At 66.7% G+C, this 54557-nt stretch carries 59 protein-coding genes (1 of these 59 only partly in view); 23 read left to right on the top strand and 36 right to left on the bottom strand.

Features of this window, described 5'->3' with window-relative positions; translation table 11 throughout:
- Window positions 1-338: 338 nt before the first annotated feature.
- From AC07OC_RS08230 to AC07OC_RS08205, 6 genes are all read left to right on the top strand, one after another.
- Window positions 339-617 carry a hypothetical protein gene (locus AC07OC_RS08230; protein ID WP_218338809.1) on the top strand — a complete coding sequence of 93 codons (279 nt, stop codon included), beginning with the start codon at window positions 339-341 and terminating at the stop codon, window positions 615-617.
- Between the two features lie 119 nt (window positions 618-736).
- Window positions 737-910 (top strand): hypothetical protein, encoded by a 174-nt coding sequence (locus AC07OC_RS08225; protein ID WP_218338810.1) that lies wholly within the window; start codon window positions 737-739, stop codon window positions 908-910.
- Window positions 911-1067: 157 nt separating this feature from the next.
- Complete coding sequence (locus tag AC07OC_RS08220; protein ID WP_218297566.1) at window positions 1068-1244, top strand: hypothetical protein; 177 nt, start codon at window positions 1068-1070, stop codon at window positions 1242-1244.
- Between the two features lie 103 nt (window positions 1245-1347).
- Complete coding sequence (gene aztA, locus AC07OC_RS08215) at window positions 1348-2094, top strand: zinc ABC transporter ATP-binding protein AztA (RefSeq protein WP_494600797.1); 747 nt, start codon at window positions 1348-1350, stop codon at window positions 2092-2094.
- Complete coding sequence (locus AC07OC_RS08210) at window positions 2091-2963, top strand: metal ABC transporter permease (protein ID WP_218338812.1); 873 nt, start codon at window positions 2091-2093, stop codon at window positions 2961-2963. Before aztA ends, AC07OC_RS08210 begins: the two co-directional genes overlap by 4 nt.
- Window position 2964: 1 nt before the next feature.
- On the top strand, window positions 2965-3879 hold the full coding sequence (locus AC07OC_RS08205; RefSeq protein ID WP_218338813.1) for a metal ABC transporter solute-binding protein, Zn/Mn family: 915 nt from the start codon (window positions 2965-2967) through the stop codon (window positions 3877-3879).
- Window positions 3880-4053: 174 nt separating this feature from the next.
- Here AC07OC_RS08205 and AC07OC_RS08200 read toward each other — a convergent pair whose 3' ends face one another.
- Window positions 4054-4956, bottom strand: coding sequence for a LysR family transcriptional regulator (locus AC07OC_RS08200; protein ID WP_218338814.1), 903 nt, complete (start codon window positions 4954-4956; stop codon window positions 4054-4056).
- Window positions 4957-5086: 130 nt separating this feature from the next.
- On the opposite strand from AC07OC_RS08200, the gene AC07OC_RS08195 reads away from it, so the two are divergent.
- Complete coding sequence (locus tag AC07OC_RS08195; RefSeq protein WP_218338815.1) at window positions 5087-5953, top strand: pirin family protein; 867 nt, start codon at window positions 5087-5089, stop codon at window positions 5951-5953.
- Between the two features lie 140 nt (window positions 5954-6093).
- Window positions 6094-6783, top strand: coding sequence for a hydrolase (locus AC07OC_RS08190; RefSeq protein ID WP_218338816.1), 690 nt, complete (start codon window positions 6094-6096; stop codon window positions 6781-6783).
- A gap of 116 nt (window positions 6784-6899) precedes the next feature.
- Here AC07OC_RS08190 and AC07OC_RS08185 read toward each other — a convergent pair whose 3' ends face one another.
- The 8 genes from AC07OC_RS08185 to guaB form a co-directional block, all read right to left on the bottom strand.
- Window positions 6900-7664 (bottom strand): SDR family oxidoreductase, encoded by a 765-nt coding sequence (locus tag AC07OC_RS08185; protein ID WP_218338817.1) that lies wholly within the window; start codon window positions 7662-7664, stop codon window positions 6900-6902.
- A gap of 13 nt (window positions 7665-7677) precedes the next feature.
- The gene (locus AC07OC_RS08180; RefSeq protein ID WP_494600793.1) at window positions 7678-7905 is read right to left on the bottom strand and encodes a hypothetical protein; all 228 of its coding nucleotides are present in this window, start codon (window positions 7903-7905) and stop codon (window positions 7678-7680) included.
- A gap of 143 nt (window positions 7906-8048) precedes the next feature.
- A complete protein-coding gene (locus AC07OC_RS08175; protein WP_218297573.1) occupies window positions 8049-8420 on the bottom strand; it encodes a hypothetical protein in 372 nt (123 codons plus the stop codon).
- Window positions 8421-8554: 134 nt separating this feature from the next.
- On the bottom strand, window positions 8555-8998 hold the full coding sequence (locus AC07OC_RS08170) for a helix-turn-helix domain-containing protein (RefSeq protein ID WP_218338819.1): 444 nt from the start codon (window positions 8996-8998) through the stop codon (window positions 8555-8557).
- A 157-nt stretch (window positions 8999-9155) separates the two neighbouring features.
- Window positions 9156-10775 carry a glutamine-hydrolyzing GMP synthase gene (guaA, locus tag AC07OC_RS08165; RefSeq protein ID WP_494600791.1) on the bottom strand — a complete coding sequence of 540 codons (1620 nt, stop codon included), beginning with the start codon at window positions 10773-10775 and terminating at the stop codon, window positions 9156-9158.
- 43 nt (window positions 10776-10818) lie between these two features.
- The gene (locus AC07OC_RS08160; protein ID WP_494600789.1) at window positions 10819-11253 is read right to left on the bottom strand and encodes a type II toxin-antitoxin system VapC family toxin; all 435 of its coding nucleotides are present in this window, start codon (window positions 11251-11253) and stop codon (window positions 10819-10821) included.
- A complete protein-coding gene (locus AC07OC_RS08155) occupies window positions 11250-11510 on the bottom strand; it encodes a type II toxin-antitoxin system Phd/YefM family antitoxin (RefSeq protein WP_218294366.1) in 261 nt (86 codons plus the stop codon). The genes AC07OC_RS08160 and AC07OC_RS08155 overlap by 4 nt, the downstream gene beginning before the upstream one ends.
- Window positions 11511-11619: 109 nt before the next feature.
- On the bottom strand, window positions 11620-13095 hold the full coding sequence (gene guaB / locus AC07OC_RS08150) for an IMP dehydrogenase (protein WP_218294365.1): 1476 nt from the start codon (window positions 13093-13095) through the stop codon (window positions 11620-11622).
- 110 nt (window positions 13096-13205) lie between these two features.
- Here guaB and AC07OC_RS08145 point away from each other — a divergent pair, with 110 nt between their 5' ends.
- Entirely contained in the window at window positions 13206-13739 is a 534-nt protein-coding gene (locus AC07OC_RS08145; RefSeq protein ID WP_218338822.1) for a DUF4124 domain-containing protein, read from the top strand.
- A 63-nt stretch (window positions 13740-13802) separates the two neighbouring features.
- On the opposite strand, the gene AC07OC_RS08140 is transcribed toward AC07OC_RS08145, so the two are convergent.
- Complete coding sequence (locus AC07OC_RS08140) at window positions 13803-14120, bottom strand: RnfH family protein (protein WP_255590838.1); 318 nt, start codon at window positions 14118-14120, stop codon at window positions 13803-13805.
- Window positions 14121-14166: 46 nt separating this feature from the next.
- A complete protein-coding gene (locus tag AC07OC_RS08135) occupies window positions 14167-14607 on the bottom strand; it encodes a type II toxin-antitoxin system RatA family toxin (RefSeq protein ID WP_218294362.1) in 441 nt (146 codons plus the stop codon).
- Window positions 14608-14903: 296 nt separating this feature from the next.
- Between AC07OC_RS08135 and smpB the strand changes: the two genes are divergently transcribed.
- The 4 genes from smpB (at window position 14904) to AC07OC_RS08115 (ending at window position 17422) form a co-directional block, all read left to right on the top strand.
- Complete coding sequence (gene smpB, locus AC07OC_RS08130; protein ID WP_218294361.1) at window positions 14904-15377, top strand: SsrA-binding protein SmpB; 474 nt, start codon at window positions 14904-14906, stop codon at window positions 15375-15377.
- A gap of 159 nt (window positions 15378-15536) precedes the next feature.
- Window positions 15537-15911, top strand: a complete 375-nt coding sequence (locus AC07OC_RS08125; RefSeq protein WP_218338824.1) for a COG4315 family predicted lipoprotein — start codon at window positions 15537-15539, stop codon at window positions 15909-15911.
- A gap of 27 nt (window positions 15912-15938) precedes the next feature.
- On the top strand, window positions 15939-16493 hold the full coding sequence (locus AC07OC_RS08120; protein WP_218294359.1) for a sigma-70 family RNA polymerase sigma factor: 555 nt from the start codon (window positions 15939-15941) through the stop codon (window positions 16491-16493).
- Window positions 16494-16513: 20 nt separating this feature from the next.
- On the top strand, window positions 16514-17422 hold the full coding sequence (locus tag AC07OC_RS08115; protein WP_218294358.1) for an anti-sigma factor family protein: 909 nt from the start codon (window positions 16514-16516) through the stop codon (window positions 17420-17422).
- A gap of 92 nt (window positions 17423-17514) precedes the next feature.
- Here the strand turns inward: AC07OC_RS08115 and AC07OC_RS08110 are convergent, their stop codons facing one another.
- From AC07OC_RS08110 to AC07OC_RS08060, 11 genes are all read right to left on the bottom strand, one after another.
- Window positions 17515-18609: an enoyl-CoA hydratase/isomerase family protein gene (locus AC07OC_RS08110; protein ID WP_218338825.1), complete on the bottom strand. Its 1095-nt coding sequence runs from the start codon at window positions 18607-18609 to the stop codon at window positions 17515-17517.
- Window positions 18606-19481, bottom strand: coding sequence for a DMT family transporter (locus AC07OC_RS08105; protein WP_218294356.1), 876 nt, complete (start codon window positions 19479-19481; stop codon window positions 18606-18608). The genes AC07OC_RS08110 and AC07OC_RS08105 overlap by 4 nt, the downstream gene beginning before the upstream one ends.
- Before the next feature lie 68 nt (window positions 19482-19549).
- On the bottom strand, window positions 19550-21373 hold the full coding sequence (gene typA / locus AC07OC_RS08100; RefSeq protein WP_218294355.1) for a translational GTPase TypA: 1824 nt from the start codon (window positions 21371-21373) through the stop codon (window positions 19550-19552).
- On the bottom strand, window positions 21370-22374 hold the full coding sequence (truB, locus tag AC07OC_RS08095; protein WP_218338827.1) for a tRNA pseudouridine(55) synthase TruB: 1005 nt from the start codon (window positions 22372-22374) through the stop codon (window positions 21370-21372). The genes typA and truB overlap by 4 nt, the downstream gene beginning before the upstream one ends.
- A gap of 2 nt (window positions 22375-22376) precedes the next feature.
- Window positions 22377-22748, bottom strand: coding sequence for a 30S ribosome-binding factor RbfA (gene rbfA / locus AC07OC_RS08090; protein WP_008904004.1), 372 nt, complete (start codon window positions 22746-22748; stop codon window positions 22377-22379).
- A gap of 18 nt (window positions 22749-22766) precedes the next feature.
- A complete protein-coding gene (gene infB / locus AC07OC_RS08085) occupies window positions 22767-25634 on the bottom strand; it encodes a translation initiation factor IF-2 (protein ID WP_218338828.1) in 2868 nt (955 codons plus the stop codon).
- A 24-nt stretch (window positions 25635-25658) separates the two neighbouring features.
- A complete protein-coding gene (gene nusA / locus AC07OC_RS08080; RefSeq protein ID WP_218294352.1) occupies window positions 25659-27143 on the bottom strand; it encodes a transcription termination factor NusA in 1485 nt (494 codons plus the stop codon).
- Between the two features lie 77 nt (window positions 27144-27220).
- A complete protein-coding gene (rimP, locus tag AC07OC_RS08075; RefSeq protein WP_218338829.1) occupies window positions 27221-27814 on the bottom strand; it encodes a ribosome maturation factor RimP in 594 nt (197 codons plus the stop codon).
- A gap of 398 nt (window positions 27815-28212) precedes the next feature.
- Window positions 28213-28623 (bottom strand): thioredoxin family protein, encoded by a 411-nt coding sequence (locus AC07OC_RS08070; RefSeq protein WP_218338830.1) that lies wholly within the window; start codon window positions 28621-28623, stop codon window positions 28213-28215.
- A gap of 78 nt (window positions 28624-28701) precedes the next feature.
- Window positions 28702-29982 (bottom strand): cytochrome c, encoded by a 1281-nt coding sequence (locus AC07OC_RS08065; RefSeq protein WP_218338831.1) that lies wholly within the window; start codon window positions 29980-29982, stop codon window positions 28702-28704.
- Between the two features lie 14 nt (window positions 29983-29996).
- The gene (locus AC07OC_RS08060) at window positions 29997-30791 is read right to left on the bottom strand and encodes a c-type cytochrome (RefSeq protein WP_218338832.1); all 795 of its coding nucleotides are present in this window, start codon (window positions 30789-30791) and stop codon (window positions 29997-29999) included.
- A gap of 151 nt (window positions 30792-30942) precedes the next feature.
- Here AC07OC_RS08060 and AC07OC_RS08055 point away from each other — a divergent pair, with 151 nt between their 5' ends.
- Window positions 30943-32412: an aminotransferase-like domain-containing protein gene (locus AC07OC_RS08055; protein ID WP_492255182.1), complete on the top strand. Its 1470-nt coding sequence runs from the start codon at window positions 30943-30945 to the stop codon at window positions 32410-32412.
- Between the two features lie 270 nt (window positions 32413-32682).
- Window positions 32683-33039 carry a hypothetical protein gene (locus AC07OC_RS08050; protein WP_218294346.1) on the top strand — a complete coding sequence of 119 codons (357 nt, stop codon included), beginning with the start codon at window positions 32683-32685 and terminating at the stop codon, window positions 33037-33039.
- Between the two features lie 39 nt (window positions 33040-33078).
- On the opposite strand, the gene AC07OC_RS08045 is transcribed toward AC07OC_RS08050, so the two are convergent.
- The 10 genes from AC07OC_RS08045 to AC07OC_RS08000 all read right to left on the bottom strand — a co-directional run bounded on the left by AC07OC_RS08045 (window position 33079) and on the right by AC07OC_RS08000 (window position 43728).
- Window positions 33079-33648: a sugar O-acetyltransferase gene (locus AC07OC_RS08045; protein ID WP_494600782.1), complete on the bottom strand. Its 570-nt coding sequence runs from the start codon at window positions 33646-33648 to the stop codon at window positions 33079-33081.
- A 45-nt stretch (window positions 33649-33693) separates the two neighbouring features.
- On the bottom strand, window positions 33694-34860 hold the full coding sequence (locus AC07OC_RS08040; RefSeq protein WP_494600780.1) for a Gfo/Idh/MocA family protein: 1167 nt from the start codon (window positions 34858-34860) through the stop codon (window positions 33694-33696).
- Window positions 34861-34917: 57 nt separating this feature from the next.
- The gene (locus tag AC07OC_RS08035) at window positions 34918-35928 is read right to left on the bottom strand and encodes a sugar phosphate isomerase/epimerase family protein (RefSeq protein WP_494600778.1); all 1011 of its coding nucleotides are present in this window, start codon (window positions 35926-35928) and stop codon (window positions 34918-34920) included.
- Window positions 35929-36043: 115 nt separating this feature from the next.
- Complete coding sequence (locus AC07OC_RS08030) at window positions 36044-37030, bottom strand: substrate-binding domain-containing protein (protein ID WP_218338836.1); 987 nt, start codon at window positions 37028-37030, stop codon at window positions 36044-36046.
- 132 nt (window positions 37031-37162) lie between these two features.
- A complete protein-coding gene (locus AC07OC_RS08025) occupies window positions 37163-38209 on the bottom strand; it encodes an ABC transporter permease (protein ID WP_218338837.1) in 1047 nt (348 codons plus the stop codon).
- Window positions 38190-39680: a sugar ABC transporter ATP-binding protein gene (locus tag AC07OC_RS08020; protein WP_218338838.1), complete on the bottom strand. Its 1491-nt coding sequence runs from the start codon at window positions 39678-39680 to the stop codon at window positions 38190-38192. Before AC07OC_RS08020 ends, AC07OC_RS08025 begins: the two co-directional genes overlap by 20 nt.
- Window positions 39677-40924 carry an ROK family transcriptional regulator gene (locus AC07OC_RS08015; protein WP_370627721.1) on the bottom strand — a complete coding sequence of 416 codons (1248 nt, stop codon included), beginning with the start codon at window positions 40922-40924 and terminating at the stop codon, window positions 39677-39679. Before AC07OC_RS08015 ends, AC07OC_RS08020 begins: the two co-directional genes overlap by 4 nt.
- Window positions 40925-41147: 223 nt before the next feature.
- Complete coding sequence (locus AC07OC_RS08010) at window positions 41148-42536, bottom strand: KAP family P-loop NTPase fold protein (protein ID WP_255590840.1); 1389 nt, start codon at window positions 42534-42536, stop codon at window positions 41148-41150.
- 270 nt (window positions 42537-42806) lie between these two features.
- Window positions 42807-43280, bottom strand: coding sequence for a cupin domain-containing protein (locus AC07OC_RS08005; RefSeq protein ID WP_218338839.1), 474 nt, complete (start codon window positions 43278-43280; stop codon window positions 42807-42809).
- Window positions 43281-43329: 49 nt separating this feature from the next.
- Window positions 43330-43728 carry a tautomerase family protein gene (locus AC07OC_RS08000; protein WP_494600774.1) on the bottom strand — a complete coding sequence of 133 codons (399 nt, stop codon included), beginning with the start codon at window positions 43726-43728 and terminating at the stop codon, window positions 43330-43332.
- Window positions 43729-43845: 117 nt separating this feature from the next.
- Between AC07OC_RS08000 and AC07OC_RS07995 the strand changes: the two genes are divergently transcribed.
- The gene (locus AC07OC_RS07995) at window positions 43846-44784 is read left to right on the top strand and encodes a LysR family transcriptional regulator (protein ID WP_494600772.1); all 939 of its coding nucleotides are present in this window, start codon (window positions 43846-43848) and stop codon (window positions 44782-44784) included.
- A gap of 265 nt (window positions 44785-45049) precedes the next feature.
- Here the strand turns inward: AC07OC_RS07995 and AC07OC_RS07990 are convergent, their stop codons facing one another.
- Entirely contained in the window at window positions 45050-45799 is a 750-nt protein-coding gene (locus AC07OC_RS07990; protein ID WP_494600770.1) for a class I SAM-dependent methyltransferase, read from the bottom strand.
- A 294-nt stretch (window positions 45800-46093) separates the two neighbouring features.
- On the opposite strand from AC07OC_RS07990, the gene AC07OC_RS07985 reads away from it, so the two are divergent.
- The 5 genes from AC07OC_RS07985 (at window position 46094) to AC07OC_RS07965 (ending at window position 50340) form a co-directional block, all read left to right on the top strand.
- Entirely contained in the window at window positions 46094-46582 is a 489-nt protein-coding gene (locus tag AC07OC_RS07985) for an Rrf2 family transcriptional regulator (protein ID WP_218382628.1), read from the top strand.
- Window positions 46560-47504: an NAD(P)/FAD-dependent oxidoreductase gene (locus AC07OC_RS07980; protein WP_494600768.1), complete on the top strand. Its 945-nt coding sequence runs from the start codon at window positions 46560-46562 to the stop codon at window positions 47502-47504. The genes AC07OC_RS07985 and AC07OC_RS07980 overlap by 23 nt, the downstream gene beginning before the upstream one ends.
- Window positions 47505-47704: 200 nt before the next feature.
- Window positions 47705-48580, top strand: coding sequence for an AraC family transcriptional regulator (locus AC07OC_RS07975; protein ID WP_218338843.1), 876 nt, complete (start codon window positions 47705-47707; stop codon window positions 48578-48580).
- Window positions 48577-49563 (top strand): alpha/beta hydrolase family protein, encoded by a 987-nt coding sequence (locus AC07OC_RS07970; RefSeq protein ID WP_218338844.1) that lies wholly within the window; start codon window positions 48577-48579, stop codon window positions 49561-49563. Before AC07OC_RS07975 ends, AC07OC_RS07970 begins: the two co-directional genes overlap by 4 nt.
- 210 nt (window positions 49564-49773) lie before the next feature.
- Window positions 49774-50340 (top strand): P-loop nucleotide/nucleoside kinase family protein, encoded by a 567-nt coding sequence (locus tag AC07OC_RS07965; protein ID WP_218338845.1) that lies wholly within the window; start codon window positions 49774-49776, stop codon window positions 50338-50340.
- Between the two features lie 12 nt (window positions 50341-50352).
- Here the strand turns inward: AC07OC_RS07965 and AC07OC_RS07960 are convergent, their stop codons facing one another.
- Window positions 50353-51312 (bottom strand): DMT family transporter, encoded by a 960-nt coding sequence (locus tag AC07OC_RS07960; protein WP_218338846.1) that lies wholly within the window; start codon window positions 51310-51312, stop codon window positions 50353-50355.
- Between the two features lie 129 nt (window positions 51313-51441).
- Between AC07OC_RS07960 and AC07OC_RS07955 the strand changes: the two genes are divergently transcribed.
- Window positions 51442-52308 carry a LysR family transcriptional regulator gene (locus AC07OC_RS07955; protein ID WP_218338847.1) on the top strand — a complete coding sequence of 289 codons (867 nt, stop codon included), beginning with the start codon at window positions 51442-51444 and terminating at the stop codon, window positions 52306-52308.
- Between the two features lie 178 nt (window positions 52309-52486).
- A complete protein-coding gene (locus AC07OC_RS07950; protein WP_218338848.1) occupies window positions 52487-53635 on the top strand; it encodes a zinc-binding dehydrogenase in 1149 nt (382 codons plus the stop codon).
- A 54-nt stretch (window positions 53636-53689) separates the two neighbouring features.
- Here the strand turns inward: AC07OC_RS07950 and AC07OC_RS07945 are convergent, their stop codons facing one another.
- Together AC07OC_RS07945 and AC07OC_RS07940 are read right to left on the bottom strand one after the other, a co-directional pair.
- Entirely contained in the window at window positions 53690-54346 is a 657-nt protein-coding gene (locus AC07OC_RS07945; protein WP_218338849.1) for a DsbA family protein, read from the bottom strand.
- 3 nt (window positions 54347-54349) lie between these two features.
- Window positions 54350-54557: the 3' portion of a hypothetical protein gene (locus tag AC07OC_RS07940; protein ID WP_370627722.1), read on the bottom strand. 68 nt of this gene lie beyond the right edge of the window; only the last 208 of its 276 coding nucleotides appear in the window; the start codon falls outside the window, past its right edge; the stop codon is at window positions 54350-54352.

Raw genomic sequence — 54557 nt, 5'->3', positions numbered from 1 at the left:
TTCTGCGTGGGCATGCGCCATCGGGCGAGATTCTCCGGCGTGTTGGGCAGCGTCCTTGCGATCGGGCTACAGCCCGCAATGCCCTTGAGCGGCGGCCCCGCGAAAACCGCAGGCCTCGTCGCGGGCCTGCCCTGATGGCCGCAACACGCGTTCAGTTTCTCTGGCGGGGTGGGTGAAGGAGCGTGACGCAGGCGCGGTCCGCATGCGGTTCTGACCCGCGGCTTGGCGCCTTCGCTACGCCTTTCTCCTACATCGCACCGGGAACCCATGGCAACACCCGGGCCCGCATGGGAAGATAGCCTGAGCACCACCGGACAGAAATAGGAAACCGAGTCGCCATGAGTATCGTCGTCTACTGGCAAGAACAGCCCGGGGTGCCTGGGATCGAGATTTTTGACTCCGGAAAACTCCAGGCCGCGCTGGCTCTGTGCGAGATCAAACGCAAGGAAGGAAAGCGCCATGTGTGCATCTCGAGCGAACTGGCGGAGAGCGTGGGGCATGCCGGTGTGAATACGGTGGCAGATCGGCGGCTGCCAGATGGTTCGCCCTACGATTGGACGAAGTCCCACCGCGGCGCGGGCCCCCAAAATCCTGGAGGCAAGACCGGCGGGCAGTGAAATCCCGCTGCGAGGAAGCTTCTGCCCTGGCCACCCGGTGTGCAGCCGCTTTGCCGCACTGCCGCGCGCCAGCCCAAGCGACCCACTGGATGATTTTTCAACGTACCCAAGGGGCTGCCATGATCAATCCCATCCCCGCAAAACCCCAGACGCACGAGCCCGAAACTCCGGAGAGGCCGAATCCTGTGCCGAGCGAGTCCGAGCCGGAAAGCCGCCCCGTCCCCGCCTCGGTGCCGGAGAAGCCCGGCGAGGTGAAACCCGCGTATCCCGAGCCGGAGATTCCCGGCCAGTAGCGCGGGCGCCTCCATCGGCAGCACGCAACACAACGCCTGCGTGGCCTGGATCGGCCCGTGATTCCAGTACGCCCCGCCCGCCCAGGCGAGCACCCCGTGTCCAGCGTTCCAGACCCTCTTATTGCAATTGATAATTCATTTGCAATAATATAAACCCATGGAACACCGCCACCATCCCTACTTTCATCGCAAGGCCTGGGAGCGCACGCACCCGATTCGTGCCTGCCGGATCTCCATGGGCGGCATGGTGACGCAAGGCCTGGCCGCGCAGCGCCACGGTATGGTTTTGCAGGGGCGCTGCGCCGACTGCGCGGCCGAAGCGGCGGGCGCATGAGGGGTGTCGCAAGCCTGCTGATGGCCGGCGCCTGGAAACGGGGCGTGGGTGCGCTGGCGCTGATCGCGCTGCTGTGGCTCGCCGTGGCCTGGGCGATCTCCTGATGGCAGCCCTCCCCCAGCACGCGGCGATCCGCCTGCGCAACCTGACCGTGGCTTACCGCGGCCACCCGGCCGTGCACCACGTGTCGGGTGACTTCGCACCGGGTTCGCTCACCGCCATCGTCGGGCCCAACGGCGCGGGCAAGACCACCTTGCTGGCGGCCATCATGGGCCGCGTCTCGCCGGTCGAAGGGGAGGTGCAGCGCGCCGCCGGCCGCATCGCCTGGCTGCCGCAGCAGGCCGAGATCGACCGCAGCTTTCCGATCCGCGTGTTCGATCTGGTCGCGCTGGGCCACTGGTCGCGCGTCGGAAGTCTGCGCGGACTCGACGCGCCGCAGCGCGACGCCGTGCACCACGCGCTCGATGCGGTCGGCCTGGCCGGCTTCGAACGCCGCGGGATCGCCGAGCTGTCCGCGGGCCAATTCCAGCGCGTGCTGTTCGCGCGCGTGCTGCTGCAGGATGCGCCAGTGATCCTGCTCGATGAGCCCTTCAACGCTATCGATGCGCGCACCACCGCCGACCTGCTCGCCGTGGTGGCCCGCTGGCACGCCGAGTCGCGCACCGTCATCGCGGTGCTGCACGATCTGGAACAGGTGCGCCGGCATTTCGACCGAACGCTGTTGATGGCGCGGCACTGCGTGGCCTGGGGACCGACCGCAGAGGTGCTGCACGCCGAGCACCTGTTCCGCGCCCGGCAGATGGCCGAGGCCTGGGACGACGATGCGGCGTTGTGCGAGGAAGCCGCGTGACGCTGGCATCGCTGCTCCTCCAGCCGTTCTCCGAGTACGGCTTCATGCGCCGCGCGCTGGTCGCGACGCTGGCCCTGAGCCTCGGCAGCGCGCCGATGGGCACGCTGCTGGTGCTGCGACGCATGAGCCTGGTGGGCGATGCCATGGGCCACGCGCTGCTGCCGGGGGCCGCGCTGGGGTTTCTGATCGCCGGCTTCTCGCTGCCGGCCATGAGCCTGGGCGGTTTCTTCGCGGCGCTCGCGGTCGCGCTCGCAGCGGGCTTCGTGACGCGGACCACGTCGCAGCGCGAGGACGCGAGTTTCGCGGCCTTCTACCTCATCGCGCTCGCGCTGGGCGTGCTGATGGTCTCGACGCACGGCAGCAGCGTTGACCTGATGCACCTGCTGTTCGGCACCATCCTGGCCGTGGACGATGCGGCGCTGCTGCTCATCGCCAGCGTCGCCAGCGTGACGCTGGCCGTCCTGGCCGTGATCTATCGGCCGCTGGTGGTGGAGTGCCTGGACCCCGGATTTCTTCGCAATGTCGGCGGCCGCGGCACGCTGGTGCACGCCGTCTTCCTGGTGCTGACCGTGGCGAACCTCGTGGCGGGCTTCCAGGCCCTGGGCACCCTGATGGCCGTCGGCCTGATGATGCTGCCCGCCACGGCGGCGCGCTTCTGGGCGGCGGAAGTCTGGAGCCTGGCGCTGGTGGCGGCCGTCATCGCGGCGCTCTCGGGCTTCATCGGCCTGCTGCTGTCGTACCACGCACAGTGGCCGTCGGGCCCGGCCATCGTGCTGGTCGCGGGCATCGCCTATCTGCTCTCCGTCGCCGCGGGCCCCCGCGACGGCCTTCTCTGGCGCCACCGGCGCCGTCCACACCGCAAGGCCTGACATGACCCTCTCCCGTCGATCTTCCGTCGCGGCGCTGCTGCTGGCACTGGCTGCCTCTCCCGCGTTGGCTCAGTCCGAACGGCCTCTGCGGGTCGTGGCCAGCTTTTCCATCCTGGCGGACATCATTCGCGAGGTGGGCGGCGATGCCGTCGACGTCGTCGCCCTGGTCGGCCCCGATGCCGATGCGCACGTGTTCCAGCCCAGCCCGGCGGACGCCCGCCACCTGGCCCGCGCCGACCTGGTCGTGGTCAACGGCCTGGGGTTCGAAGGCTGGATCGACCGCCTGGTGCGGGCCTCGGGCTATCGCGGCAAAGTGGTGATAGCGAGCCAGGGCGTGAAGCTGCGCAAGGACGGGCACGGCCATGGGGGCCAGCCGGGCCACGGCAGCGACCCGCACGCCTGGCAGGACCTCGCAAATGCTGAGCGCTACGCCGCGAACGTGCGCGACGCGCTCAGCAGCGCGCGGCCTGCGCAAGCAGGCGTCTTCATCCAGCGCGCGGCGCGCTACACCGAGCAGATCCGGGCGCTCGACCGCGAGGTGCGTGCGCAGCTCGCGGCCGTGCCGCGCCCCAAGCGCCGGGTGATCACCTCGCACGATGCCTTCGGCTACTTCGGTGCGGCCTATGGCGTCGACTTCCTGTCGCCGCAAGGCGTGAGCACCGACGGCGAGGCTTCGGCCGCCGATGTGGCGAAGCTGATCGACCAGATCCGCCGGCAGGACGTGCGCGCGGTGTTTGTCGAGAACATCACCGATCCGCGCCTGGTGGAGCGCATCGCCAAGGAAGGCGGCGCGGTGCTGGGCGGCAGGCTGTACTCGGACGCGCTCTCGGTGCCCGGCACCGAGGCCGACACCTACCTCAAGCTCTTCGCGCACAACGCCAAGGCGCTGGCTTCCGGTCTGGCGGGGACGCGGTGACCGACGGATTGGCAGCCCACCCCGCGGCCTCGGGGCGCGCACCAGACTCCGTCTGTTCCGGCGTTGCCCATGGGCGTACCGCTAACGCGCGGTGCATGAGTTCTTCTTCCCGTTAACGGTGACCGGCTGCGCGGCAATGCAGCAGCTTGCCCTTCCAGCACTGCCCCTGGCAGCTCAGTCCTCGTCCAGCGCCTGAAACCGGTCCGCCAGGAAATCCACCAGCGCCCGCACCGCCGGCAGCAGCCCGCGCCGCGAGGCGAACACCGCGTGGATGATCTCGCGGCGCGGCGCCCAGCCGGGGATTACATGGACCAGCAGGCCGTGCTCGATCTGCTCGCGCACCATCATGGAGGGCAGCTGCACCACGCCCACGCCTGCGATGGCGGCGGCCCGCAGCGCCAGCATCCCGCGTGTGATCAGGCGCGGCCGGTGGCGAATGGCCGCCCGGGCATCCTCGGGGCCGACAAGGTTCCACACATGCTCGTGCTGCGGCAGGCCCAGGTCCATGCTCGGCAGGCCTGCCAGGTCGGCGGGTGTTTTTGGTATGCGATTGGACAGCAGGCGCGGACATGCCACCAGGCATTGCCCGCGCTCCGCAAGCACGCGCATCACCAGGTCGCTGTCCTCGATCGGCGGTGGACGCACGCGGATGGCCACGTCGATCCCCTCGCCCACCACGTCCACGCGCCGATTGGTTTCCTCCAGATGGATCTCCACGCGCGGATGCGCCACCATGAAAGCCGCCACCATGTCGGCGATGCGCGCATCGAGCAGCGCCACCGGGCAGGTCATGCGCACGATGCCCCGTGGTTCGGCATGCGCCAGCGCAATGGCTTCGTCGGCGGCCTCGGCCTCCACCAGCATCGCCTTGCAATGGCCATAGTAGGTCTGGCCGGTCTCGGTGACGGCAAAACGCCGGGTGGACCGCTGGATCAGGCGCGTCCCCAGGCGCTCTTCCAGCAGCGCGATGCGCCGGCTCAGCTTGGACTTGGGCATGCCCAGCGCGCGACCGGCCGGCGCGAAGCCGCCGTGGTCCACCACCTGCACGTAGTAGTAAAGATCGTTCAGGTCTTTCATCAGGGACAGGCCTTATCGTTCCCTAAATAGAACTCTGACGGCAAATATTGCCAACTACCGGGATCATCGTTCAAACCATATTCTCTATCCATCGGCCAAGACCTTTGTCTGGCGACGCAAGGAGATGCAAATGAAGAAAGTTCTCGGTGTCTACAGCGCTCCCCGTCCACACTGGGTGGGCGATGGTTTCCCTGTCCGCTCGCTGTTTGGCTATGACGGCCTGGGCCAGCACCTGAGCCCGTTCCTGCTGCTCGATCACGCGGCGCCGACGCCCTTCGGGCCAGCCGTGCGCCCTCGCGGCGTCGGCCAGCATCCGCACCGAGGCTTCGAGACCGTGACCATCGTCTACCAGGGTGAACTGGAGCACAAGGACTCCACCGGTGCGGGCGGCCTGATCGGCCCTGGTGACGTGCAGTGGATGACCGCCGGCGGCGGCATCCTGCACGAGGAATTCCACTCGCGCGCCTTCACCGAACGCGGGGGCACCATCGAGATGGTGCAGCTCTGGGTCAACCTGCCCGCGAAGGACAAGATGGCCGCGCCGGGCTACCAGACCCTGGTGGATGCGCAGATTCCAACCGTGGACCTGCCCGAGGGCGCGGGCCGGGTGCGGGTGATTGCCGGCGAGTTCGACGGACATCGCGGCCCGGCGCGCACCTTCACGGCGATGGACGTGTGGGACATCCGTATCGGCCAGGGCAGCGTGGGCCGCTTCGACGCGAAGGACGGCCATACGCTGGCGCTGGTCGTGCTGCACGGCACGGTGCTGGTCAACGGCAGTGCGGTCGCACGCGAAGGCCAGTTGGTGCACCTCGAGCGCGCCGGCAGCGGCGTGGAGATCGAGGCCCACAGCGATGCGACCGTGCTGTGGCTGTCGGGCGAACCGATCGACGAGCCTGTGGTGGGCTACGGCCCCTTCGTGATGAACAGCGAGGCCGAGATCCGCCAGGCCATGGCCGACTTCAGCAGCGGCCGCTTCGGCCTGATGACGGCCTGAGCACACGAGGCTTTCCAGAAGGAAGGCCTCCCCTCTTTTCCCTTCGGCGCGGTGTTGGCTTTCCGGACTTGCTGGCCGGAGGGGCACGGCTGCGTCCCATCCGCCCGTCCCGGGCAATTTGCAAACTCCAGGAGATGACCATGAACACCCCCAACACCATCGCCAACTTCAGCGGCGCACGACCGATCATCGACCCTGACAACGCGGCGATGCTCCTGATCGACCACCAGAGCGGCCTGTTCCAGACCATCAAGGACATGCCCTTCACCGAGGTACGCAGCAACGCGACGACGCTGGCCAAGGTGGCAACGCTGGCCAAGATGCCGGTCATCACCACAGCCTCGGTGCCACAGGGTCCGAACGGCCCGCTGATCCCCGAGATCCACAAATACGCACCGCACGCGCAGTATGTGGCGCGCAAGGGCGAGATCAACGCCTGGGACAACCCCGAGTTCGTCGCCGCCGTGAAGGCCACGGGGCGCAGGCAGCTCATCATCGCCGGCACCATCACCAGCGTGTGCATGGCCTTTCCGAGCATCGCGGCGGTGCATGAGGGCTACCAGGTGTTCGCCGTCATCGATGCCTCGGGCACCTACTCGAAGATGGCCCAGGAGATCACGCTGGCGCGCATCGTGCAGGCCGGCGTGGTGCCGATGGACACGGCCGCCGTGTGTTCTGAGGTGCAAAAGACCTGGAACCGCGAGGATGCGCTGCAATGGGCCGAGGCCTACAGCGCCGTGTTCCCGCCCTACCAGCTGCTGATCGAAAGCCATGCCATGGCGCAGGAAGTGGCAAAGAGCCACGAGCCACTGGATTCGCAGCGTTCCTGAATCAGGGGCGGAACACGCCGTGGGGGTGAACGCTCCACTTCAGCAGCAGGTGTAGCAATGGTTGCCGCCGCCAGAGCCATGCATTGCACGCCCGCAGGCATCGCCATGAATGGATCTCACCCTCGCCCGACAAACGGCATCCTGGTGGCCATCACCGTGTGAAACAGCACGTTCGCCTCCAGAGGCAGGCTGGCCATGTACAGCACCGACTGCGCCACGATGTCGGCATCCATCAAGGGTTCGATGGCGATTTCCCCATTGGCCTGCGGCACGCCCTTGGCCATGCGCGACGCCAAGTCCGTCATGGCATTGCCAATGTCGATCTGGCCTACCGCGACGTTGTATGCGCGCCCGTCAAGTGCCGCAGTTTTCGTCAGACCCATCACGGCATGTTTTGTCGCGGTGTAGGCGGCCGAGTTGGGCCGGGGCGCGTGTGCAGAAATCGAGCCATTGTTGATGATGCGCCCGCCCTGCGGGCTCTGATCGCGCATGGTCCGAAAGGCCTGCTGCAGGCAATAAAACATGCCGTTCAGGTTCACATCCACCACGTCGCGCCACTGCTGCGGTGTCCAGTCCAAGAAGGAGCCGGGTGGATTGCCACGTCCCGCATTGTTGAACAGCAAGTCCACGCGCCCGAAGCGGGCGACGGCCTGTCCAAAGAGGCTTTCCACGGCGGCGGGGTCGCACACATCGGTGGGCACGCACAGCATGCGGGCTCCCGCGCCAAAGCTTGCCTGGGCCTGCGCAGCCACTTCTGCCAGGAGTGCGGCGCGGCGCCCTGCCAGCACGACGCGATAGCCGTTGCCCGCCAGGGCGAGTGCAACAGCCTTGCCAATACCGGAACCGGCGCCCGTGACCACGGCAACTTTTTCAGCGTTCATTCTTGGTGTCCATTCAATTTCGGGAAGACTGGCGGGCAAGCGCGCCATGCAGAAAGTCTAGCGGCACCGCGCCGAGGATGTCGGGTCGAAACGGGATCTCCTTGCGCTGGCTTGGCTGGCGGCTCTTCTCACGCAGTTGCGGCACCGCCCTCGGGATTTTTTGCCGTGCGTGCTCCCGCAGGGTTGCCGTCAACGCCTTCTTCGCCACATCAACATGGGCGACAGGTGGCACCTTCCACAATGTTCAACAGATCGTCGTCGAGGGTCCGCTCCGGTTGCACAACGTTTGGGTGGGATGCCGAGGGACGCCGCAGGTCTCATCACGCGCCAAGGTGTTCGGCACTGCTGCTGCTCGTCAAAGAGCTGGGAGACGGAAGCGCCCCCTCACGGGGCAGGCGCAGGGGCCGTGGAGCCTTCGGGAAGGCCTTCGCGCCAGACCTTCACGCTGGGGAACTCGCGGGTGCAGCCAGTGCACACCAACCTCTCCGCGTAGCGCATTGCTCCGGCAGCATCCCGCGCGACGACGCGCCGGTAGCTGGTTGCGCCGCAAAAGCTGCAGCGGTTGGTGGAGGTTTGCTTTTGGGGCTGCATGGAGAGGAATTTGTACATCGACTTCAGGGACGCACCGGCCAGCCCGTTGGCCGGGTGCCGGTACAGCTTCTGCGAAAAAAAGGGGGCATGCAGTGTGCCGATGATAGATGCGGACGGCCCGGCCGGTGCGCCGCGCAGGCAGTTGGCGGGAGGGTCATTGGGCATTCCCCGGCGGCACCGCGCGAAAAACCTCCCGATCAGCAGCCAGAGAGCGACGCAAGCCCAGGCTTTCAACCTCTTCCCGGGCGCCTGCGGATGATGGGTTTTGACCGTTCGCGTCCAGACGGCGCAGAACGCCTTCAATCCAGTGCGAGCGCAGCCAGCGCCTTGCGCGGGCCCATCTTGCGCACCTCGTCAATCCGGGCCAGTTGCGCCGCACGCGGGGTGACGCCGCGCGTCTCCCATTTGTAGACCGACAGCGAAGAGACGCCCAGCAAGGTGGCCAATTGCACCTGCGTGATGCCCAGCGCCGTGCGCATCTGGCGGAGCACATCGGGCTGGAATTCGCCGTGCGGCTTCGCGGATGCACGCTCTGCAGACGCAGCCTCCGGCTCGGCCGCTTTGGGGGCATGCCGCCGGGTGGCCTTGAGCTGAGACGCCAGCGCTTTGACCTCGCGCTTGAGCGCCGCGATCTCGGACCGGTGGCTGGTGACTGCCTTGCGCATGCCCTGTAGTTCGGGTCTAAGCTCCTTGCGGGGCATGCGGATCACCTCGGCGTGAAAGGCACTGGAAAAAGTACTCATGGCGGGGATCGTACGTGAAAGCCCCTCCCGGTGATGGGAAGAGGCTATGCACTCCGGTGGACCCCTGTCTGCGCATGCGGCAGCAATCCTGGGTGCGGACGGACCGCACACCAGAACACCTCCCAGAAGAACTGGCGATGGTCCGAAGGACGCCAGTTCACTCCCACTCGATCGTCGCCGGCGGCTTGCTCGATACGTCGTAGGTCACGCGATTGATGCCGCGCACCTCGTTGATGATCCGCCCCGACACCTTCTTGAGCAGGGCGTACGGCAGCTCGGCCCAGTCAGCTGTCATGAAGTCGCTCGTCTGCACGGCGCGCAGGGCGACCACGTAGTCATAAGTGCGGCCATCGCCCATCACGCCCACGCTCTTCACTGGCAGGAAGACGGTGAAGGCTTGGCTGGTGAGGTCGTACCAGGTCTTGCCGGTGGCTTCGTCGGTGAAGTTGCGCAGCTCTTCTATGAAGATAGCGTCGGCGCGGCGCAGCAGGTCGGCGTACTCTTTTTTCACCTCGCCCAAAATGCGCACGCCCAGGCCGGGGCCGGGGAAGGGGTGGCGGTAGACCATTTCGGGCGGCAGGCCCAGGGCCACGCCCAGTTCGCGCACTTCGTCCTTGAACAAATCGCGCAGGGGCTCCAAAAGCTTCAGGCCCAGCTGCTCGGGCAGGCCGCCCACGTTGTGGTGGCTCTTGATGGTGACGGCCTTCTTGCTCTTGGCGCCGCCGGATTCGATGACGTCGGGGTAGATGGTGCCCTGGGCCAGGAAGGTGGCGCCTTTGTGGCCTCCATCGCCAGCCTTCAGTTTCGCGGCTTCGGCCTTGAACACGTCGACGAACAGGCCGCCGATGATCTTGCGCTTGGCTTCGGGTTCGCTCACGCCCGCCAGCCTGCCGAGGAACAGGTCGCTCGCGTCCACGCGGATGACCTTGGCGTGCAGCTTGCCGACGAACATGTCCATGACCATGTCGCCTTCGTTCAGGCGCAGCAGGCCATGGTCGACGAACACGCAAGTGAGCTGGTCGCCGATAGCGCGGTGGATGAGAGCCGCGGCCACGGACGAATCCACACCGCCGGAGAGGCCCAGGATGACTTCTTCATCACCCACCTGCTGGCGGATCTGCTCCACGGCCTCGGCGATGTGGTCGCGCATGACCCAGTCGGGGTTGGTGCCGCAGATGCCGAGCACGAAGCGCTCCAGCAGCGCCCTGCCCTGCACGGTGTGCGTGACTTCGGGGTGGAACTGCACGGCGTAGTAGCGGCGCTCTTCGTCGGCCATGCCGGCGATGGGGCAGCTGTCGGTGCTGGCCATGAGCTTGAAGCCCGGGGGCAGCTCGGTGACCTTGTCGCCGTGGCTCATCCAGACGTTGAGCATGCCGTGGCCTTCGGGGGTGGTGAAGTCGGCGATGTCCTTGAGCAGCGCGGTGTGGCCGCGGGCGCGCACGGCGGCAAAGCCGAACTCGCGCTTGTGGCCGGTTTCGACCTTGCCACCGAGTTGCTGCGCCATCGTTTGCATGCCGTAGCAGATGCCCAGCACGGGCAGACCCAACTCGAACACGGCCTGGGGAGCGCGGTCGGTGGTGTCCTCGGTCACGCTGGCGTGGCTGCCGGAGAGGATGATGCCCTTGAGCGAGCCGTCCTTCGCGTAGTCACGCACCCACTCGTCCGTCACATCGCAGGGGTGCACTTCGCAGTACACGTTGGCTTCGCGCACGCGGCGCGCGATGAGCTGGGTGACTTGCGAGCCGAAATCGAGGATGAGGATTTTCTGGTGTTGCATGGCGGTGGGTGGTCGAGGGGATGACAAGAAACGGGGCGCCTGATCAAAGGCTGGAGAGGTCGAGAAGTGGTACTCCGCTGCGCTGGGCGGCGGCTGCCTGCGCCGCATCGAAGGTGGCCAGGGGCAGGCGCAGGGAGCGGGCCAGCCACAGGTAGGCGGCGTCGAGCGTGGGCAGGCCGGTGTCGAGCGCAACGTCTAGCACGGCCTTGTGCTGGGCGGGGGCCAGTTCGTGCAGCTCCACACGGTGGCGGATGGCTTCGAGCACGCCCCACAGGCCTTCGACCGATGCGGGCGGGATGCGGCCGCTGTGAACGCCGCTGGAGATGAGGTTGCTGCACTCCCACTGCCAAAGGTTGGGGGCCTGGGGCTCGACTTCGTCGCGGCGGATCAGGGTGTAGAGGCGGCGCGTGTGCTCGCTGGCCGCATCGGGCAGCAGCCAGGCGGCGGTGACGGAGGCGCCGAGGACGAAGGCAGTCATGCCGCAGCCCTGCCCTTGCGGCGCAAGGTGTCGGGAGTGGCCACTTCGCCTGCGGGCCGGATGCTGGCGTGCAAAGCATCCATCTGGCCCAGCTCGCGAGCGATCTGCTCGTCGGTGATGACGGGGCGGCGGCGCACGGGCAGCAGGCGCACGACCTCTTTGCCGTGGCGGGTGATGCGCACTTCCTCGCCCTGCTCGACCAGCTCGATCAGGGCGGAGAACCTGCTTTTGGCTTCGTAGATGCCGACGGACTGCATGGATGCGCGGACCCCAAAAAGAAAAAGTCTGGCCTGAATGGTGAATTCAGACCAGACTATATCATTCTGACCAGATATTTTCAATCAGGCCAGATTGGATCGGCGGTGCTCAGTCAGCCCTGTAGTTGGGGGCTTCCTTCGTAATTTGAACGTCGTGCACGTGGCTTTCGCGGATACCGGCGGTGGTGATCTCCACGAACTCGGCCTTGTTGTTCATGTCGTCGATGGTGGCGCAACCGCAGTAGCCCATGGCGGCGCGCACGCCACCGGCCATCTGGAACACGATGGAGACCATGGAGCCCTTGTAGGGCACGCGGCCTTCGATGCCTTCGGGCACGAGCTTGTCGGCGTTGGGATTGCCGGTGGTCGATTCCTGGAAGTAGCGGTCGGCGCTGCCCTGCTGCATGGCACCGATGCTGCCCATGCCGCGGTAGCTCTTGTAGCTGCGGCCCTGGAACAGGATGACTTCGCCGGGCGCTTCTTCGGTGCCCGCGAACATGCCGCCCATCATGATGGTGCTGGCGCCTGCAGCCAGCGCCTTGGCGATGTCACCGCTGTAGCGCACGCCGCCGTCCGCGATCAGCGGCACGCCCGTGCCCTTGAGGGCGGTGGCCACGCTGTCGATGGCCATGATCTGGGGCACGCCCACACCGGCCACGATGCGCGTGGTGCAGATGGAGCCCGGGCCGATACCGACCTTGACCGCGTCGGCGCCCGCCTCGACCAGCGCCAGTGCGGCCGCGCCGGTGGCGATGTTGCCGCCGATCACGTCGACCTGCGGGTAGTTCTGCTTGACCCAGCGCACGCGCTCGATCACGCCCTTGCTGTGGCCATGGGCGGTGTCGACCACGATGGCGTCCACACCGGCCTTGACCAGGGCTTCCACGCGCTCTTCGGTGCCTTCACCCACGCCGACAGCGGCGCCCACGCGCAGGCGGCCCGAGGGATCGCGGGCGGCGTTGGGGAAGCTGGTTTGCTTGGTGATGTCCTTGACGGTGATCAGGCCCTTGAGCTCGAACGCGTCGTTCACGACCAGGATGCGCTCGAGCTTGTGCTTGTTGAGCAGCGCCTTGGCTTCGGCAGGCGAGGTGCCTTCCTTTTCGTTGACGGTGATGAGCTTCTCGCGCGGGGTCATGATCTGGTGGACCTTGACGTCGTAGCGCGTTTCAAAGCGCAGGTCGCGGCCCGTGACGATGCCCACCACCTTGCCGCCGTCGCACACCGGAAAGCCCGAGATGCCGAGCTGTTCGGACAGCTGCAGCACCTGCAGCACGGTGTGCTCGGGGGTGATGACGACCGGGTCGCGCAGCACGCCGGATTCATAGCGCTTGACCTTGGCCACCTGGGCGGCCTGCTCCTGCGCCGTGAGGTTCTTGTGCACGATGCCGATGCCGCCCTCCTGGGCAATGGCAATGGCCAGGCGCGCCTCGGTCACGGTGTCCATGGCGGCGGACACGAGCGGCAAGTTCAGTTGGATATTGCGGGAGAGTTTCGTCGCGAGGGACGTGTCCTTGGGCAGGACCTGGGAGTACGCTGGCACCAGCAACACATCGTCGAAGGTGAGCGCTTTTCCAAGAAGGCGCATGAGAAAGCTCCAAAAAACGGATTGTACCCGCGTCCGCGGGGCGCCGCAGGGCTCGCGCTCCTTTGCGCACGCACTGGCGGCTGCGTTGCTGCACGGCTAAACTTGCCTGCATGAAATTGCACAAGCTTGTTTTGCTGGCCGTTGCCTGCACCTGGGCCCTGGGTGCCGCTGCCCAATGGCAGTGGATCGACAAGGACGGCCGCAAGGTCTTCAGCGACCGCCCGCCGCCACAGGACATTCCGGAAAAGAGCATCCTCAAGCAGCCAAGCTACGCGGCTGCACGCGTGCCTGCGGCAGCCGCCAGTGCGCCGGAAGCGGCCGATACCCCCGCCTCGGCTGCTGCGCCTGCGGCCGCATCCCCCCGCGCTCCCGCCAGCGCCGCCGGCAAGGACAAGGAGCTGGAAAAGCGCAAGGCTGAAGCAGAGGCCGCCGAAGCCGCCAAGAAGAAAGCCGAAGACGACAGGATCGCCAAGGCCAAGGCAGAAAACTGCACCCGTGCGCGCGCGGCCAAGGCCACTTTCGAGACCGGCGCGCCGATCAGGCAGAGCAATGCACAGGGCGAGCGCGTCTTCCTGGACGAGGCCCAGCGCAATGCAGAGGTCAAGCGCATCGACACGATCATCGCCTCCGACTGCAAACGCTGAGCGGTCATCCGTGGCAAAAAAACGGCGCCTGAGGCGCCGTTTTTGTTTCAATTGGTATCCCGATCAGTAGCCTGACTTGCCGCCCGGCCGCTGCCGCGCGAAGAGGCCCGTGGAACGCGCGCCCTGCCGGGCAAACCGCTCGCGGCGTGCCACCTTGGGGTCCACCTTGAGCTCCCGGTACAACTCCACGCGGTCCCCGTCCTTGAGCAGCGTCGTCTCGGGCATGGCACGGCCCCAGATGCCGCACGCCATGCCCTCGCGCCGCGCAGCCATCTGCCCGGCGGCTTGCAGGGCGTCGGCGAGCGTGCTTCCAGGGTGCAATTGCACAGTGCATTCGCTGACCTGCCGGGGCGCCAGCGAGACCAGCACGGTGATCCGCATCAGAGGGGGTGCGCGCGGGGTTGCGATGTCCGCACCAGCCGGCTCCTCAGCCATACACCTGTTCCGCGCGCTTCACGAAGGCATCGACCATGCTGCCCGCGATGCGGTCGAACACAGGGCCTACCAGCGCCGCCAGGGCCGCGTTGTCAAAACCGTAATTCAGGCTCAACTCCACGCGGCAGGCCCGCTGGCTGCCATCGCCCACGGGGTGAAAAAGCCAGTCGCCGTCGAGCTGCGAGAAAGGCCCCTTGACCAGCCGCATCCGCACGCGCCGGCCTGCCTCATGGGTGTTGTGCGTCACGAAGGTCTGGCGGATGCCGCCAAATGAAATGCCTACCTCGGCGGTCATGCCCTCTGCGGTCTGCTCGAGCACGGCGGCATGGTCGCACCATGGCAGGAACTGGGGGTAGTGCTCCACCCCGGTGACCAGGGCAAACATTTCTTCGGGGCTATACCAGATGAGGACGGACTTGTGGACGGTTTTCATGCAGACGGCGCCTGCACCGGTGCGCGCAAGCCAGAGGAAATTAGAATCGCGGGTGCGAGACGACGACAATTGTAGGGAGGCCTTTTATCTCCCGGTTTGCGCCGCATCTTTTAAAGCGTGTCCTGCGCCTCAAGTACCCGCGTCCGGGTCCAACCTTTCGGGAAAGCCGGGGAAAGGCCCGGCCACGTTGTCGCAGTCCGCTTGCAGTATCGATACTTCGGCGCGTCCTGCGCCCATCTGCCGGGCCTTTCTCCGGTTTTCGCGGGCACGTAAAAGTGCAAACACGCTCTCACCCCATGGCCAAAAAACCAGATCCTACGTCCCGCATTGCCGACAACAAAAAAGCGGCCTTCAACTATTTCTTCGAGGAGCGCCACGAGGCGGGCATGGTGTTGCACGGCTGGGAGGTCAAGGCGCTGCGCGAGGGCAAGGTGCAATTGACCGACGGCTATGTGCTGATACGTGATGGAGAGCTGTACCTGCTCGGTTGCCTGATCAACCCGCTCAAGACGGCCTCGACCCACGTCAACCCCGAATCCGCGCGCACCAAGAAACTGCTGCTCAAGAAGGACGACATCAAGCGCCTGATCGGCAAGGTCGAGCAAAAGGGCTACACGCTGGTGCCATTGAACCTGCACTGGAAGAACGGCTTCGTGAAATGCGAGATCGCCTTGGCCAAGGGCAAGGCCGAGCACGACAAGCGCGACACCATCAAGGACCGCGAAGGCAAGCGCGAGGTCGAGCGCGCCATGAAGAGCAGAAACCGCTAGCCTGCGCGCCATCGCACGGCGGGCTCGGGCCGGGAAGCGCCACATCGATGCCAGCCCGGCCGGTTTTTTTGCGGCGGCGTGGAATAAACCACGGTGCCCATGTGTTTGTCCCGGTGCAAGGCCGCATTCGCGCCGCCTGCACCCACTCTGGAGAAACCCATGAAGAAATTTGTCTCGATGGCGGCAGCATTCATCGCCGTTGCCGGTATGGCGGGCTGTGCCTCCATGGCCGACGCGCCCGTGAAAACCGTGGACGGCGTGCTCGTCGGCGCGGGCGGCATGACGCTCTACACCTTTGACCGCGACGCGGCAGGCAGCGGCAAATCGGTCTGCAACGGGCCCTGCGCCACCAACTGGCCCCCGCTCATGGCCAGCACGGCGCCGGGCGGCGACTACAGCATCGTGACCCGTGATGACGGCAAGACCCAGCTGGCCTACAAGGGCAAGCCGCTGTACTACTGGGTCAAGGACACCAAACCCGGCGACAGGACTGGCGACGGTGTGAACCAGGTCTGGCGCACTGCTCGCCCCTGAGGGCGAGCGCGCCCATCCCACCGCGCCATGAACCGCACCCAGGTTGTCGAGCAGTTGCCAGGCCTGCGCCGCTATGCCCGGGTGCTGACAGGTGACGCCTGGGCGGCCGACGACCTCGTGCAGGACACGCTGGAGCGCGCCTGCAGCAAATGGCTGCTGTGGCGCACCGGCAGCGACCTGCGCGCATGGCTTTTCACGCTCATGCACAACCTCTATCTCAACCAGCGCCGCGCGATGCCCGCGCTGGCGCCGCTGGACATCGAGGACGTCCGCGACCAGTTGCCCGGCGCGCCGGTGCCCTCGGACGACGCGCTGGACCTGGAACGCTGCCTGCAGCGCCTGCCCGCGGACCAGCGGGCCGTGCTGCTGCTGGTGGCCATGGAGGACATGAGCTACGAGGACACGGCCCGCATCCTGGCCGTCCCCGTGGGCACGGTGATGTCACGGCTGTCGCGCGCCCGCGCCCGGCTGCGGGTACTTATGGAGCGCACATCGGTGCCTGCGCCATCCCCCTCACCAGCCACGGCGGCAGCCGCCCCACAGACCCAGTCCCAGCCCCCGGCGCTGCGCCGCCTGAAATGACGACGACCCGCGACACTGCCATGGAACCGCGCTCCCACGCCCCGCCCCTCCCCGAAGACGATCCCGCCTGGCACGCCCTGGCGGACGGCCGCCTCCCGGCCGCGCAGGCCGCAGCCTTGCGCCAGCAACTGGAAGGCAACGAGGCCGCGCGGGATGCCATCGCCCATTGGCAACAGGGGCGCGACCAGCTGCAGGCACTGCACCAGGATCTGCTCCATGCCGCCGTGCCCGATGCGTTGCTGGCCGCTGCGTTGCGCGCCGCGGGACACCAGGAACGGCAGGCACAGTGGTGGCGCTGGGGCGGCCTGGCCGCGTCGGTGCTGCTGGCCTTCGCGCTGGGGTGGGCGGGGCGTGGCCAGTGGGCAGGCGGCCCGGCCCCGGGCCACCAGCCTCTGGCGGGCGATGCGGCAGCGCTGCTGGCCACGGCGCCGGCGCAGCGCTTTGCCCAGCAGGCCGCCGTGGCCCATGCGGTCTACCAGCCGGAGGTCCGCCATCCGGTGGAAGTCACCGCGTCGCAGCAGGAGCATCTGGTGCAGTGGCTCTCCAAGCGGCTGGGCAAGCCGCTGAAGGTGCCCGTGCTCGCCCCGCAAGGCTATGAGCTGGTGGGAGGCCGCCTGCTGCCGGGCGACACCGGGGCGCGTGCGCAGTTCATGTACCAGAATGCTGCGGGCCAGCGCATCACGCTGTACCTGGGCGCACTCGCCCCCACGGCCACCACGGCGCTTTCTCGCCACGGTGCGCCACCGCCGCACGACAACCCGCCCGCCACCACGGCCACGGCGGCAGCGGCCTTCCAGTTCAGGCAGGAAGGCCCCGTGCCCGGTTTCTACTGGACCGAGGGAAGCTTTGGCTACGCGCTCAGCGGACAGCTATCGCGCGCCGAATTGCTCGCGCTGGCCACGGCGGTATACAGGCAACTGCAGCTCTAGTGTCCCGAGTTAGAAATTCGGTTCATAAAGTAACTTCCAACTCGGGACACTAGCGTTCGCACCGGCCTGGGTTCAGGTCAGTTCAATCCAGGTCAGGCCAGGGCCGCCAGCGGGTGCGCGTGCGCGGGCCAGGGGCTGGCGAAGAACGGTGCCACCATCGCGGGCGCCACGTCCTCGATGCGGCCGGGGTTCCACTTCGGCGCATGGTCCTTGTCCACGGCCAGGGCGCGGATGCCCTCCACCGTCTCGCTCTGGCCAGGGCGCAGGAAGAAACAGTGGCGCACCATGTCGCGCTCCATGCGCAGGTCATCGGCCAGGCCCATGCCGCGCGCACGCCGGATCTGCTCGAGCACCACGTGCAGCATCAGCGGCGAGCGCTTGCGCAGCGTGGCCGCCGTGGCACGCGCCCAGTCGGTATCGGCCGCCTCGAGCGCAGCGACGATCTCGCCCACGCTGGGCAACGAGAAATATTGGTCAATCTGGGCTCTAACGCTTGACTGGTGCGCGCTGACAGCTATGAATTTGGAAGCAACGTAGTCACGGACCGCAGGGCCATCCGCAAATCCCCCGGCCCCCAGCGCCTCCCACACGGCGGATTGCTGGTCCGAGGGCAGGCAGCCATCCGCCAACTGGTTTTCGATGGCATCACCCGCGCCGATGGTGTCGCCCGTGAGGGCCAGCCACTCGCCCACGCGACCGGGGCAGCGCGAGAGGAAGTAGCCGCCACCCACGTCAGGGAACAGGCCGATGGCCGTCTCGGGCATCGCCATCTTGGTGCGCTCGGTCACCACCCGCAGCGCTGCCCCCTGGCTGATGCCCATGCCGCCGCCCATCACGATGCCGTCCATGAACGCGATGTAGGGCTTGCCGTAGTTGTGGATCAGGTGGTTGAGCGCGTATTCCTCGGTGAAGAAGTCTTCCAGCAGGGGGTTACCCTGGCTGCCCGCCTGGTGCAGGAAGCGGATGTCGCCGCCCGCGCAGAAGGCACCGAACGGGCCCTCCTTGTTGCTGCCGCGAATCGCCACCGCCAGCACCCGCGCATCGTTCTGCCAGGCCAGCAGGATGCCCATCAGGTCACGCACCATGCCCAGCGACAACGCGTTGAGCGCACGCGGGCGGTTCAGGGTAATGAAGCCAACCTGGCCACGCACTTCGCTCAACACTTCAGACACTACCGTCTCCGTCATTTTTGTTCCTTCCAACCCAACAGTTCATTGAAAACCAGCGCACCGATCACCAGTGCGCCCCCCGTCAGCACTGCCGTGCCGGGCTTTTCGCCCGCGCCCAGCCATGCCAGCAAGATGCCAAAGATCACTTCGAGCAAACCGAGCAGCGCCATCTCGGGCGCCTTGAGCACACGCCCACAGCGCACGGCCAGCACACAAGGAATGGCCAATTGCACCACGCCCAGCAGCGCCAGCAGGGCCAGGTCATGGGCCGACGCCTGAAAAGGCAGCGCCAGCGGCAGCGTGGCCACCACCGAGATCACCGCGCCGACCAGCACCGCGGGCACCAGGTCCACCGCGTGGCCGTGGCGCTGCGAGTGTTGCACCACCGTCCAGTTGATGGCTGCCGCCACGGGCACGCACAGCGCCACCAGCGTACCCGCCAAGGGCAGGCCCGCCATCTGCGAACCATACATCCACGCAATGCCCAGCCCCGCCACGGCAATCGCAGCCCATGTGCGCGGGGCGATGTGGTGGCCGATGAACACCCGTGCGAACAGCGCGGTGAGCAGCGGCCCCACGGCCATCGTGACCAGCACGTTGGCCACCGGCATGAGCACCAGGGCCACCATGAACGCCGTGAACATCACGCTCCAGCACACCCCTGAGATCCACAGCGCATGGCCACCATGGCGCATGGAGGCAAACACCGCCCTGCCCTGCAGCGCCGGCAGGATGACCAGCAGGGACAGCAGTGTGAAAAAGCTGCGCCAGAAGGTCACCTCAAAGCTCGCCGCATGTTCCAGGTGGCGCGTGACCACGCCAGCGATGGACCACATCAGGGTCACCGCCACCATCAGCACCACCGCGCGGGAATGTGTGAGTTTCAACATGGGGTTCGGGTTGCAGACGGAAAAAAGGCCACTGCGCAGCAGTGGCCCTTCCGGGGAAGCTCAGCCTATCAGGACCGGGAAGCGCGCTTGCGCTCGTTCTCGGTCAGGTGGCGCTTGCGCAGGCGCACGGACTTGGGCGTGATCTCGACCAGTTCGTCGTCCTCGATGAATTCCACGCCGTATTCCAGCGTGAGGTCGATCGGGGGCGTGATCTTGATCGCGTCTTCCTTGCCGCTCACGCGGAAGTTGGTCAGCTGCTTGGTGCGCGTGGCGTTCACCACCAGGTCGTTGTCGCGGCTGTGGATGCCGACGATCATGCCTTCGTACACGGGGTCGTTCGCCTTCACGAACATGCGGCCACGGTCGTCCAGCTTGCCCAGGGCGTAGGTGAAGATCTCGCCGTCGTCCATCGAGATCAGCACGCCGTTCTTGCGGCCGCCGATGTCGCCCTTGTGCGGCTCATAGCTGTCGAAGATGTTGCTGATGAGGCCGGAGCCGCGCGTCAGGTTCAGGAATTCGTTCGTGAAGCCGATCAGGCCACGCGCCGGAATGCGGTACTCCAGGCGCACGCGGCCACGGCCGTCCGGCTCCATGTTCACCAGCTCGCCCTTGCGCTCACCCAGGGCCTGCATCACGCCGCCCTGGTGTCCTTCTTCGATGTCAGCCGTCACCAGCTCAATGGGCTCGCACTTCTCGCCGTTGATTTCCTTGAACACCACGCGCGGCTTGGACACGGCCAGCTCGTAGCCTTCACGGCGCATGTTTTCCAAGAGGATGGTCAGGTGCAGTTCGCCCCGGCCCATCACTTCGAAGATGCCTTCCTCGTCGGTCTCGCTCACGCGCAGGGCCACGTTGTGCTGCAGTTCCTTTTGCAGGCGGTCCCAGATCTGGCGGCTGGTCACGAACTTGCCTTCGCGGCCGGCCAGCGGGCTGGTGTTCACGCAGAAATTCATGGTCAGCGTGGGCTCGTCCACCTTGAGCATGGGCAGCGGTGCGGGATTGGCGGGGTCGGTCACGGTCACGCCGATGCCGATGTCTTCAATGCCGTTGATCAGCACGATGTCGCCGGGGCCGGCCATGGGCGTCTGCATGCGGTCCAGGCCCTGGAAGGTCAGCACCTGGTTCACACGGCCCTTGACGGCCTTGCCGTCGGGGCCCTCCATAACGACCACGTCCATCATGGGCTTCAAGGTGCCTTGGCTGATGCGGCCCACGCCGATGCGGCCCACGAAGCTGGAGAAGTCCAGCGCCGAGATCTGCAGTTGCAGCGGGGCAGCCGGGTCGCCCGTGTTCGGGGGCACATGGCTGAGGATGGTGTCGAACAGGGCCGACATGTCGGGGCCCCACTGCTCACCGGGCGCGCCTTCTTCGAGCGACGACCAGCCGTTGATGCCCGAGGCGTACACCACGGGGAAGTCGAGCTGCTCGTCGGTGGCGCCAAGCTTGTCAAACAGGTCGAACGCTGCGTTAACGACCTTGTCGGGGTTGGCACCCGGCTTGTCCACCTTGTTCACGACCAGAATGGGGCGCAGGCCCAGGGCCAGGGCCTTCTTGGTCACGAAACGCGTCTGGGGCATGGGGCCCTCTTGCGCGTCGATCAGCAGCACCACGCTGTCCACCATGGACAGGGCGCGTTCCACTTCGCCGCCGAAGTCCGCGTGGCCGGGGGTGTCCACGATGTTGATGTGCGTGCCCTTCCAGCTCACGGCGCAGTTCTTGGCCAGGATGGTGATGCCGCGCTCTTTTTCGATGGCGTTGTTGTCCATCACGGTATCGACGACCTTTTCGTGGTCGGCGAAGGTGCCGGACTGGCGCAGCAGCTGGTCGACCATGGTGGTTTTGCCATGGTCAACGTGGGCAATGATGGCGATATTGCGGATTTGTTTAGTCATAGTTTTTCCAATATGCCGCTGTGCGCCATGGACGCGGAATGCGGCGTGCTTTCCAAAATTTGTTGAATTTCCAGCGGACTCAGGAGCCTGTCCGGCACCAGCTCCCCGCCCACGATGTGGCCCACCCCCAGCAGCGCCGGGGGATTCTCGCCAAACACCGCCACGGCACTGGCATCGGGCCAGTTGCCACGGCGACGCACGCCCGACAGGAATCGGGCTGCATTCTCACCGTCCAGCGTGACACGCACGTGTTGCGCCAGCAGCGACTCGGGAGCTTCCAGGCTGGCCAGCCGTTCGGCCTCGGGCATGGCTTCCAGCTGTGCCAGCGTGACGCAGCGCTCCACGCCGATCCCGCCGGTATCGATGCGGCGCAGAAAGGTCAGGTGCGCCCCGCAGCCCAGGGCGGCGCCAATGTCTTCCCCCAGGGTACGGATGTAGGTGCCTTTGCTGCAGGTCACTACTATTTTGATAGCGCTTTGCGCCTGATTTGTCTGGACCAGCGTCAATTTCAGTGCGTGAATGACCACGTCGCGCGCCTCGCGCTCCACGGTGATGCCCGCACGGGCGTATTCATACAGCGCCTTGCCATCCTTCTTGAGCGCGCTGTGCATGGGCGGCACCTGGCGGATGGGGCCGGTGAACTGCTGCTGCACCGCCGCCAGACACTCAGGGGTGAGCTGGGCGGGGTCGACATCGCAGCGCTGCACCACATCGCCCTCGGCATCGCCGGTCGTCGTCGTCGCTCCCAGCAGCGCCAGGGCCTCATAGGTCTTGGGCGCGTCGAGCTGCAGCTGGCTGAACTTGGTGGCCGCGCCAAAACACAGGGGCAGCACGCCGGTGGCCAACGGGTCGAGCGTGCCGGTATGGCCCGCCTTTTCGGCGCGCAGGAGCCATTTCGCCTTTTGCAAGGCGTCGTTGCTCGAAAGGCCGAGCGGTTTGTCGAGCAGCAACACCCCATGCACAGGGCGCCGCTGCACCCTGGTGCGTGGCGCTGGCTGCATGGCTAATCCTCTTTTGCGCGGGAAGAGACAGCCTTGGCAATCAAGGCATTCATGTCGGCCGCCCGCTCGGAGGTGCGGTCGAACACGAAGTGCAGCGTGGGCACCGTGTGGATGTGCAGGCGCTTGAACAAGCCGTTGCGCAGGAAACCCGCAGCCTGGTTGAGCGCCGCCTGTGTCTCCACAGGGTCGCCCGTCAGCAGGCTGAAGAACACCTTGGCATGTGCGTAGTCCGGAGTCACCTCCACGCCCTGCAGCGTCACCATGCCCACGCGCGGGTCTTTCAACTCGCGCGCGATCAGCTCCGTCAGATCGCGCTGGATCTGGTCGGCGACCTTGAAGGCGCGGTTGGGGGTGGAAGATTTCTTCGCAGCCATGTCGTCGTCACCGATGCCTTACAGCGTCCGCGCGATTTCCTTGATGTCAAAGAATTCGAGGTGATCGCCTTCCTTGATGTCGTTGTAGTTCTTGAGCTTGATACCGCACTCGAAGCCTTCCTTGACATCCTTGACATCGTCCTTGAGGCGCTTGATCGAATCGACTTCGCCCGTGTAGACCACCACGTTGTCGCGCAGCAGGCGGAAGCGTGCGTTGCGATGGACCATGCCCGAGGTGATGTACGAACCGGCAATCGTGCCGATCTTGGTGGCCACGAACACCGTGCGGATCTCGGCCGTGCCGATGATCTCCTCGCGCTGCTCGGGGGCCAGCATGCCGGACATGGCCACGCGCAGCTCGTCCACAGCGTCGTAAATGATGCTGTAGTAGTGCAGATCGACGCCATTGCCCTCGGCCAGCTTGCGCGCACCGGCATCGGCCCGCACGTTGAAGCCGATCACGATGGCCTTGGAGGCGATCGCCAGGTTGATGTCCGACTCGCTGATGGCGCCCACGGCGGCGTACACCAGTTGCACCTTGACTTCGTCGGTCGACAGCTTGAGCAGCGACTGCGCCAGCGCTTCCTGCGAACCCTGCACATCGGCCTTGACGATGATGGGCAGCATCTTCACTTCGCCTGCCGTCATGTCGGCGAACATGTTCTCCAGCTTCGCAGCCTGCTGCTTGGCCAGCTTGGTGTTGCGGAACTTGCCGGCACGGTAGGTGGCGATTTCGCGGGCACGGCGTTCGTCCGTGAGCACCATGAATTCGTCGCCGGCCTGCGGCACTTCCGTCAGGCCCTGGATTTCCACCGGGATCGACGGACCCGCCGTCTTGGCCACCTTGCCGTTTTCGTCCAGCATGGCGCGCACGCGGCCATAGGTCTGGCCTGCCAGCACGATGTCGCCCACCTTGAGGGTACCGGACTGCACCAGCACGGTCGCCACGGGGCCGCGGCCCTTGTCGAGCTGCGCTTCGATCACGAGGCCCTTGGCCAGCGAATCCACCGGCGCCTTGAGTTCCAGCACTTCGGCCTGCAGCAGCACCTGCTCGAGCAGCGTGTCGATGCCCATGCCGGTCTTGGAAGACACGGGCACGAACGGCGAATCGCCACCGTATTCTTCCGGCACCACCTCTTCGACCACCAGCTCCTGCTTGACGCGGTCTGGGTTGGCATCGGGCTTGTCGGCCTTGGTGATGGCCACCACGATAGGAACACCAGCCGCCTTGGCGTGCTTGATGGCTTCCTTGGTCTGGGGCATGACGCCGTCATCGGCCGCCACCACCAGGATCACGATGTCCGTGGCCTGGGCACCGCGGGCACGCATGGCCGTGAAGGCCTCGTGACCCGGGGTGTCGAGGAAGGACACCATGCCGCGCGGTGTTTCCACGTGGTAGGCACCAATGTGCTGCGTGATGCCGCCGGCTTCGCCCGCAGCGACCTTGGCGCGGCGGATGTAGTCCAGCAGCGAGGTCTTGCCGTGGTCGACGTGGCCCATGACGGTCACGACCGGGGCGCGCGGCAACAGCTCTGCGTTCTGCTGCGTCGAATCGTCGTCGGTGAAGGCTTCCGGATCGTCCAGCGCCGCCACCACCGCCTTGTGGCCCAGCTCTTCCACCACGATCATGGCGGTGTCCTGGTCCAGCGGCTGGTTGATGGTGACCATCTGGCCCATCTTCATCAGCGCCTTGATCACTTCGGACGCCTTGATCGACATCTTGTGGGCCAGCTCTGCCACCGTGATGGTCTCGGGCACATGCACTTCAATGATGCGCGCCTCGACCGGTGCGGACTGCTGGTGGTCGTCGCGATGGTCGCGGTTATCACCACGGCGGCCACGCGGGCCACCACGCCAGTTGTTGCGGCCGACACCGCCGCTGCTGTCGCCGCGGGTCTTGATTTCCTTCTTCTTGGCGGTGTCATTGGCCCAGCTGGAGGACAGCTTGGCCGACTTCACTTCCTTGCCGGCGCCGGGCGCGCCTGCGCCGGCGGCGGCCGGAGCCCCCGCACGCGCCACACCCGTGCCCACGGCCGGCTTGTGCAGCGTGCCCTTCTTGGCATCGCCCACCGCGGCGGGCTTGGCCACGGGCTTGGGTTCCTCGGGCTTCTTGGCCACCATGACCGCCTTCTTGGGCGTGGCCATCATGGAGCGAATGGCCGCGGCCTCGGCTTCGGCCTTGCGGCGGCGGGCATCCAGATCGGCCGCACGCGCGGCTTCCTCGTCGGAGCGGGCCTTGGACTCGGCAGCAGCCTTTTCGCGCGCTTCGGCCTGGGCGGCGCTGCGCGCAGCGGTTTCAGCGGCCTGCTCGCGGGTCGCTTCCTGCTTGACAGCAGAGGCCTGGGCCTTCTTTTCGGCTTCCTGCGCAGCGTAGGCGGCAGCACGCTCCTCGGCTTCGCGTTCGCGCTTTTCACGGGCTTCGCGTTCAGCGCGCTTCTCGGCCAGCTCCGCCTCCTGGCGGCGGATCAGCTCGGCCTGGCGGCGCGCTTCTTCCTCGCGGCGGGACAGCTCGAGATCCTCGCTGGAAACAGCAGCCTCCTGCGCCGCCACGGGCGCATGGGTTTCGGCAGACGCCTCGGCACCTTCGTCGCGCTGGATGAACGTGCGCTTCTTGCGCACTTCCACCTGGATCGTGCGGGCCTTGCCCGTGGCATCGGCCTGCTTGATCTCGCTGGTGGACTTCTTCACCAGCGTGATCTTCTTGCGGTCAGCCGAAGCCGTGCCATGGCTGGCCTGCAGATAGGCAAGCAGCTTTTGCTTGTCCGACTCGGTCAACGCGTCGGAGGGGGCAGCCTTGCCCACGCCGGCAGCCTTGAGCTGGTCGAGCAGGGTTTCAGGCGATTTTTTGAGTTCGGTTGCAAACTCGGCGACAGTATTACTGGACATATGTGGTTCGTGCCTCCCTGACCTTTACTCTTGCCCCGCGAACCAGTGTTCGCGCGCCTTCATGATCAAGGCTTTGGCTTCTTCTTCAGACTGTCCGGTCAGGTCGGTCAGTTCATCAATGGCCAGATCGGCCAGGTCGTCACGTGTATGCACACCGCCTTCAGCCAACTTGGCAATCAGCTCGGGGGTGAGGCCTTCGAGGTCGCGCAGGTCCTGGGAGACCTCTTCCACGCTTTCCTCGCGGGCGATTTCCATCGTGAGCAGCGCATCCTTGGCGCGGGCGCGCAGCTCGTTGACGGTGTCTTCGTCGAAGCTTTCGATCTCCAGCATTTCCTGCAGCGGCACATAGGCCACTTCTTCGAGGCTGTTGAAGCCTTCGGAGATCAGGATGTCGGCGATTTCCTCGTCCACATCCAGCTTTTCCATGAACAGCTTGCGGGCCGTGTCGGTCTCGTTGGCCTGCTTCTGCGCGCTTTCGGCGGCGTCCATGATGTTGATCTTCCAGCCGGTCAGATCGGACGCCAGGCGCACGTTCTGGCCGCCGCGGCCGATGGCGATGGCGAGGTTTTCCTCGTCCACCACGACGTCCATGGCGTGCTTTTCCTCATCGACCACGATGGAGGACACGTTGGCCGGTGCCAGCGCGCCGATCACGAACTGGGCGGGGTCTTCTGACCACAGCACGATGTCCACGCGCTCGCCGGCGAGTTCGTTGGTCACCGCGTTCACACGGGTGCCGCGCACGCCGACGCAGGTGCCGATGGGGTCCACGCGCTTGTCGTGCGACAGCACGGCGATCTTGGCACGCGAGCCGGGGTCGCGGGCGCAGGACTTGATCTCCAGCAGGCCCTGCTCGATCTCGGGCACTTCCTGACGGAAGAGCTCGATCATGAACTCGGGGGCCGAGCGCGACAGGATGATGGGCGCGCCGCGCAGGGTCAGGTCCACTTCCATGATCATGGCCCGCACGCGGTCGCCGCTGCGCAGGTTTTCCTTGGGGATCATCTCGCTGCGGCGCAGGCGGCCTTCCACACGGCCGGACTCGACAATGATGTCGCCCTTGTCCATGCGCTTGACGGTGCCGGTGAAGATGCGCTCGCCGCGCGACATGAAGTCGTTGAGCAGCATTTCGCGCTCGGCGTCACGGATCTTCTGCAGGATGACCTGCTTGGCGGCCATGGCGCCGATGCGGCCGATCGGCACGGACTCGACACCCTCTTCGATGTACTCGCCGACTTCGATGTCGGGAATGCGGTCCTTCGCATCCATCAGCAGCTCTTCGGCTTCGGGATTCTGCAGGCCCGCGTCATCGGGCACGACCAGCCAGCGGCGGAAAGTCTCATAGTTGCCGCTGTCGCGATCGACGGACACGCGAATGTCCACCTCGCCCTGGTACAGCTTCTTGGTAGCCTGGGCCAAGGCCGACTCCACGGCGCCCAAGACCACATCACGCTCAACGTTCTTTTCGCGCGAAATGGCCTCAACCAACATCAACAATTCGCGATTCATGCGACGACTCTCCTGTTTCAATCACCCGAGGGCAGGGTCCGCGCGCTGCGGCCACCCACCCCAATTCATTCAGCCACTCAGGCGGACGCCGGCCCGGCCTTGCCTCCACGCCCCTTGAAATCCACGATGGGCGCCAGACGGACGTCCCGCACCTCATCCAGGGTAAAACCCAGCGCCTGCAGCGGCGCCGGAACGCGTTTCTTGCTCACCTTCTGGCCCGGCTTGACCGGCGGCTCGTCGCTCCAGACGATCTGCCAGCCTCCAGCTTCGGCCCGCTCCAGCGTGCCGCGAAATTTCTTGCGGGTGGCATTGACCTGCCCCGCCGCTGCGGCGCCGATGGGCGCCTTCAGGGTGATGTCGATGACCGAGCCCTCGAAGCGCACGAAGTCCTGCTCGTGGCGCAAGGGGCGGTCGATACCGGGGGAAGACACTTCCAGGCGCTTGTACTCGACGCCATCGACCTCCAGCGCAAATTGCAGCTGGCGCGTGACCTTTTCGCAGTCTTCGACGGTGACAAACTGATCCAGCGCCGGGACCGGCGCGTCGGCGGGCGGCTGCACCCAGGGCAAGTCAACGGTGATGCGCAGCAGACCACCGGCAGAGCGTTCGATCTCCACCAGGTCATATCCCAGGCCCGTCACAATTTGTTCAACGACTTGCTGTAATGCCACGTGTTCAGTTCAATCCCGGAAAACAACACGACTGACGCAAATCGGGATCCGGCGAGTCGCCGACCCCATGGTGGGAGCACTTCCTGTGCGCCCTTGTTTGCGTAAGTCCAAAACAAAAAACCCGATAACCCCCGGAGACCTTCCCCGACAGCTTCGAGCTCCAAAAGCATTCGACCAAAAAAAACGGGCGGTTGGTACCCGCCCGTTTGGTCGTGAGATTCATATTGTAGCGTGTAACGCCTTGATTTGCAAAGATGGACTGTGGTCAAACTGCCTTCTGAACCCGCCGGCAGGGGCCCCGCCGGCACAAAAATCCGGCGCCTGCGCGGCCAGCGGCGCTTCCGGCAGAAAGGTGCGCTGCTGCGCCCCGCCCGCCCAGCCGATTTGTCCTCGTCGTCCTAGTCGTCCTGGGCGCCGCGCGCCGCGCGCACGCGCTCGAACACGCCCTGCGCCTCGCCACCGGCCGCCGAGGCATTGCGCGCGCCCGCCTGCAGGCTGCCCAGCAACCGGGCCAGCACTGGCGCCTGCGGCAGCAGCGGCCCCAGAAAAAGCGCGCTGGTGCCGCGGCCGATCAGCAGTGTGGGAAAAGTCTCCACATCCAGGTCCCCCGCGATCTCGGACTCGTCCTCGATGTCCACCCATTCGAACCGCACCCCGGGGTTCGCCCGGGCCAGTTCGTCGAACAGGGGGCGGTAGTCGCGGCAGGTGCCGCACCAGCCCGCGCACAGGCATACAGCCCACCAACCGCCAGCGGCGGCCTGCGGGGGCGCCCCTGAGGCGGGATCGGGCAACACGGCCGGACTTTCCATCAGCGTAACTCCTGGGTCATTCCGGCCGGGGAACCCCTGCGGCCCTGCGCAGAGGCCCTCCCGGGGCCGGGTCTGGGTCTACATGCCGCGCCGCTCGCGGGCGCGGTAGACCTCGATGGTACCCACACCGGGCGCCTGGTTGCCCCAGCTGTTGCGCACGAAGGTGGCGACCGCCGCCACTTCCTCGTCCGACAGGGTCTGCTGGAACGGGGGCATGCCGTGCGGACGCGGGTTGCCGGCGGTGGCGGGCAGGTAGCCGCCCTGCAGCACCACGCGCACCAGGTTGGTGGGATCGGCCAGCGTGACCGCGCGGTTGCCGGCCAGAGCGGGGAACGCCCCAGGCTCGCCCTGCCCCGCGTCGCCATGGCATTGAGCGCACTGCTGCTCATACACCTTCGCGCCCCGGGACATGGCCGCGGAGGGCGGCGCGGGCGGCGTTGCGGGCGCGGGGCCGCCCTGCTGCGGCAAGGCCTGCAGGTACACCGCCATGGCGCGCGCATCGGCATCGGTCAGGTACTGCGTGCTGCGGAACACCACCTCGGCCATGGGGCCCAGCACCGAGCCGTGCGGGGCCACCCCGGTTTGGAGCAAGGCCACCACGTCCTCGGCGGGCCATTCCTTGACGCCCGCCTCGGCCGCCGCGTTGAGCGCGGGGGCATACCAGTTCTGCACGGGAATCAGCCCGCCGGTGAAGGCCTTGGCATCCGTGGTGGCGCCCAGCGCGTTGCGTGGCGTGTGGCAGGCGGTGCAATGGCCCAGGCCGTTGACCAGGTAGGCGCCCCGGTTGTACTCGGCCGTCTGTACGGGCTCGGGCCGGGGTGTGCCCGGGGTGAAAAACAGCGCGCGCCACACGCCCAGCGCCGCCTGCGTGTTGTACGGGAAACGCAGCGCATGCGCCCGGTTGGCTTCGGCGGCGGCGGGCACGCTTTGCAGATAGGCAAAGATGGCATCGGAATCCTCGCGCGTGACCTGGGTGTAGTTGGGGTACGGGAAGGCGGGGTACAGCAGGCGCCCGTCCTTGCTGCGGCCATGGTGCATGGCGCGCCAGAACTCGGCCGAGGTCCAGCTGCCGATGCCCTGCGCCTTGTCGGGCGTGAGGTTGGAGCTGTGCACCACGCCGAACGGCGTCTCGATGCCGCGCCCGCCCGCGAACGGCGCGCCGCCCTGGGTGGTGTGGCAGGCCATGCAGTTGCCGACACGGGCCAGGTACTCGCCGCGCGCCACCAGCGCGGGCGTGCCCTGCAGCGTCTCGGCGCCGGGCAGCGGCTCTTCGCCGCGCAGGTTCAGGGTGACCAGTGCGGCGGCCGTGATGCCCAGGGCGGCCAGCACGGAAGAAATCGTCCAGAGGATGCGTTTCATGGATGACATCCCTCTCAGCGCGCCGCGCCGGAAGCGGCCGCCACGGGCACCTCGGCCACGCCGCCGCAACGCGCGGGCATGGCGGCGGGCAGCGTGCGGGCGGGTTTGCCGCCCCCTGCCACGGGCTGGGCGGCCAGCCAGGCGGACACGGCGCTCACATCGTCGGGCGTGAGCTGGCGGGCGATGTCGGCCATGCAGTCGGGCGCATGCGCGCGGCGCTGGCCGGTCTTCCAGGCGCCCAGCTGGCTGTTGAGGTAGTCGCGCGGCAGGCCCAGCAGGCCCGGGATGGACGGCGCCACGCCCGTCATGGCGCTGCCGTGGCACGACACGCAGGCCGGAATGCGGCGCGCGGTATCGCCCTGCTGCACCAGCTGGCGCCCCTGCTCCAGCGCGGCGGCCGGCGCCTGGGGTGCGGGCGGCGGCGGGTACGGCAGGTCCTGCGCGGCAAAGTGCTCGGCCATTTCACGCAGGTAGTCGTCCGTCAGGTGCTCGATGAGGTAGGTCATCTGCGGATAGCTGCGCCGCCCGTCGCGGAAGTTGAGCAGCTGGTTGGCCAGGTAGCCGGCCGGCTTGCCGGCGATGCGCGGAAAGTAGCCGTCGGGCGTGGCGCGGCCTTCCTTGCCGTGGCAGGCCGTGCAGGCCAGCACGCGCGAGGACATCGACGAGGCGGACACCGTGGCGGACGGGGCCGCCGCAGGGCTAGGCACGGGCTGGGCCCAGGCGCCAGCGCTCCACGCCAGCGCCATCGCGGCAGAAGCGCCGGCCAGGCGGGAAACAGGACGCAGCAGGCTGCGCAGGCAATCGATCATGGGGTTTTATCAGTAGGGAAGCGGCCGGCCCGCACACATCGCGACGGACACCAGCACATGCCGCCACTCTACGCCCCGCCCCAAAAACAGTACAGATTCAGTTTCTAGTTAAAAATACAGATCAGTTTGCCCTGGATCAACCCCAGCCCCCATGAAACGCTACGAACGCCACGCCGACGCCATTGCCCAGCTCATCCACAGCGGCGCGCTGCGCCCGGGCGACCGCGTGCCCTCGGTGCGCGAGGCCAGCCGCACGCGCGGCATCAGCCCATCCACCGTGTTCGAGGCGTACTACCTGCTGGAGGCCCAGGGCCTGATCCATGCGCGCCCGCGCTCGGGCTACTACGTGAGCGCCCGGCTGCCGGCCGCCGAGTCCCGGCCCGCCGAGCCCCTGCCCTCGCAGCCGGCGCACACCTCCACCGGCGTGGCCATCAGCGACCTGGTGTTCGAGGTGCTGGGCCTGGCGCGCGACCGCGACCTGGTGCCCCTGGGCTCGGCCTTCCCGGGGCTGGAGCTGTTTCCGCTGGAGCGCCTGGCGCGCTGCCTGGGCAGCGGCATGCGCAAGCTCGACCCCTGGAGCATCGTGCAAAGCCTGCCTCCCGGCGACGAGCGCCTGCGCCAGCAGATCGCGCTGCGCTACGGCCTGCACGGCATGGCCGTGGACGCGCAGGAGATCATCATCACCAACGGCGCGATGGAGGCGCTCAACCTCTGCCTGGAGGCCGTCACCCGCCCCGGCGACGTCGTGGTGGTCGAATCGCCCACCTTCTACGCCGCGCTGCAGGCGCTGGAGCGTCTGAACCTGCAGGCGCTGGAGGTGGCCACCCACCCGCGCGACGGCATCGACCTGACCGCGCTGGCCGAAGCCCTGGCGCGCCAGCCCCCGCACCAGCCCGTCAAGGCCTGCTGGCTGATGCCCAGCTTCCAGAACCCGCTGGGCAGCCTGATACCCGAGGACAAGAAGCGCGAACTCGTGGCCCTGCTCGCGCGCCACCAGATCCCGCTGATCGAGGACGACGTGTATGGCGAACTGCACTTCGCCCCCCACCGCCCGCCCCCGGCCAAGGCCTTTGACGGCGAAGGCCTGGTGATGCACTGCAGCTCGTTCAGCAAAAGCCTGGCACCCGGCTACCGCGTGGGCTGGGTGGCGGCGGGCCGCTTTGTCACGGCGGTGCAGCGCCTCAAGCTCATGACCACGCTCTCGGCCGCCACGCCGTCGCAGCAGGCGTTGTCCGAGTACCTGGCCCAGGGCGGCTACGACCGGCACCTGCGCCAGCTGCGCCGCAGCCTGGCGCAGCAGCAGGCGACGGCGCTGGCGGCGGTGGCCCGGCATTTCCCACCGGGTACGCGGGTCGCGCAGCCCGAGGGCGGGTACTTCCTGTGGGTGGAGCTGCCCCCGCAGGTCGATGCCCTGCAACTGCACCGCCAGGCACTGCAGCAGGGCATCAGCCTGGCACCAGGACAGATCTTTTCGGCGGACCGGCGCTTTGCGAACTGTGTGCGCATCAACTACGGGCACCCCGCGCAAAGCCGCTTTGAAGCCGCCCTGGCTACCGTGGGCGCCCTGGCCTCGGCGATGGCACGAGAGGCGTCCGCTCCCAAGAAGCTATCAAAACAGTAGCTGCCAGCGCTTACACATCAGGCGCTTGCGGTCAGTTTCTCCAAAAACTCCCCTTCCCCGGGGTTCCCTGGCCTCCAGGGCACCCGCCTTGCGGCGCATGCCCTTGCTTGCAGCAAACTGACATGCCGCCGCCGCGTTGGAAAGGCCCAACCTCGGGTTCTCCCGCCCTCGGCACAGCTCTTGCAACGGCATACTGGCGGCCGTCCGCAGCCGGGGCAGCGCTACCAGCCTGGCCCCGCGAGGCCTTTTCCACCCCACCCGACGCCCACCATGGCAGCACCCCAGCATGTCCCGTTCCTGACCGTGGAAGATGAAGACGACTGGGTCGTCTCGTTCGCGCTGGGCCCCGTGGGAGCCAGCCGCCTCACGCTCACGCGCACGCCCCACCTGGAATTCATGCTGCGGCCCGAACAGCGCGGCGTCTCCGTGGGCGGCGTGGAGGCGGGCCAGCGCGCCACCCTGCTGGTGGCCGTGCAATGGGGGCACAAGTGCGTGGACGTGGTGTCCACCGCCAGGCGCTACAGCCTGGACATCAGCAAGGTCGATGCCGCCACGCGCACCGCCGCGCTGCGCGTGCTGGGCAAGATGAACTTCGACCAGCGGTTCCAGTTGGCCAACGCCCAGTAAGCCGCCGTGCGGGCGACCGCACGGGTTCGCCGGGTCGCCTCAGGCCACCAGCGGGTCGAGCGGCCGCACTACCCGGCACGGGTTGCCCGCCGCCAGCACCCGCGCCGGCACGTCGCGGGTGACCACGCTGCCCGCGCCGATCACCGCACCATCGCCAATCGTCACGCCGGGGCAGATGATCGCGCCGCCGCCAATCCACACGTCCTCGCCGATGGTCACGGGCAGGCACAGCTCGACGCCGGTCGCGCGCTCTTCGGGCGACAAGGGGTGCAAGGCGGTGTAGATCTGCACGCCCGGCGCGCACAGCGTGCGGGCCCCGATGCGCACTGGCGCGCCGTCGAGCACCACGCAGTTGAAGTTGAAGTACACGCCTTCACCCAGAAAAATGTTGTAGCCGTAGTCGCAATGAAACGGTGGCGTGATCTGCACGCTGCCGGGCTGGCCCGGCAGCAGCTGCGCCTGCAGGGCTTGCAGCGCGGCAGCATCCGCCGCAGGCGCGTGGTGGATGGCGTGGCACAACTGGCGGGCGCGCAGGCGGTCGGCCACCAGCTGCGGGTCGGCGGCCATGTATGGCGCGCCGGAGATCATCTTGTCTTTCTCGGAGGTCATCGGGTGATTCTGCCCTGTGCCATCCCCCTCCACCGGCCCGCCCGCCTACCCAGCCAGCGCCGTCCACTTGCGCTCGCTCGCGGCAGACTCCACCACCTTCTCGATGAAGCGCACGCCCTCGGCCCCGTCTTCCACGCGCGGGTAGTCGGCCTCCAGCGCGCTGGCGGTTCTGCCTGACGCCCGGGCGCGGATGTCCGCCGCCACGCCCAGGTAGACGTTGGCAAAGGCCTCGATGAAAGCCTCCGGGTGCCCGGCCGGAATGCGCCCCGCGCGCAACGCCGATTCGCTCAGCCAGGGCGAGCCGCGCGTGAGGATGCGGCGCGGCCCGTCCACCGGCGAATGCACCAGGTGGTTCGGGTCCTCCTGCCGCCACACCAGCGTGCCCAGCGTGCCGGACACCTGCAGGCGCACATCGTTCTCCAGCCCCGCCGCCACCTGCGACGCGACGATCACGCCGCGTGCGCCGCCGGCATAGCGCAGCAGCAGCTGCGCATCGTCGTCCAGCTGGCGGCCCGCGCCGAAGGTGGTGAGGTCGGCGCACAGCGCCTCGGGCCGCTGGCCGGTGACGGTGGCGGCCAGGTTCTCGGCGTGCGATCCGATGTCGCCCATGGTGCCCACCGCGCCGCTGCGCGCGGGGTCCAGCCGCCAGTCGGCCTGCTTGTTGCCGCCGCCCTGCTCCACCGCCGTGGCCAGCCAGCCCTGGTTGTATTCCACGGTGACCTTGCGCAGCACGCCCAGGGCGCCGCTCTGCACCAGATGGCGCGCCTCGCGCACCATCGGGTAGCCGGTGTAGTTGTAGGTCACGCCGAACACGGTGCCTGCCTTCTTCACGGCGGCCACCAGCTCATCGGCCTGCGCGCTGGTGTGCACCAGCGGCTTGTCGCACACCACATGAAAGCCCGCCTGCACAAACGCCAGCGCCACCGGGTGGTGCACATGGTTGGGGGTGACGATGCTCACCAGGTCGATGCGGTCGCCCGGGCTGCGGCGCAGCTCGTCGGCCAGCAGGTCTTGCCAGGTGCCGTGGTTCCGCTCGGTCGCCAGTCCCAGCTCGGCGCCGGATGCGCGGGCGCGCTCGGGCGATGACGACAGCGCGCCCGCCACCAGCTCGAACTGGCCGTCGAGCGCCATGGCCTTGCGGTGCACCGCGCCGATGAAGGCGCCGTGGCCACCGCCCACCATGGCGCAGCGGAGCTTTCTTTCACTGGACATACGAAAAGCCTTTGCTCGCTGTGTGTTGTTGTTATCGGTTTTATGGACGGAGCGCGGCTAGGCCTGCTTGTCCCGTGCAAAGACGGCATCGAATGCGCCCGCCGCGGGCTTGAAGTCGAGCCGCTTGCAGAACGCCGCGCTCTCCGTGGCGCCGTGCACGCGGTCCATGCGGCTGTCTTCCCACTCGACCGAGAGCGGGCCCTGGTAGCCGATGTCGTTGAGCGCGACGATGATGGATTCGAAATCGATCATCCCGCGCCCCACGCTGCGAAAGTCCCAGTGGCGCCGCGCATCGCCAAAGCTGGTGTGGCCGCCGAACGTGCCCACCGTGCCGTCGCCCTTGCCCCACCACACGTCCTTCATGTGGGCGTTGTAGATGCGGTCGGCAAACTGGCGGATGAACTTGATGTAGTCCACGCCCTGGTAGGCCAGGTGGCTGGGGTCGTAGTTAAAGCCGAACCGCTTGTTGCCGCCCACTGCAGCAATCGCCCGCTCGGCCGAGGCGATGTCGAACGCGATTTCGGTGGGGTGCACCTCCAGCGCGAAGTTGATGTCATGCTCCTCGAACACATCGAGGATGGGGCCGAAGCGGTCTGCGAAGTCCACGAACCCCTTGTCCCAATACGCCTGCGTGGTGGGCGGAAACGCGTAGATCGAATGCCACACCGACGAGCCCGTGAAGCCCGTGATCGTCTTCACGCCGAACTTCGCGGCAGCACGCGCCGTATCGGCCAGCTCGGCGGCGGCGCGCTGGCGCACGCCCTCGGGCTCGCCGTCGCCCCACACATGCGGCGGCAGGATGGACTGGTGGCGCTCGTCGATCAGGTCGCACACGGCCTGGCCCACCAGGTGGTTGCCGATGGCAAAGCACTGCAGGCCGTGCTGGGCCAGCAGTGCGTGTTTGTCCTTGACGTACTGGGGCGTCGACAGCGCCTCCTGCACGTTGAAATGGTCGCCCCAGCAGGCCAGCTCCAGGCCGTCGTAGCCCATGCTGCGTGCCAGCGGCGCGAGTTCTGCCAGCGGCAGGTCGGCCCATTGGCCGGTGAAAAGGGTGACGGGTCTTGGCATGGCGGCTCCCAAGGGGCGTGGGGTTGTAGGTGCGAAGCGGCAAGCAGCTATATTTTCAATAGCTGCTTGCGCTTTATGGATAAGCGCTAGAGGCCTATTTGACTCAAAAACACCATCAGAATGGCGAGTCTGGGAAGTAGAAACTCTTCGCGTTCTCTTTGGTGATCAGCACCGACGGGATGATCGTCGTCGCAGGCAGCTTCTCGCCCTTGATGCGCGCCTCGGCCGTCAGCTTGATCGAGTCGTAGATGAACTTGGGGCTGTACGACACGTTGGCCTGGATCAGCGGGTTGCTGCCGTCGGCCAGCGTCTTGATCATGCCCTTGGCACCCGCGCCGCCGAACACCAGCTTGATGTCCTTGCGCTTGGCCTGCTCGATGGCCTTGAGCACGCCCACGGCCATGTCGTCGTCGGCCGCCCACACCGCGTCGATCTGCGGGAAGCGGGTCAGGTAGTCCTGCATCACCTTGAAGGCATCGTCACGGTTCCAGTTGGCGTACTTGGCGTCCAGCAGCTTGATGTCGGGGTGGTTCTTCAGCACCGCGTTGAACGCGTCCATGCGCTCGTTGTCCAGCGTGGTCGCAATGCCGCGCATGGCCACCACGTTGCCCTTGCCGTTCAGCGCCTTGGCGATGTACTCGGCCGGAATCTTGCCAAACGCGGTGTTGTCACCGGCCACATACGCATCTTGCGCGCTGGTGTCGGTCAGGCCACGGTCCACCACCGTCACGTACACACCCTTGGCCTTGACCTGGGCCACGGGCTTGGTCAGCGCCGCCGATTCGAACGGGAAGATGACCAGGGCGTTGATCTTGTTCACCGTGACCAGGTCCTGCAGTTGGTTGGCCTGCTCGGGCGCGCCGCCTGCGGTCTTGACGATGACCTGCAGGCCGGGGTGGGCCTTCTCCAGGTCCTTCTTGGCCTGGTTGGCCCAGTACACGATGCCGCCCGTGAAGCCGTGCGTGGCCGACGGAATGGCGACGCCCACCACCGTCTTGTTGGCCTGCGCCATGGCGGGGCCGGCGAACGCCAGCGCTGCGGCGGCGCCCACGGCCGAGAGGGCCAGGCGGCGGGTGAAGGAAGAAGTTGTCTTGCTATTCATGATGCGTTGTCTCCTGTTGCTATTGCTTTGCTGAAAAATGGCCATGAAAGCCTGGCCGACTGGGGAACACCTTGGAAAAATAAATACGCGCAAAGAGTGGGTGGAAAACTCGAAGTTGTTCCGACCCCTGCGTCACCTCTTGCCGCGCTGCATAAAGGCCACGGCAATGATCACGAAGCCCTGCACCGCCGCATTCAGGTACACGCTGATGATGCTGGTCAGGTTCAAGATATTGCTGATCACCGACAGCAGGATCGCCCCCACCACCGTGCCGGTGATGCTGCCCGCCCCGCCCTTCAACACCGTGCCGCCCACGATGACGGCGGCAATCGCCTCCAGCTCCCACAGCAGCCCCGTGGTGGGCGATGCGGACCCCAGGCGCGGCACGTACAGCAGCGTGGCAATGCCCACGCACACGCCGAGCAGCATGTACGTCAGGATCTTGATCTTGTGCACGTCCACCGCCGCGTACTGCGCCACCTGCTCGTTGGAGCCGATGGCCTGCACATAGCGGCCATAGGCCGTGCGGTTCAGGATCACGCCGCCGATGACAGCGACCAGCAGGAAGATCCACACCGGGATCGGCACACCCAGCAGGTTGGCGTAATACACCGGGCTGTAGATGTCCGACAGGTCGTTCTCGAGCGTGATGGCGCCGCCGTTCGAGAAATACGTGAGGTACGCGCGGAAGATGCCCAGCGTGCCCAGCGTCACGATGAAGGGCTCGATGCGCCCCTTGGTGATGAGCAGGCCGTGCACCAGCCCAAACACCGCGCCCAGCACCACGGCCAGCAGCATGCCCACCACCACGGCCGCCATGGGCGAGCCCAGCACGGGCGCCATCGCGTTCATGAACAAGATGACCGAGCCTGCGATCAGCGCCGCCATCGACCCCACCGACAAATCGATGCCGCCAGAGATGATCACAAAGCACATCCCCACCGCGATGATGCCGATGAAGGCCGTGCGCGTGAGCACGTTCATCACGTTGTCGTAGGTGGCGAAGTTGCTGTTGAGCAGCGTGCCGGCAATGCACAGCAGCACCAGCCCGATGACCGGGCCCAGCCCGTGCAGCTTGCCCCACCAGGCCGTGGCGCCGCCGTGGCGGCCTGCACCAGGTACAGCGGTTGCTGCGGCAGCCGCTGCGGTGGATGCGTTTTCAGCGGGTACCTGTGGCATGTGCGATCAACTCCTCTTCGGTCAAATGTGGTTCTTGCAGCGTGGTCTGCAGCCGCCCGGCGCGCATCACCGCCACGCGGTGGCACAGGCCGATCAGCTCCATCAGTTCGGAAGAAATCACCACCACCGCCAGCCCCTGCTCGGCCAGGCGCTGCACCAGGTGATAGATCTCGCGCTTGGCGCCCACGTCCACGCCGCGCGTGGGCTCGTCCAGCACCACCACGCTGGGGCCGGGGTGCAGCACCTTGGCCAGCGCCAGCTTTTGCTGGTTGCCGCCCGACAGCGACGACGCGCGCACCTCCAGCGACCCGGTGCGGATGCCGAACTCCTGCACCGCATCGCGCAGCGCAGCCTGCTCGGCCGCCGGGTCGAGCCAGGGCTTGGCGTAGCGCTCCAGCGCCATCAGCGTCAGGTTGGGCCGCAGGCTGAAGTGCACGTGCAGGCCCTTGCCCTTGCGGTCTTCGCTCAGGTACGTGAGGCCGTGGCGCGCCGCATCGCGCGGGCTTTTCAAATTCACGGGTTTGCCCGCCAACTCCACCGTGCCGGCCGAGCGCGGGCGCAGGCCCAGCAGGCCTTCGAACAGCTCCGTGCGCCCTGCGCCCACCAGCCCCGCAAAGCCCAGAATCTCGCCGCGCCGCACGTCAAAGCTCACGTCCTCGGCCCAGCCCGGCACCGAGAGGCCGCGCACCTTGATGGCGGGCTCTCCACCCGCAGGCGCGGGCAGCTTGGGCGGGAACAAGTCCGCCAGCTCGCGGCCCACCATCAGGTTGGCCATCTGCCGCCGTGTCACGCTGGCCGTGGGCTCGCGCGCCACCAGCAGGCCGTCGCGCATCACCACCACCTCGTCGGTGGTGCGCTCCACTTCGTCGAGCTTGTGCGATATGTAGATGATGGTCACGCCCGCGGCCTTGAGCCCGGCCATCAGCGCAAACAGGCGCTCCGTCTCGCCCGGGGTCAGCGTGGCGGTGGGCTCGTCCATGATGAGCAGGCGAGCGTTGCGGGCCAGCGCGCGGGCAATCTCCACCAGCTGCTTTTCGGCCACGATGAGCTTGCGCACCCGCGTGTCGGGGTCCAGTGGCAGGCCCACCTGTGCAAGGGCAGCGCGCGTTTTCTCGCGCATCGCGCGGTCATCCAAAAACGGGCCTCGTTTGATCTCATGACCCAAGAAGATGTTCTGCGCAATCGTCAGATCGTCCGCCAGATTGAACTCCTGGTGGATGAGCACGATGCCCTGCGCCTCGGCCGCGCGCGAGCCGCCGCCCGGGGCACGCACCGCGCCGTCCACCACCACCTCGCCGGTGGTCGGGCTCTCGTACCCCGCCAGAATCTTCATCAACGTGGACTTGCCCGCGCCGTTCTCGCCCAGCAGGCCGTACACCCGGCCCGGCTGCAGCGCAAAGCCCACGCCGTGCAGCACGCGCACCGGGCCGAACTCCTTGGTCACATTGCGAAACTCGACAGCGACGCTCATCGTGTGGCCCCCACGGCATTGGCTTTGGTCGCAGAAGAAGAGGCACGCGGCGACAGCGCCAAGCTCTGCTGCATGGCCAGCACACCCGCGCCCACCACGCCGGCATCGTCGGCCAGCGGCGCGTACTGAATCTCCAGGTGCCGCGTAGAGAGCGCCAGCGACCGGTGGTACACGCTCTGCCGCACCGACGCGAGGAACAGCGGCCCCATGTCCGTCACCCGCCCCGCAATGAACACGTGCGACGGGTTGAAGAAATTCACGATGGACGCCAGCATCTGCCCCACCAGGCTGCCCGCGCGCTGAATGATTGCGTTGGCCGCCACATCGCCCGCCCGGCTGGCCTGGGCCACGTCTTCGGTGGTCAGCGTGCCGGTGGCCTGCAGGCGCTCGGCCAGCATCGCGCTCTCGCCGCGCTCCACGGCCTCCATCGCCATGCGCGCCATGGCGGGCGCAGCGGCCATGGCCTCCACACAGCCCTGGTTGCCGCAGTGGCAGCGTGGCCCGCTTTGGTCCACGCAGATGTGGCCCACGTCGCCGGCCGACCCATTGGCACCCCGGTACACCTGCCCGTGGCACACGATGCCGCAACCAATGCCCGTGCCCACCTTGATCACGAGGAAGTTGGGCAGGTTGCGCTGCAGCCGCCACAGCTCGCCCAGCGCCATCAGGTTCACGTCGTTGTCCACAAACACCGGCGCGGCAAACGCCTCGCGCAGGTAGTCGCGGATGGAAAAGCCGTCCCAGTCGGGCATCAGCGGCGGGTTGACGAGCTGCCCGCTTTCAAAGTCCACGGGCCCCGGCACACCCATGCCGATGGCGATCACTTGCGAAGCCTGCAGCCCGCAGCGCGCCAGCAGCTCGCGCATCAGCCCCCGCACCCGCGCCAGGATCACGCCCGGCCCCTGGCGCACATCGATGGGCTCCCTGTGCCGCGCCAGCACCGTCATGTCGGGCCGCATCACCGCAATCTGCATGCTGGTGGCGCCCAGGTCGGCGCCAATCACCACGCCCAGGGTTTCGCTCAATCGAAGGGTTTCGGCCCGCCGGCCGCCAGAAGACTCTTGCAGGCCCACCTCGTCGAGCAGGCCTTCATCGAGCAGCGCCGCGACCATGGCGTTGGCCTTGCTCTTGGAATAGGCCAGGCGCTGCGCCAGCGCATTGCGCGACGCGCCTGCGGACCAGAAGATGGTCTGCAAGACGCCCAGGTCTTCGGCGCCGCAGTGACTCCAGCGGGTGGATGGCAAGGCTTGTCTCCTGTCATGTTTATGTGCAGCACCTCATGGGGGGGCGCTTGACAGGGATGCTATGCGGTCTACTTTGGCCGGGCAAGACTTAACTTTGGCCTACGTTAGATCAAAGTGACCTGAGTGACTTTGATCTTTGCCGATATGAATATTCTTTTCAATCTATACAAGGCCCCTCTGGGTATGTACTCCTCTCCTGGAAGCGCATTTTTTTCATGCCTCTTCAAGCGCCAAGTTGCAAACACCGAATAGCCTCCTTAACCGGCATATGCATATGGCTAGGTCCACCGTAACCACCTCGAAAATACGAAAGTCTATCTTCGTCCCAGTATTTAACAGCCTCGATCTGATCCTTCGCAGGAAAGTATTTCGAACTATTTATCGAGCTGGCTTGTGCTAGGAGGACAGCTATACCCTGCACATAAGACCGACGAAAACTCTCAGAAGTATAATCCGGCAAACCAGTGATTCCAAAAATTCCAGCCAACCGATCTGCATCAGCTTTGTCATTTTCCACAGATCTTGAAATATCAGGATAAAAGCAGTAAACAAAGACACCAAAGATTCTCAACAACTGGTATCCCCAAATAACATTCTTCTTTAGACCGTTTCCAAGCTGCTGGTAGATTTCCAAATGGCGAACAAAAGTTTCCACCTCACGCAAGGAAGAATCGTTTTGCCTAATAAGCGCCTTGCAAAATTCGCTAACACCATTCCCACTCGTCGCCAAGTCAGTAACCATAAGCAATTCACTTTTACTTGCTAACTGTGTGAAGTGTTCTACCGCTGCTAATACGCGACCATCTTCATGCCCCTGATGACCCGGTACAAAATCGGGCAAGCGAAAGCTGAATTTTAGAAATTTGTCAAGATAGCGTTGCGCATCAACTTCGTGCCCGTACCGATGATTGATGGCCGCTTTAAGCTGGCGCTTATTAGTTACTAAAACGAACTGCACCCCATCGACATTGAAGGTGTGTTTAATCACCTCCAACATTTGAACCGCAAAATCCGGTCGACAGCGGTCCAACTCATCAATAAATATAACTATCGGCTCTTCTTTAGCAATGTTTTCCAAAGTCACCTGAAGCGCTTGGAGGTTTTTTTTCGCCTCTTCATGGTCTTTCAGCAATGCTTTTACAGACGCGTCAATCGCTTGATCAGCAGCTTCTTGCATGCGAGCCTCAAGCCCCTCTGCTAAGTCATCAGCGTTTTGCTGAAGCAGATGAGAAACAACCGCTTTACCTGCTGTCGTTGCAGCAAAACGAACCACTGGCATGGCTTTTTTTAGCAGCGTAATTTTCGCGCTGCCTTCTGGCAGCAAGCTCATCACGCCAGACAACACCGTCACGAGCGGGTTGTCGGCATGATCCGCTTGGAATGAATCCACATACAGAATTCGATAGCTTGCATGCGCATCCTTAAATTTGTTTATTAGCTTGTGGCAAAACTCTGTCTTTCCGGTCCCCCAGTCGCCATCGATGACCATGGGAGAAACGTCAACAGCAGACGTCAGTAGTTGAATAGCTTTCTCAGCAACTTGTTCACGACGAAACTCATCGCGCCCATACGCACCTTTGAAAGTCAAACTGCTTAATTCTTGGTAATTCATTCGGATCACTTTGTTTTCGCATCTAAGTGCTACTGCTCAAACCCATTTATTTTCGCAATCTCTAAAACTTTGTGAACATTTTTTTGCGCCAATGAGGGCCTGCCTCAACAAGCACCAGCACACAGCCTTGGGCTGGAAGGTTTGCTCCTTTTTTGATAGCTACCCGCGCTTTACTAATAAGCGCTAGAGCCTCATTTAACTCATATTTCTGTGGGGCATATGTTTGCCTGCGCTGTATAGAATGGCCCCCGATTGGGGCTCCCGCACGCTCTAGCAAAGATCACGCGGCACCACCCCCACCGCTTCGCACCAACGTTGGTAATCCGCCCGGCGATCAGCCATGGTAATCCGCTGCAGCACCGCATGGTGCGGCCCCAGGTACTCCACGCTGCCCTTGACCACCACATGCACCAGCAGCTCTTCGGTGCCCGTCGCCTCCCACCAATCCACATTGCCAGCGGGCTCATGGATGTAGTCGCCCGGCCGCACCACGCGGCCATCGTTCAGGCGGCGCTCGCCTGCCAGCGTCAGGGCGTGCACTTCGCCCGTGTGCCGGTGCAGGCCCAGCCGCGTGCCGGGCGACAGGCGCATCAGTTCCACCCAACCGGCATCGTCGGGCAGGAATTGGATGGGCAGGGACCACTTGCCTTCGCCTTCAGGAATCCAGTCGGCCAGGCCCGCGCGCTCCAGCGTCTGGGCCACGATCACGTCGGCAAGGTGGTTGTTCGTTGTCGTCATCGTCATGTCGGTGCTCCTGGGTAGCTATTGGTTGATGGCTTGCTTGATTGATTGCTTACTGCTCGGGGTGTTGGTGGCGGTATTCCTGCGTGCGGCCGCCAAAGCCGTAGGCGGTGGCGCGCACGTCCTGCACGTAGACATAGCTTTCGGGGTGCAGCGCGCCCAGCAGGCCCTCGAAGGCTGCGAACGCCTCGGCGATGTAGCGCGCCTTTTCGGCCTTGGTGTTGGTCTCGTCCACCACCTTGACGTCGAAGTAGAAGCTCGACTGCTTGAGGTCGGCCAGCGACCGGCCGGCGACGTACCAGTCGGCGGGGTCGACAAAGGTGATGACCACAGCGGTGAGGTCGCGCCGCTTGCCGAGCACGCGGGTGGTCAGGTCCAGCAGGGTTTCTGCAATGCAGGCAGACAGCTCGGGCGTGCGTTGGGCAGACACTTTGACATTGAGGATGGGCATGGAGGGCTCCTGTTGAAGTCGTTGGGTTGAAGGAGCCTTCACTGTAGAAATTGCGCCCCGCCACGGAAACCGCCCGTGGCGATAATGGCTTTTGCTCCGCACGCAAAGGCGCGCACGATGAAACAAGAACCCCGCTCCTTCCTCCCCGATCCGGCCGACCTGCGGTGGCTGGTGCGGTCGCTCGACCTGCGCTCGTTTTCTGCAGCGGCGCGCGAGATGGATGTGGCGGTGTCGGTGGTGGCGCGCGGTGTGGACCGGCTGGAGGCCGGCTACGGGGTGCGCTTGCTGCGCCGGTCCACGCACGGCCTGTCGGCCACGCCCGAGGGTGCAGAACTGGCACAGGAAGCGCGTGCCTTGCTGGCGCAGCTGGAGGACATCGGTGCATCGCTGTCGGACCAGCGCAGCCGCGTGGCGGGCACCTTGCGCCTGGCCTCCAGCCAGGAGATTTGCGAAGCGCTGGTGCTGCCCCACCTGGCGGACCTGCAGGCGCGCTACCCCGCGCTGCGGGTGGAACTGCTGGCCGATGACCGCGTGGCCGACCTGGTGACGGAGGGCATCGACGTGGCGCTGCGCACCACCGTGGGCCACAGCGACCTGGTGGTGGCGCGCGAGTTGGGCCGGTTCGAGCGGCGCCTGTACGCGGCCCCTGCATACTTGGAACAGCACGGCACGCCCGCCGACCCCAGCGAGCTGCCGCAGCACCACACCGTCACGCACACCGCACAGGGGCCTGCCGTGACCTGGGCTTTTCGCAATGCACAAGGCAAGCCGCTGGAGGTGACCGTGCGCTCGCGCCTGGCGGCCAGCAGTTCGGCCCTGGTGCACCACGCACTGGTGAGCGGCGCGGGCATCGGCATGCTGTCCAGCCCACTCGCGGCGGCCGACGTGGCGCAAGGCCGGTTGGTGGAGGTGTTGGCGCCTTTTGCGTCCCGCACGGTGCACACGCTGTACGCGGTGTCGTCACCGGGCCGGCGCAATGCGGCCAGGGTGAAGGCGGTGATTGATTTTCTGGCGAAGGCGGCCAAGGACCGATGGGCGCTGGCGCCTGTGCGTTGAGGTTTTTTGGCACAACCGTTCGGGCTGAGCCTGTCGAAGCCTCGCGCGGCGCTTCGACAAGCCTGTCCTGAGCCTGTCGAAGGGCTCAGCGTGAACGGATTTTGGCGGCGCTGATTTTGAACCGCCCGTGCCGTGCGGGCTGAGCGCTAAACAGGCAGGAACGAATCTCTCCCACCGTTCGGGCTGAGCTTGTCGAAGCCTTGCGCGGCGCTTCGACAAGCCTGTCCTGAGCCTGTCGAAGGGCTCAACGTGAACGGTGTCCGGGTCATTGGGCGCCGCCTTGACGAGCGGCCGTTGCCACCCAACCCCGGAACGCAAACCCCATGTAAAACATCCGCACGTCGCCGAACCCGGCCTCGTGCAGGATCGCCTCGTCTTCCTGCGGCGTCAGCACAGCCAGCTCCGCAGCCACCTTGTCCCGCGCCCTGGCCGCATGCTCCGGCGCCACGCCCGACGCCACCTGAAACGCCGCATAGCGCGACAGCCACAGGTCGCGCTCCCCTGCCCCGCCTTCGCCGCCAAAGCCAGCGCCAGCATCTCCGTCTTCCACGCTCAGGTGCACCGCGACAAACGGTGCCCCGGGCTTCAATCGCCGCCGGATTTCCGTGGCCATGGCCACGCGCTCCTCACGCGGCACAAAGTGAAAAGTCAGCAGACACGTCGCGCCATCGAACGGCCCGTCCGGCGCGCTCTGCACATAGCCGTGGTGCAGCGCCACGCGGTCGCCCGACACGCCCGCGCTCTGCAGCCGCTGCGCCGCCAGGTCCAGCATGGGCTGGCTGGGGTCCACGCCGTCGAACCGCCAGCCGGGGTGCGCCAGTGCCATGTCTTGCAGCTCCAGCCCGCCGCCCGCGCCCACCACCAGCACCCGGCCGTCGGCGGGCACGCGCTCGGCCAGCAGGATGCGCACCATGGGCAGCACGCTGTCGTAGCCGGGCACGTTGCGGCGGGGGCCTTCGGCGTAGCGGGCTACTGCGGCAGGGTCGGTGAAGGGTGTGGTGGCGGGATGGGTCATGGGGTGTGTGCGGTCGTGTTTGTTCGGCGTTTTAGGCCAGGCTCTGCCGGGGGGTTGGATGCGGCTGTGAAAGGTTTCGACAGGCTCAACCCGATCGGATGGGGTGTGCTGTGCGCGGTTTCGACAAGCTCAACCCGAACGGTTGGGGGTGAATGGCGGGTGTCAAAAATCGAGCCAAATCAGCCTCTGGCGCTTATTCACAAAGCGCTGATAGCTATCGATTCAGTAGCGACACACCTCTGCGCCAGCGCAGGTTGTGGGCACATGCTACCATCACGCAACTTTTAATGTTGCATGAAACGAGACAGCCGACTTTCCACCGTTCTCCACGCCCTGCTGCACATGGCAGAGATGGATGGCCCCGCCACGTCCGAGTCGCTGGCGCAGGCCATGCAGACCAACCCCGTCGTCGTGCGCCGCCTGATGGCGGGGCTGCGGTATGCGGGGTTCGTCACGTCGGCCAAGGGGCATGGAGGGGGGTGGGTGCTGTCGTGCCCGCTGTCCGAAGTCACCCTGCGCGACATCCACGAAGCGCTGGGCGCGCCCACGCTGCTGGCGGTGGGCAACCGGGTGGAGAGCCCGGGCTGCATCGTCGAGCAGGCCGTCAACCGCGCGCTGACCGACGCGTACCAGGCCGCCGAAGAGGTGCTGCTGGCCCGCCTGGGCGAGGTGACGCTGGCGCAGCTGTCGGCCGAGTTTCATCAACGCATGGTGGCAGGGTGCCACGGTCACAAGGAGATTTCTCATGGCGGCAGCAGCAATGACAACCACCCAAGCGTATGAGGTGATCGTGATAGGCGGCAGCTTTGCCGGCCTGTCGGCCGCAATGCAGCTGGCGCGGGCCCGGCGGCGCGTGTGCGTGGTGGATGCGGGCCAGCCGCGCAACCGGTTTGCCGCCGCATCGCACGGCTTCTTCGGGCAGGACGGCGAGCCGCCGCTGGCGATGATCGAGCAGGCGCGCCGCAAGCTGCTGGCCTACCCCACGGTGGCGCTGCGCCAGGGCACGGCCGTGTCTGCGACGGCGCAGCAAAGCGCGGGGTCGCCGGAGAGCGGCTTTGCCGTGGTGCTGGACGATGGCACGCACCTGGAGGCTCACAAGCTGGTGCTGGCCTTTGGCGTTCAAGATGGCCTGCCCGACATTGTTGGCCTGCGCGAGCGCTGGGGCACCAGCGTGCTGCACTGCCCGTATTGCCACGGCTACGAGTTTGCGGGCCAGCGGCTGGGCGTGCTGTACCACTCGCCGCAGTCGGGCATGCACGCGCAGCTGATCGCCGACTGGGGCCCGACCACCCTCTTCCTGAACGGCGACACCACGCTGGAGCCCGCCGAGCACGAGCGGCTGCTGTCGCTGGGCATTGCGGTGGAGCCTGCGCGCATTGCGGCGCTGGAAGGGCCCGGTCGAACACTGAACGGCGTGCGCCTGGTAGCCAATGACGGCGCCGATGGCCGTCTGGTGCCGATTGACGCCTTGTATGTTGCTGCGACGACAAGCCCCGCCAGCCCGCTGGCCGAACAACTGGGCTGCGCGCTGGACGACGGCCCCATGGGCCCGTGCATCCGCACCGATGCGAACAAGATGACCACAGTGCCGGGCGTGTATGCGGCGGGCGACGCCACGCTGATGCGGCACAACGCCACGCTGGCGTCGGCCGAAGGGGTGCTGGCGGGCGTGGGGGCGCACCAGGCGCTGGTGTTTGGGCAATAAGAGCAGCTAACAAAACTCTTCTGGCGTTGTTGCCGCGTCTTGTCGTACTGCTCGTACTGCCTGCGACGCAGCGCCTAGCCAGAACCGCTTCGCTGATTTTTGTTAGCCGCTCTAAGTAGCGCAACGCTGCCGCGGCACCAGGCCACAAAGTAGCAAGATCGGCTAAGTACGGCGCGCAAGCTGCGGCACACTCTGCGGCCATGAGCCTGGACCAGAGCGCCGATCAGCACTACCGCAACCGCGTGGCCCGCGTGATCGCCCACATCGTGGCGCACCCGCTGGCAGCGCATCGGCTGGAGGACCTGGCCGCCATTGCCCATTTTTCCCCTTTTCACTTCCACCGCGTCTACAGCAGCATTGCGGGCGAAACCGTGGCCGCCACGGTGCGCCGCGTGCGCCTGGCCTTGGCCACGCTGCTGCTGGAGCAAGGCGGGCAGAGCATCACCCAGGTGGCGATGGAGGTGGGGTACGACAGCCCGCAGGCCTTCACCCGCGCGTTCAGCCAGTTCACCGGGCAGTCGCCACGGGCGTTCCAGCGGGATATGCACCGCCTCATCCTTGATCCAGGCGCCGCAAACGCGCACGAAAACGCGCATGCAAAGGCCGAGCAAACGCTGGCCGTTCAGATCGTCGAGCGCCCGGCGCAGCGCCTGCATGCGCTGCGCCACCAGGGGCCACCATCCACCATTCCCCACACGCAGCGGCGGCTGTACCTGCAGTGCGGGCAGCGCGCAGCCCACCGGCTGGGCGCATCGTGCGGAGACCCGCAGGATACGGGCGGCGGCTTTCGCTACTACGCGGCGGTGGTGCTGCCAGAGCCGCTCCCGGCGGCAGATGGCGGGCTGGAACGGCTGGAAATCCCGGCAGGCCTGTATGCACGCCACACGCTGACAGGCCCCTACACGCGCATCAACGCGGCACTGGCGGCCATCCACACACGCTGGCTCCCCGCCAGCGGCTATGAGCCGGACGACCGCCCCACGCTGGAGCACTACCTCAACTCCCCCCGCAACGCCGCGCAGGCGGACCTGCGCACCGACCTGCTGATTCCCATCCGCCCCACCACATCCCCATGACCCGTTTTCGCTGGCTCTTTCGTTCCCTTTTGCCCGCAGCGCTGTGCAGCGCCGCCACCCTGGCCCACGCTGCGGGCTTTGCCTTTGTCGAGGTGCCTGCAGACAAGGACGGGCCCGCGCTGCGCGGCGCCGTGTGGTCGCCCTGCAGCGCGCCGCCGGGCCGCATCGACCTGTCGCCGCTGGTGCTGCAAGGCACGCGGGACTGCCCCGTCACCGGCCAAGGCCTGCCGTTGATCGTCATGTCGCACGGCGCGGGCGGTTCGGCCCTGGGGCACCACGACACGGCGGCCACGCTGGCCGAGGCGGGCTATGTGGTGGCCGCTATCAATCACCCGGGCGACAACTTTCAGGACCTGAGCCGCCAGGGTCACCTGTCGGCCTTTGCCACGCGGCCCGTGGACATGAAGCGGCTGACGGACTACATGCTGGGCGCGTGGCCCCAGCGCGCGCAGCTGGACGCGGGCAAGGTCGGTTTCTTCGGCTTTTCACGCGGCGGCTACACGGGCCTGGTGGCCATCGGCGCCGTGCCGGACTGGACGTCACGGCAGGACCTGTGCTCGCCGCTATCCACCCGCCCCTTGTGCGGCGAGATTCGGCGCAAAGAGATCCCCACCACGCCCGCGCCGGACCCGCGCATTCGGGCGGCAGTCATCGTCGACCCCTTGAGCGTGTTCGATGCCAAAGGCCTGGGGCAAGTCAAAACCCCCGTCCAGCTGTGGGCCTCGGCACTGGGCGGCGATGGCGTCACGCTGCAAAGCGTGGAGACCGTGCGCCAGGGCCTGCCCAGCGCGCCCGAGTGGCATCTGGCCGCCAACGCGGGGCACTTCGCCTTTCTGGCGCCCTGCTCGCCAGCGCTGGCCGAGGCAGTGCCGGGCATCTGCCGCGATGGCGCGGGGTTTGACCGCGTGGCCTTTCACCAGGTTTTCAATGCGCAGGTGCTGGCGTTCTTTCGGCGGCACATCGCGGCAGCCAAAGCGCCCTGACGGCAGGCTGGAATTCGTCGCACCCACACGGCCCGTGGGTTGACGCAGCGAGCGCCAGCCACCTACACTGCCAACCTCGCATCTGATCCTTGGAATCGGAGCGAACCGCAAAGCCCTCCACCACCGTCGAGGGCTTTTTTTCGTCCGCCCTATGGAAAGCTCTCCCTGCTTGCAGAGAGGGCTTTTTGCATTTCTGGAGCCTTTCTCATCATGCACACCGCTTCGACACACGCCGCTCCCGCAGCCGTTGCAGGCACCGTCCCCCGCATTCACCTGGTCATTGGGCCGGTGGGCGCGGGCAAGTCCACCTTCGTCCGCCAATTGGTGCAGCGGCACCGCGCCGTGCCGCTGAACCTGGACGACTGGATGGCCACGCTGTTTTCGCCGGACCGGCCCGATACCGCCGATGTGATGGCCTGGTACGTGCCCCGCACCCTGCGCTGCCTGGAGCAGATCTGGAAAACCGCAGAAGCCGTGCTGGCCGCGGGCAACGATGTGGTGCTGGAGGCGGGCCTGATCCAGCAGCACCAGCGCGACGCCTTTTATGCGCGCATGGGGCCGTGGGCTGACGCGATGACGGTGTACCTGCTGGACGCACCGCGCGAGATGCGGCGCGAGCGCGTGTTGCGGCGCAATGCCGAGCAGGGAGAGACGTTCTCGATGGTGGTGCCCCCGCACATCTTTGAGCTGGCCAGCGACCTGTGGCAGCCGCCCAGTGATGCGGAGTGCGCCGAGCGGTCGGTGGTGTTTGTGCCGATGGCAGAGCGGCTGCGCTGAGCTGTCGGGCCATCAGCCCGATTGGGCAACAGCAGCCCGGCCCGGCCGCCGAATCGTCCACAGCGCCGCGGCCATCAGCCCCACGCCCGCCAGTTGCACGGGGCTGAGCGTGCGGCCATACACCACCCAGTCCACCAGCACCGCCGTGAGCGGGTACACGAACTGCAGCACCGCGACGCGCCCCAGCCCCAGGCGCGCCATGCCGGCAAACAGCACCACGTAGGCCAGGCCGGTGTGCAGCACCCCCAGGCCCAGCAGCCAGCCCCAGGCTGCACCCTGCTGCGGCCAGCCAAGCACGAAGGGGGCCCAGGCCAGCGCCACCGCGCCCACCAGGCACTGCCACAGCGCCATGGCAAAGGGGCTGATGGTCTTTTGCGTGTTGGCGAGCAGCGTGACGCCGGCGTAGCACAGCGAGCCGCCCAGGCACATCAGTACCCCGGCCATGTAGCCGCCACTGCTGCTGGCCGCAGCAGCCGCTGTGGTGCCGTCCAGCAGGCCGGTGGTCAGCACCAGCCCCCCCAGCGCGGCCAGGGTGGCCAGCCACTGCATGGGCGAGACGGCTTCGCGCAGGAACAGCGCGCCGAACACGATGACCCAGATAGGCTGGATATGAAAGATCACCGTGGCCACGGCGATGGAGGTGCGCGGGATGGCCGCGAAGAACAGCGCCCAGTTCAGCACCATGAGCACGCCCGTGGCGCAGGCCACCCAGCGCGCGCGGCCGTTCAGCAGCAATTCACGCCCCCGGCCCGTGGCCAGGCACCAGGCCAGCAGCGCCAGCGCGCCGAACGCGCAGCGAAACCACACGGTGACCAGCGGGTGCTGGCCCGCCTCTTCCACGAACACGCCGATGGTGCCCAGCAGCACGCCACCGGCGATGAGCAGCCACTGGCCGTCCCGCTCGCGCGCGTTGCCGGGCGTGGGGGCGTTGGCAACAGTGGACGGCGCGGCGATGCTGGCTTTGTGGTTCATGCGGTCAATGCTCGAAGATTGCCGCTTTGGTGTAAAGCGCATAGTTCGAAGAGATACCATTCGATAAACGAATCACCGCAAAGCCATGGTCTGGCTTGGCGGCATGCTCCACCCACAAGGACACGCCCCATGAACCACCCGGATTTCCAGATCGACTGGCTGCGCGCCTTCGTGGCGGTGGTCGATGCAGGCTCGCTCTCGGGCGCGGCGCCGCTGGTGCACCGGTCGCAGTCGGCGGTCAGCATGCAGATCAAGAAGCTGGAGGCCGCGCTGGGCCGCCCGGTGCTGCTGCGCGGGCCGCGCCACCTGGAGGTGACCCCCGCCGGGGCCGAGCTGCTGTCGTACGCGCGCCGCGTGCTCGACCTGCAGGCCGAGGCGCACACGGCGCTGTTCGGCCCGCAGCTGGCCGGGCGGGTGCGGCTGGGCGTGCCGGACGACTACGCCAGCGCCTACCTCACGCCGGTGCTGCGCAGCTTTGCGCACCGCTACCACGGGGTGGAGATCGAGCTGACGTGCGAGCAGTCCACCTCGCTGATCCCGCGCCTGGGGCGGGGCGAGCTGGACCTGGCCCTGGTCTCGCGCGACAAGCCCCAGCGCGGGCGCTTCTTGTTCCACGAGCCGCTGGTGTGGGTGGGCTCGCCGCAGCTGGAAGTGTGGCGGCGCGACCCCTTGCCGATTGCGGTGTATGAATCGGCCAGCCTGGCCCGCATGGCGACGATGAAGGCCCTGGCCGCGCGGCGGCGGGCGCACCGCATCGTGTACCACAGTTCCAGCCTGGCGGGGCAGCTGGCCGCCGTGGAAAGCGGCCTGGCCGTGGCGGTGCTCACGCGCTGCAGCGTGCCCGCGCATCTGCAGATACTGCAGGACCTGCCGGCGGAGTTCGACCTGCCGCCGCTCGATTCGATGGACGTGGCGGTGCTGCGCAGCAAGGTGTCGCTGCGCTCGCCGGCGGTGGATGCGATGTACGAGCAGATGGTGCGCACGCTGGGGGGTTGACGGCGCGTGGAGGGACGCGGCCTGCGTGCCGGCCTGCACGCGGGTACCCGCAGCAACCCTGCCGCCGCAAGGCACTTGCGCGACCGTGGCTGCGGCGCAATCCAGTTCTAATGTTCGGCACCGGGCCGCGCCCTTGGACGAAGGGCGCGCCCTCCTTCCTTCCCACCGAAAGCCACCCATGACCACCACCGCCACCATCCCCGCGACCGCGCTGCAACTGCGCTCGCTCGTCCAGCCCGACGGCACCTTGCAGATCAGCCTGGAGCCCACGCCCGTGCCCACGCCGGGGCCCGACGAGGTGCTGATCCAGGTGCAGGCCACGCCCATCAACCCGTCGGACATCGGCCTGCTGCTCGGTCCCGCCGACCTGGCCACCGTCCAGGTATCCGGCAGCCCTGACCGGCCGGTGGCGACCGCCCGCATCCCCGAACGCGCCATGCCCGGCATGGCCGCTCGCATCGGCCAGAGCATGCCGGTGGGCAACGAGGGCGCGGGCCTGGTGGTGGCCGCCGGCGCGTCACCCGCCGCGCAGGCGCTGCTGGGCCGCACGGTGGCGGTGATCGGCGGCGCCATGTACGCGCAGTACCGCGCCATGCCAGCGGCGCAATGCCTGCCGTTGCCCGAAGGCACCACGGCGGCCGAAGGCGCATCGTGCTTCGTCAACCCGCTGACCGCGCTGAGCATGGTCGAGGCCATGAAGCGCGAAGGCCATACCGCGCTGGTGCACACCGCCGCGGCCAGCAACCTGGGGCAGATGCTGGTCAGGATCTGCCAGAAGGACGGCATCGGCCTGGTCAACATCGTGCGCAAGCCCGATCAGGCGGCGCTGCTGCGCGGCATGGGCGCGCAACATGTGTGCGACAGCAGCGCGCCCACTTTCATGGCCGACCTGACCGACGCTCTCGCGGCCACGGGCGCCACCATCGCGTTCGACGCCACGGGCGGCGGCACGCTGGCCGGGCAGATCCTGCAGTGCATGGAAGCGGCCGTCAACCGCAAGGCGCAGGAGTACAGCCGCTATGGCTCGGCGGTGCACAAGCAGGTGTACCTGTACGGCCACCTGGACACGCGCCCCACCGAGATCCAGCGCACCTTTGGCATGGCCTGGGGCGTGGGCGGCTGGCTGCTGTTTCCCTTCCTGCAGAAAATCGGTGACGCGGCGGCCCAGGCGCTGCGCGCGCGCGTGGCGGCCGAGCTGAAAACCACGTTCGCCAGCCACTACGCGCGCACGGTGTCGCTGGCGGGGGCGCTCAGCGCCGATGCCATCGCCTTCTACGGCGCGCGCAACACGGGCGCCAAGGTGCTGATCGATCCGTCGATGGAATAAACCGGGGCGCCGTGCGCACGGGGCTGCCCGCCAGCATCAGGCGGGGGGCGGCCATCAGGCCGCGGCAGCCGCCCGCACCAGATCAACCAGCCGCTCACGCGGCCCCAGCAGCGGATCGCCACCGAGCAGGCGCAGCGCACCGCCCTGCCCCGCGACCACCAGTTGCGGCACACCCCGCGCGCCCACGGCGCGCAGCATGGACTGGGCCTGGGCCACGCGCTCGGCCAGCAGCTTGCGCAGTGCCGCCGCATCGGGCCCCCGTGTGAGCGCGGCGGCGTCGCTCAGGCCCAGGGCGGTGAGCACATCGGCCAGCACCCCGGGTTCGGCGGTATCGCGGCCGTCCACGTAGCGGGCGTGCTGCAGCGCGTGCAGTGCCTCCAGCTCGCGCCCGGGCGCGGTCCGGGCCACGGCGGTCAGCGCCAGCGTGGCGGGGCCCGAATCGAAGCGGCCATCCGCCGCGCCCAGAATGTGGTCGCGATAGGCCTGCGTGAAAGGCTGCCCTGTGAGCTGCTGGATGCGCTGGTCGTTGCTCCATGCATAGGCGGCAAATTCCGCGTCCATGGGCCGTGCGCCAGCGCCTGCAAACAGGCCCGTGGGCGCGAGCGAGACCTGGACGCCGTCCACGCCCTGCAGGTGTTTCAGCGCGGGAGCGGCGGCGTAGCACCAGCCGCACAGGGGATCGAACAGATAGGTCACGGAGATGGCGGACATGGATCAGGGGCTTTCAGAGTGGGTGGGGGGATGTGCGGAGGTGGCAAGCGCGGCCTCGAAAAGCACCAGCTCTTCAGCCAGCGTGCCCCGGCTGCGGAAATGGCGGCCGGCCCGGTCATACCAGTTCTCGGCGTCTTCCAGGTCGCCTTCCTGCAGATGCAGGATGCCGTGCAGCCAGGCCGCCAGCATCGAGCCGTCGTGCTGCACCAGG

The sequence above is a fragment of the Acidovorax sp. GW821-FHT10E04 genome, assembly GCF_059415185.1.
The sequence above is the reverse complement of the archived record's forward strand: the minus strand, read 5'-3'. Positions and strand labels throughout refer to the sequence as shown.

Bases quoted from the DNA above. Each gene is read 5' to 3' on its own strand.
- AC07OC_RS07995 (WP_494600772.1), top strand. From the start codon at position 43,846: ATGAAACAAGAACCCCGCTCCTTCCTCCCCGATCCGGCCGACCTGCGG.
- AC07OC_RS07955 (WP_218338847.1), top strand. From the start codon at position 51,442: ATGAACCACCCGGATTTCCAGATCGACTGGCTGCGCGCCTTCGTGGCG.
- AC07OC_RS08050 (WP_218294346.1), top strand. From the start codon at position 32,683: ATGGCAGCACCCCAGCATGTCCCGTTCCTGACCGTGGAAGATGAAGAC.
- AC07OC_RS08160 (WP_494600789.1), bottom strand. From the start codon at position 11,253: ATGACTGCCTTCGTCCTCGGCGCCTCCGTCACCGCCGCCTGGCTGCTG.
- AC07OC_RS08125 (WP_218338824.1), top strand. From the start codon at position 15,537: ATGAAGAAATTTGTCTCGATGGCGGCAGCATTCATCGCCGTTGCCGGT.
- AC07OC_RS08115 (WP_218294358.1), top strand. From the start codon at position 16,514: ATGGAACCGCGCTCCCACGCCCCGCCCCTCCCCGAAGACGATCCCGCC.
- AC07OC_RS07970 (WP_218338844.1), top strand. From the start codon at position 48,577: ATGACCCGTTTTCGCTGGCTCTTTCGTTCCCTTTTGCCCGCAGCGCTG.
- rbfA (WP_008904004.1), bottom strand. From the start codon at position 22,748: ATGGCTGCGAAGAAATCTTCCACCCCCAACCGCGCCTTCAAGGTCGCC.
- aztA (WP_494600797.1), top strand. From the start codon at position 1,348: ATGGCAGCCCTCCCCCAGCACGCGGCGATCCGCCTGCGCAACCTGACC.
- AC07OC_RS08195 (WP_218338815.1), top strand. From the start codon at position 5,087: ATGAAGAAAGTTCTCGGTGTCTACAGCGCTCCCCGTCCACACTGGGTG.
- AC07OC_RS08225 (WP_218338810.1), top strand. From the start codon at position 737: ATGATCAATCCCATCCCCGCAAAACCCCAGACGCACGAGCCCGAAACT.
- AC07OC_RS08110 (WP_218338825.1), bottom strand. From the start codon at position 18,609: ATGACGGAGACGGTAGTGTCTGAAGTGTTGAGCGAAGTGCGTGGCCAG.
- AC07OC_RS08175 (WP_218297573.1), bottom strand. From the start codon at position 8,420: ATGCCCAATGACCCTCCCGCCAACTGCCTGCGCGGCGCACCGGCCGGG.
- AC07OC_RS08005 (WP_218338839.1), bottom strand. From the start codon at position 43,280: ATGACGATGACGACAACGAACAACCACCTTGCCGACGTGATCGTGGCC.
- AC07OC_RS08035 (WP_494600778.1), bottom strand. From the start codon at position 35,928: ATGCCAAGACCCGTCACCCTTTTCACCGGCCAATGGGCCGACCTGCCG.
- AC07OC_RS08205 (WP_218338813.1), top strand. From the start codon at position 2,965: ATGACCCTCTCCCGTCGATCTTCCGTCGCGGCGCTGCTGCTGGCACTG.
- AC07OC_RS08055 (WP_492255182.1), top strand. From the start codon at position 30,943: ATGAAACGCTACGAACGCCACGCCGACGCCATTGCCCAGCTCATCCAC.
- AC07OC_RS07965 (WP_218338845.1), top strand. From the start codon at position 49,774: ATGCACACCGCTTCGACACACGCCGCTCCCGCAGCCGTTGCAGGCACC.
- truB (WP_218338827.1), bottom strand. From the start codon at position 22,374: ATGCAGCCAGCGCCACGCACCAGGGTGCAGCGGCGCCCTGTGCATGGG.
- AC07OC_RS07960 (WP_218338846.1), bottom strand. From the start codon at position 51,312: ATGAACCACAAAGCCAGCATCGCCGCGCCGTCCACTGTTGCCAACGCC.
- AC07OC_RS08065 (WP_218338831.1), bottom strand. From the start codon at position 29,982: ATGAAACGCATCCTCTGGACGATTTCTTCCGTGCTGGCCGCCCTGGGC.
- AC07OC_RS08000 (WP_494600774.1), bottom strand. From the start codon at position 43,728: ATGCCCATCCTCAATGTCAAAGTGTCTGCCCAACGCACGCCCGAGCTG.
- AC07OC_RS08040 (WP_494600780.1), bottom strand. From the start codon at position 34,860: ATGTCCAGTGAAAGAAAGCTCCGCTGCGCCATGGTGGGCGGTGGCCAC.
- AC07OC_RS08135 (WP_218294362.1), bottom strand. From the start codon at position 14,607: ATGAAAACCGTCCACAAGTCCGTCCTCATCTGGTATAGCCCCGAAGAA.
- AC07OC_RS08025 (WP_218338837.1), bottom strand. From the start codon at position 38,209: ATGCCACAGGTACCCGCTGAAAACGCATCCACCGCAGCGGCTGCCGCA.
- AC07OC_RS08185 (WP_218338817.1), bottom strand. From the start codon at position 7,664: ATGAACGCTGAAAAAGTTGCCGTGGTCACGGGCGCCGGTTCCGGTATT.
- AC07OC_RS07990 (WP_494600770.1), bottom strand. From the start codon at position 45,799: ATGACCCATCCCGCCACCACACCCTTCACCGACCCTGCCGCAGTAGCC.
- AC07OC_RS08120 (WP_218294359.1), top strand. From the start codon at position 15,939: ATGAACCGCACCCAGGTTGTCGAGCAGTTGCCAGGCCTGCGCCGCTAT.
- AC07OC_RS08145 (WP_218338822.1), top strand. From the start codon at position 13,206: ATGAAATTGCACAAGCTTGTTTTGCTGGCCGTTGCCTGCACCTGGGCC.
- AC07OC_RS07975 (WP_218338843.1), top strand. From the start codon at position 47,705: ATGAGCCTGGACCAGAGCGCCGATCAGCACTACCGCAACCGCGTGGCC.
- smpB (WP_218294361.1), top strand. From the start codon at position 14,904: ATGGCCAAAAAACCAGATCCTACGTCCCGCATTGCCGACAACAAAAAA.
- AC07OC_RS08070 (WP_218338830.1), bottom strand. From the start codon at position 28,623: ATGGAAAGTCCGGCCGTGTTGCCCGATCCCGCCTCAGGGGCGCCCCCG.
- AC07OC_RS08045 (WP_494600782.1), bottom strand. From the start codon at position 33,648: ATGACCTCCGAGAAAGACAAGATGATCTCCGGCGCGCCATACATGGCC.
- AC07OC_RS08170 (WP_218338819.1), bottom strand. From the start codon at position 8,998: ATGAGTACTTTTTCCAGTGCCTTTCACGCCGAGGTGATCCGCATGCCC.
- AC07OC_RS07980 (WP_494600768.1), top strand. From the start codon at position 46,560: ATGACAACCACCCAAGCGTATGAGGTGATCGTGATAGGCGGCAGCTTT.
- AC07OC_RS08155 (WP_218294366.1), bottom strand. From the start codon at position 11,510: ATGCAGTCCGTCGGCATCTACGAAGCCAAAAGCAGGTTCTCCGCCCTG.
- AC07OC_RS08020 (WP_218338838.1), bottom strand. From the start codon at position 39,680: ATGAGCGTCGCTGTCGAGTTTCGCAATGTGACCAAGGAGTTCGGCCCG.
- guaB (WP_218294365.1), bottom strand. From the start codon at position 13,095: ATGCGCCTTCTTGGAAAAGCGCTCACCTTCGACGATGTGTTGCTGGTG.
- AC07OC_RS08190 (WP_218338816.1), top strand. From the start codon at position 6,094: ATGAACACCCCCAACACCATCGCCAACTTCAGCGGCGCACGACCGATC.
- guaA (WP_494600791.1), bottom strand. From the start codon at position 10,775: ATGCAACACCAGAAAATCCTCATCCTCGATTTCGGCTCGCAAGTCACC.
- AC07OC_RS08030 (WP_218338836.1), bottom strand. From the start codon at position 37,030: ATGAATAGCAAGACAACTTCTTCCTTCACCCGCCGCCTGGCCCTCTCG.
- AC07OC_RS08010 (WP_255590840.1), bottom strand. From the start codon at position 42,536: ATGAATTACCAAGAATTAAGCAGTTTGACTTTCAAAGGTGCGTATGGG.
- AC07OC_RS08230 (WP_218338809.1), top strand. From the start codon at position 339: ATGAGTATCGTCGTCTACTGGCAAGAACAGCCCGGGGTGCCTGGGATC.
- AC07OC_RS07985 (WP_218382628.1), top strand. From the start codon at position 46,094: ATGAAACGAGACAGCCGACTTTCCACCGTTCTCCACGCCCTGCTGCAC.
- AC07OC_RS08060 (WP_218338832.1), bottom strand. From the start codon at position 30,791: ATGATCGATTGCCTGCGCAGCCTGCTGCGTCCTGTTTCCCGCCTGGCC.
- AC07OC_RS07945 (WP_218338849.1), bottom strand. From the start codon at position 54,346: ATGTCCGCCATCTCCGTGACCTATCTGTTCGATCCCCTGTGCGGCTGG.
- infB (WP_218338828.1), bottom strand. From the start codon at position 25,634: ATGTCCAGTAATACTGTCGCCGAGTTTGCAACCGAACTCAAAAAATCG.
- AC07OC_RS08220 (WP_218297566.1), top strand. From the start codon at position 1,068: ATGGAACACCGCCACCATCCCTACTTTCATCGCAAGGCCTGGGAGCGC.
- nusA (WP_218294352.1), bottom strand. From the start codon at position 27,143: ATGAATCGCGAATTGTTGATGTTGGTTGAGGCCATTTCGCGCGAAAAG.
- AC07OC_RS07950 (WP_218338848.1), top strand. From the start codon at position 52,487: ATGACCACCACCGCCACCATCCCCGCGACCGCGCTGCAACTGCGCTCG.
- AC07OC_RS08105 (WP_218294356.1), bottom strand. From the start codon at position 19,481: ATGTTGAAACTCACACATTCCCGCGCGGTGGTGCTGATGGTGGCGGTG.
- typA (WP_218294355.1), bottom strand. From the start codon at position 21,373: ATGACTAAACAAATCCGCAATATCGCCATCATTGCCCACGTTGACCAT.
- AC07OC_RS08200 (WP_218338814.1), bottom strand. From the start codon at position 4,956: ATGAAAGACCTGAACGATCTTTACTACTACGTGCAGGTGGTGGACCAC.
- AC07OC_RS08140 (WP_255590838.1), bottom strand. From the start codon at position 14,120: ATGCGGATCACCGTGCTGGTCTCGCTGGCGCCCCGGCAGGTCAGCGAA.